The 57,671-nt window shown below is 56.0% G+C and carries 49 protein-coding genes and 3 pseudogenes (1 of these 52 running past the window's edge); 18 read left to right on the top strand and 34 right to left on the bottom strand.

Annotation, left to right across the window (positions count from 1 at the left end; genetic code table 11):
* The gene (locus GJ631_RS01930) at positions 1-780 is read right to left on the bottom strand and encodes an SDR family NAD(P)-dependent oxidoreductase (RefSeq protein WP_156707537.1); all 780 of its coding nucleotides are present in this window, start codon (positions 778-780) and stop codon (positions 1-3) included.
* Between the two features lie 68 nt (positions 781-848).
* Positions 849-2,117 (bottom strand): histidinol dehydrogenase, encoded by a 1,269-nt coding sequence (hisD, locus tag GJ631_RS01925; protein ID WP_156707536.1) that lies wholly within the window; start codon positions 2,115-2,117, stop codon positions 849-851.
* Positions 2,118-2,505: 388 nt separating this feature from the next.
* On the opposite strand from hisD, the gene GJ631_RS01920 reads away from it, so the two are divergent.
* Together GJ631_RS01920 and GJ631_RS01915 are read left to right on the top strand one after the other, a co-directional pair.
* Positions 2,506-3,408: an ABC transporter permease gene (locus GJ631_RS01920; RefSeq protein ID WP_156707535.1), complete on the top strand. Its 903-nt coding sequence runs from the start codon at positions 2,506-2,508 to the stop codon at positions 3,406-3,408.
* Entirely contained in the window at positions 3,408-4,226 is an 819-nt protein-coding gene (locus GJ631_RS01915; RefSeq protein ID WP_156707534.1) for an ABC transporter permease, read from the top strand. Before GJ631_RS01920 ends, GJ631_RS01915 begins: the two co-directional genes overlap by 1 nt.
* Positions 4,227-4,273: 47 nt before the next feature.
* Here GJ631_RS01915 and GJ631_RS18865 read toward each other — a convergent pair.
* Positions 4,274-4,441 (bottom strand): annotated as a pseudogene (locus GJ631_RS18865) (IS200/IS605 family transposon protein TnpB); the annotation flags it as partial.
* Between the two features lie 135 nt (positions 4,442-4,576).
* Here GJ631_RS18865 and GJ631_RS01905 point away from each other — a divergent pair.
* Positions 4,577-4,999, top strand: a complete 423-nt coding sequence (locus GJ631_RS01905) for a winged helix-turn-helix domain-containing protein (RefSeq protein WP_156707533.1) — start codon at positions 4,577-4,579, stop codon at positions 4,997-4,999.
* Positions 5,000-5,041: 42 nt separating this feature from the next.
* Here the strand turns inward: GJ631_RS01905 and GJ631_RS01900 are convergent, their stop codons facing one another.
* The 16 genes from GJ631_RS01900 to GJ631_RS01825 all read right to left on the bottom strand — a co-directional run bounded on the left by GJ631_RS01900 (position 5,042) and on the right by GJ631_RS01825 (position 22,594).
* A complete protein-coding gene (locus GJ631_RS01900) occupies positions 5,042-6,103 on the bottom strand; it encodes a hypothetical protein (RefSeq protein WP_156707532.1) in 1,062 nt (353 codons plus the stop codon).
* A 586-nt stretch (positions 6,104-6,689) separates the two neighbouring features.
* Positions 6,690-7,349 (bottom strand): helix-turn-helix domain-containing protein, encoded by a 660-nt coding sequence (locus GJ631_RS01895; protein ID WP_156707531.1) that lies wholly within the window; start codon positions 7,347-7,349, stop codon positions 6,690-6,692.
* An 89-nt stretch (positions 7,350-7,438) separates the two neighbouring features.
* The gene (locus tag GJ631_RS01890) at positions 7,439-8,530 is read right to left on the bottom strand and encodes a LeuA family protein (protein WP_156707530.1); all 1,092 of its coding nucleotides are present in this window, start codon (positions 8,528-8,530) and stop codon (positions 7,439-7,441) included.
* Positions 8,531-9,763 carry a CaiB/BaiF CoA-transferase family protein gene (locus GJ631_RS01885; RefSeq protein WP_156707529.1) on the bottom strand — a complete coding sequence of 411 codons (1,233 nt, stop codon included), beginning with the start codon at positions 9,761-9,763 and terminating at the stop codon, positions 8,531-8,533.
* A 53-nt stretch (positions 9,764-9,816) separates the two neighbouring features.
* Positions 9,817-10,458, bottom strand: coding sequence for an isochorismatase family protein (locus GJ631_RS01880; RefSeq protein ID WP_156707528.1), 642 nt, complete (start codon positions 10,456-10,458; stop codon positions 9,817-9,819).
* 39 nt (positions 10,459-10,497) lie between these two features.
* Complete coding sequence (locus GJ631_RS01875; protein ID WP_156707527.1) at positions 10,498-12,351, bottom strand: hydantoinase B/oxoprolinase family protein; 1,854 nt, start codon at positions 12,349-12,351, stop codon at positions 10,498-10,500.
* Positions 12,348-14,411 carry a hydantoinase/oxoprolinase family protein gene (locus GJ631_RS01870; protein WP_156707526.1) on the bottom strand — a complete coding sequence of 688 codons (2,064 nt, stop codon included), beginning with the start codon at positions 14,409-14,411 and terminating at the stop codon, positions 12,348-12,350. The genes GJ631_RS01875 and GJ631_RS01870 overlap by 4 nt, the downstream gene beginning before the upstream one ends.
* 609 nt (positions 14,412-15,020) lie before the next feature.
* Positions 15,021-15,809 (bottom strand): alpha/beta fold hydrolase, encoded by a 789-nt coding sequence (locus GJ631_RS01865; protein WP_156707525.1) that lies wholly within the window; start codon positions 15,807-15,809, stop codon positions 15,021-15,023.
* Positions 15,806-16,198, bottom strand: a complete 393-nt coding sequence (locus GJ631_RS01860) for a hypothetical protein (protein WP_156707524.1) — start codon at positions 16,196-16,198, stop codon at positions 15,806-15,808. The genes GJ631_RS01865 and GJ631_RS01860 overlap by 4 nt, the downstream gene beginning before the upstream one ends.
* 64 nt (positions 16,199-16,262) lie before the next feature.
* A complete protein-coding gene (locus GJ631_RS01855) occupies positions 16,263-17,039 on the bottom strand; it encodes an enoyl-CoA hydratase/isomerase family protein (RefSeq protein WP_156707523.1) in 777 nt (258 codons plus the stop codon).
* 40 nt (positions 17,040-17,079) lie between these two features.
* On the bottom strand, positions 17,080-17,790 hold the full coding sequence (locus GJ631_RS01850; RefSeq protein ID WP_156707522.1) for an ABC transporter ATP-binding protein: 711 nt from the start codon (positions 17,788-17,790) through the stop codon (positions 17,080-17,082).
* Positions 17,787-18,470, bottom strand: coding sequence for an ABC transporter ATP-binding protein (locus GJ631_RS01845; RefSeq protein WP_156707521.1), 684 nt, complete (start codon positions 18,468-18,470; stop codon positions 17,787-17,789). The genes GJ631_RS01850 and GJ631_RS01845 overlap by 4 nt, the downstream gene beginning before the upstream one ends.
* A complete protein-coding gene (locus GJ631_RS01840) occupies positions 18,452-19,489 on the bottom strand; it encodes a branched-chain amino acid ABC transporter permease (RefSeq protein WP_156707520.1) in 1,038 nt (345 codons plus the stop codon). The genes GJ631_RS01845 and GJ631_RS01840 overlap by 19 nt, the downstream gene beginning before the upstream one ends.
* The gene (locus GJ631_RS01835; RefSeq protein ID WP_156707519.1) at positions 19,486-20,418 is read right to left on the bottom strand and encodes a branched-chain amino acid ABC transporter permease; all 933 of its coding nucleotides are present in this window, start codon (positions 20,416-20,418) and stop codon (positions 19,486-19,488) included. The genes GJ631_RS01840 and GJ631_RS01835 overlap by 4 nt, the downstream gene beginning before the upstream one ends.
* A 7-nt stretch (positions 20,419-20,425) precedes the next feature.
* Entirely contained in the window at positions 20,426-21,673 is a 1,248-nt protein-coding gene (locus GJ631_RS01830; protein WP_156707518.1) for an ABC transporter substrate-binding protein, read from the bottom strand.
* 162 nt (positions 21,674-21,835) lie between these two features.
* On the bottom strand, positions 21,836-22,594 hold the full coding sequence (locus GJ631_RS01825) for a citryl-CoA lyase (protein WP_156707517.1): 759 nt from the start codon (positions 22,592-22,594) through the stop codon (positions 21,836-21,838).
* A 214-nt stretch (positions 22,595-22,808) separates the two neighbouring features.
* Here GJ631_RS01825 and GJ631_RS01820 point away from each other — a divergent pair, with 214 nt between their 5' ends.
* The 3 genes from GJ631_RS01820 to GJ631_RS01810 all read left to right on the top strand — a co-directional run bounded on the left by GJ631_RS01820 (position 22,809) and on the right by GJ631_RS01810 (position 26,278).
* A complete protein-coding gene (locus tag GJ631_RS01820) occupies positions 22,809-24,434 on the top strand; it encodes a class I adenylate-forming enzyme family protein (protein ID WP_156707516.1) in 1,626 nt (541 codons plus the stop codon).
* A gap of 42 nt (positions 24,435-24,476) precedes the next feature.
* Positions 24,477-25,067 (top strand): flavin reductase family protein, encoded by a 591-nt coding sequence (locus GJ631_RS01815; RefSeq protein ID WP_156707515.1) that lies wholly within the window; start codon positions 24,477-24,479, stop codon positions 25,065-25,067.
* Positions 25,068-25,138: 71 nt separating this feature from the next.
* Entirely contained in the window at positions 25,139-26,278 is a 1,140-nt protein-coding gene (locus GJ631_RS01810) for an acyl-CoA dehydrogenase family protein (RefSeq protein ID WP_156707514.1), read from the top strand.
* Between the two features lie 84 nt (positions 26,279-26,362).
* Here GJ631_RS01810 and GJ631_RS01805 read toward each other — a convergent pair whose 3' ends face one another.
* The 8 genes and pseudogenes from GJ631_RS01805 to GJ631_RS19340 form a co-directional block, all read right to left on the bottom strand.
* On the bottom strand, positions 26,363-27,997 hold the full coding sequence (locus GJ631_RS01805) for a class I adenylate-forming enzyme family protein (RefSeq protein ID WP_156707513.1): 1,635 nt from the start codon (positions 27,995-27,997) through the stop codon (positions 26,363-26,365).
* Between the two features lie 89 nt (positions 27,998-28,086).
* Positions 28,087-28,494 (bottom strand): Zn-ribbon domain-containing OB-fold protein, encoded by a 408-nt coding sequence (locus GJ631_RS01800; RefSeq protein WP_197424712.1) that lies wholly within the window; start codon positions 28,492-28,494, stop codon positions 28,087-28,089.
* The gene (locus GJ631_RS01795; RefSeq protein ID WP_156707511.1) at positions 28,494-29,663 is read right to left on the bottom strand and encodes a thiolase domain-containing protein; all 1,170 of its coding nucleotides are present in this window, start codon (positions 29,661-29,663) and stop codon (positions 28,494-28,496) included. Before GJ631_RS01795 ends, GJ631_RS01800 begins: the two co-directional genes overlap by 1 nt.
* 90 nt (positions 29,664-29,753) lie before the next feature.
* Positions 29,754-31,214, bottom strand: a complete 1,461-nt coding sequence (locus GJ631_RS01790) for an acetyl-CoA hydrolase/transferase C-terminal domain-containing protein (RefSeq protein ID WP_156707510.1) — start codon at positions 31,212-31,214, stop codon at positions 29,754-29,756.
* Positions 31,211-31,756 carry a MaoC family dehydratase gene (locus tag GJ631_RS01785; RefSeq protein WP_156707509.1) on the bottom strand — a complete coding sequence of 182 codons (546 nt, stop codon included), beginning with the start codon at positions 31,754-31,756 and terminating at the stop codon, positions 31,211-31,213. The genes GJ631_RS01790 and GJ631_RS01785 overlap by 4 nt, the downstream gene beginning before the upstream one ends.
* Positions 31,756-32,955, bottom strand: a complete 1,200-nt coding sequence (locus tag GJ631_RS01780; RefSeq protein WP_156707508.1) for an acyl-CoA dehydrogenase family protein — start codon at positions 32,953-32,955, stop codon at positions 31,756-31,758. The genes GJ631_RS01785 and GJ631_RS01780 overlap by 1 nt, the downstream gene beginning before the upstream one ends.
* A gap of 36 nt (positions 32,956-32,991) precedes the next feature.
* Complete coding sequence (locus tag GJ631_RS01775; protein ID WP_156707507.1) at positions 32,992-34,041, bottom strand: MmgE/PrpD family protein; 1,050 nt, start codon at positions 34,039-34,041, stop codon at positions 32,992-32,994.
* A 40-nt stretch (positions 34,042-34,081) separates the two neighbouring features.
* Positions 34,082-34,339, bottom strand: a pseudogene (locus GJ631_RS19340) (MmgE/PrpD family protein); the annotation flags it as partial.
* A gap of 95 nt (positions 34,340-34,434) precedes the next feature.
* Here GJ631_RS19340 and GJ631_RS01765 point away from each other — a divergent pair.
* Positions 34,435-35,208, top strand: coding sequence for an IclR family transcriptional regulator (locus GJ631_RS01765; RefSeq protein ID WP_156707505.1), 774 nt, complete (start codon positions 34,435-34,437; stop codon positions 35,206-35,208).
* A gap of 580 nt (positions 35,209-35,788) precedes the next feature.
* Here GJ631_RS01765 and GJ631_RS01760 read toward each other — a convergent pair.
* Positions 35,789-36,985, bottom strand: coding sequence for a 3-hydroxyacyl-CoA dehydrogenase (locus GJ631_RS01760; protein WP_156707504.1), 1,197 nt, complete (start codon positions 36,983-36,985; stop codon positions 35,789-35,791).
* 134 nt (positions 36,986-37,119) lie between these two features.
* On the opposite strand from GJ631_RS01760, the gene GJ631_RS01755 reads away from it, so the two are divergent.
* A complete protein-coding gene (locus GJ631_RS01755) occupies positions 37,120-37,914 on the top strand; it encodes an enoyl-CoA hydratase/isomerase family protein (protein WP_156707503.1) in 795 nt (264 codons plus the stop codon).
* Positions 37,915-38,099: 185 nt separating this feature from the next.
* Here GJ631_RS01755 and GJ631_RS01750 read toward each other — a convergent pair whose 3' ends face one another.
* On the bottom strand, positions 38,100-39,278 hold the full coding sequence (locus tag GJ631_RS01750) for an integrase (protein WP_156707502.1): 1,179 nt from the start codon (positions 39,276-39,278) through the stop codon (positions 38,100-38,102).
* 229 nt (positions 39,279-39,507) lie between these two features.
* Between GJ631_RS01750 and GJ631_RS01745 the strand changes: the two genes are divergently transcribed.
* The 4 genes from GJ631_RS01745 (at position 39,508) to GJ631_RS01730 (ending at position 42,613) form a co-directional block, all read left to right on the top strand.
* Positions 39,508-39,957 carry a TRAM domain-containing protein gene (locus tag GJ631_RS01745; protein WP_156707501.1) on the top strand — a complete coding sequence of 150 codons (450 nt, stop codon included), beginning with the start codon at positions 39,508-39,510 and terminating at the stop codon, positions 39,955-39,957.
* Positions 39,958-40,207: 250 nt separating this feature from the next.
* Positions 40,208-41,083 (top strand): ParA family protein, encoded by an 876-nt coding sequence (locus GJ631_RS01740; protein WP_156707500.1) that lies wholly within the window; start codon positions 40,208-40,210, stop codon positions 41,081-41,083.
* Positions 41,080-41,487: a hypothetical protein gene (locus GJ631_RS01735; RefSeq protein ID WP_156707499.1), complete on the top strand. Its 408-nt coding sequence runs from the start codon at positions 41,080-41,082 to the stop codon at positions 41,485-41,487. The genes GJ631_RS01740 and GJ631_RS01735 overlap by 4 nt, the downstream gene beginning before the upstream one ends.
* Before the next feature lie 82 nt (positions 41,488-41,569).
* Entirely contained in the window at positions 41,570-42,613 is a 1,044-nt protein-coding gene (locus GJ631_RS01730; protein WP_156707498.1) for an HNH endonuclease, read from the top strand.
* Between the two features lie 72 nt (positions 42,614-42,685).
* Here GJ631_RS01730 and GJ631_RS01725 read toward each other — a convergent pair whose 3' ends face one another.
* Complete coding sequence (locus GJ631_RS01725; RefSeq protein WP_156707497.1) at positions 42,686-43,594, bottom strand: ADP-ribosylglycohydrolase family protein; 909 nt, start codon at positions 43,592-43,594, stop codon at positions 42,686-42,688.
* A 127-nt stretch (positions 43,595-43,721) separates the two neighbouring features.
* Here GJ631_RS01725 and GJ631_RS01720 point away from each other — a divergent pair, with 127 nt between their 5' ends.
* The 3 genes from GJ631_RS01720 to GJ631_RS01710 all read left to right on the top strand — a co-directional run bounded on the left by GJ631_RS01720 (position 43,722) and on the right by GJ631_RS01710 (position 47,251).
* Positions 43,722-45,212: a hypothetical protein gene (locus GJ631_RS01720; protein ID WP_156707496.1), complete on the top strand. Its 1,491-nt coding sequence runs from the start codon at positions 43,722-43,724 to the stop codon at positions 45,210-45,212.
* 196 nt (positions 45,213-45,408) lie between these two features.
* Positions 45,409-46,800 (top strand): ATP-binding protein, encoded by a 1,392-nt coding sequence (locus tag GJ631_RS01715; RefSeq protein ID WP_156707495.1) that lies wholly within the window; start codon positions 45,409-45,411, stop codon positions 46,798-46,800.
* Between the two features lie 274 nt (positions 46,801-47,074).
* Complete coding sequence (locus tag GJ631_RS01710) at positions 47,075-47,251, top strand: hypothetical protein (RefSeq protein WP_156707494.1); 177 nt, start codon at positions 47,075-47,077, stop codon at positions 47,249-47,251.
* Positions 47,252-47,542: 291 nt separating this feature from the next.
* Here the strand turns inward: GJ631_RS01710 and GJ631_RS01705 are convergent, their stop codons facing one another.
* Positions 47,543-48,340 (bottom strand): HNH endonuclease, encoded by a 798-nt coding sequence (locus tag GJ631_RS01705; RefSeq protein ID WP_197424711.1) that lies wholly within the window; start codon positions 48,338-48,340, stop codon positions 47,543-47,545.
* A gap of 708 nt (positions 48,341-49,048) precedes the next feature.
* Here GJ631_RS01705 and GJ631_RS01700 point away from each other — a divergent pair.
* Complete coding sequence (locus GJ631_RS01700; protein WP_156707493.1) at positions 49,049-49,279, top strand: transcriptional regulator; 231 nt, start codon at positions 49,049-49,051, stop codon at positions 49,277-49,279.
* A 215-nt stretch (positions 49,280-49,494) separates the two neighbouring features.
* Positions 49,495-49,641, top strand: a pseudogene (locus tag GJ631_RS01695) (IS6 family transposase); the annotation flags it as partial.
* A 623-nt stretch (positions 49,642-50,264) separates the two neighbouring features.
* Here GJ631_RS01695 and GJ631_RS01690 read toward each other — a convergent pair.
* Positions 50,265-51,329 carry a hypothetical protein gene (locus tag GJ631_RS01690; protein WP_156707492.1) on the bottom strand — a complete coding sequence of 355 codons (1,065 nt, stop codon included), beginning with the start codon at positions 51,327-51,329 and terminating at the stop codon, positions 50,265-50,267.
* A 218-nt stretch (positions 51,330-51,547) separates the two neighbouring features.
* Between GJ631_RS01690 and GJ631_RS01685 the strand changes: the two genes are divergently transcribed.
* Positions 51,548-51,760 carry a hypothetical protein gene (locus GJ631_RS01685; protein ID WP_197424710.1) on the top strand — a complete coding sequence of 71 codons (213 nt, stop codon included), beginning with the start codon at positions 51,548-51,550 and terminating at the stop codon, positions 51,758-51,760.
* Here the strand turns inward: GJ631_RS01685 and GJ631_RS01680 are convergent.
* Together GJ631_RS01680 and GJ631_RS01675 are read right to left on the bottom strand one after the other, a co-directional pair.
* On the bottom strand, positions 51,735-53,687 hold the full coding sequence (locus GJ631_RS01680) for a MoaD/ThiS family protein (RefSeq protein ID WP_156707490.1): 1,953 nt from the start codon (positions 53,685-53,687) through the stop codon (positions 51,735-51,737). The genes GJ631_RS01685 and GJ631_RS01680 overlap by 26 nt on opposite strands.
* A protein-coding gene (locus GJ631_RS01675; protein ID WP_156707489.1) for a DEAD/DEAH box helicase crosses the window boundary here: on the bottom strand, positions 53,680-57,671 show its 3' portion. It continues 1,513 nt past the right edge of the window; only the last 3,992 of its 5,505 coding nucleotides appear in the window; the start codon falls outside the window, past its right edge; it ends in the stop codon at positions 53,680-53,682. The genes GJ631_RS01680 and GJ631_RS01675 overlap by 8 nt, the downstream gene beginning before the upstream one ends.

The following is a 57,671-nucleotide window of genomic DNA, read 5'->3' as shown; positions in this document are numbered from 1 at the left end:
TCACCTGACGGTGTAGCCACCATCGATAACAACTGTCTCGCCGGTCATATACGAGGAAGCTTCCGAAGCGAGATAGACGGCCGTCCCGGCTAACTCATCAGGAGATGCCATCTCGTCAAAGAGCATCTCCGAAAGCCACGCCGCTTCCATCTCGGGATTTTCTGAGAGCATTTCGTCGATCATCTCCGTGCGGATATACCCTGGTGCCATGGCATTAACTCGGATTCCGTGTTTGGCCCACTCGGAGGCGAGTTGTCGCGTAAAGGAAACGACTCCGCCCTTTGACGCGTGATAGACAACCTCTTCCTGTGGATAATTCGCCACAAACGCCGACATCGACGCCATGTTGATAATCGTTCCACCGTCGCCATCGATCATCGCTCCGCCAACGTGTTTTGTACAGAGGAACACGCCTGTCAGATTCGTCTCGATCACCTCGTTCCACGTTTCCAATGACATCTCATGAGCGGGTGCCATCCGTGCAATCCCCGCATTGTTGACCAAGATATCGATCGCTCCGAACTCATCGAGTGTCTGCTCAACCATCTGCTCAACGTCGGTTTCGTCAGTAACGTCGACCGCCACGGCAGTCGTCTCGGCGTCTGTTGATGAGCTGATTGCTTCAGCGGCCTTTCTGCCGTCGTGTTCGTTTCTGTTGGCGACGCAAACGTTGGCACCTGCCTCGGCGAGTCCCTCAGCAAGTGCGCGCCCGATACCCTTGCTTGCGCCTGTCACAATCGCCGTCTTTCCGTCGAGTCTGAACGAATCAAGTACGGACATATCTCACGTCTGCGTGTGGCTCGATAAGAAGGTACGCCCACCACAGGGCGATGGAGCGGTGGATACGCCTATTCAAGCCGTGTTCGAACGCTTTCGGCATGGGCGTCAAGCCCCTCTAATTCGGCCAACGTGACCACAGCCTCCGAAATCGACTCTAGCCCCTCGCGGTCGAGTTCTTGGACGGTCCGCGAGCGGACGAACGTGTCGATCGAGAGTCCACCTGTTGTTCTCGCTGCTCCCGAGGTCGGCAGGACGTGATTTGTCCCACTCGCGTAATCGCCCACGGCCACCGGGCTGTACTCGCCCATGAAAACGCTACCTGCACTGTCGATAGCGTCAACGACCTCTTTTTGATTCGCTGTCTGTACCACGAGATGCTCAACGGCGTAAGATTCGGCAAAGGTCGTCGCATCAGTCATCGAGTCGGCCAAGAAGACGCCGCTGCTGTCGTTAGCAAGCGCCTCGCGGATGGTGTCGCTTCGATCCAGATCGGAAATTTGCCGGTCAACTTCATCAACAACGGCCTCAGCAACCGTCTCGTCTGGGGTGACGGCCACGGCGGAAGAGTGGGGGTCATGTTCGGCCTGTGCGACGAGCTCCGCGGCAACGTATTTAGGAGTCGCCGTTTCGTCGGCCAGAATCAGCACCTCGGTGGGTCCAGCGATCATATCGATAGCGACATCGCCTCGAACGTCTGCCTTTGCGGCAGCAACCCAGCGATTCCCTGGCCCAACGATCTTTTCGACCGGAGGGATTGAGTCCGTACCGTAAGCGAGCGCTGCGATAGCCTGTGCGCCACCGACGGTGTACACCTCGTCGGCACCTGCCAGGTCGAGCGCCGCTAGTGTAACTGGGTTGATTTCGTCCGCGGGCGGGGTTACGACGGCTACCTCCTCAACGCCAGCGACCTTCGCGGGAACGACAGTCATGATCACCGTTGAGGGATAGGCTGCGCTTCCACCAGGGACGTAGGCACCGACTCGCTCGATGGGTCGGAACTGTCGGCCGAGTGTTAGCCCCTCAAAGTCGTCCGTCCAGTCATCACGCCGTTGCCGCTCGTGGAAAGCACGTACGCGATCGATTGCGACTTCCAAAGCATACCGAACATCCTCGTCGATTACATCAGCAGCACCCGAAATCGCGTCGGTCGCAACTAGGGTGTCGCTGTCGACGTCATCGAAGCGCCGATTGAATTCATAAAGTGCCTCATCGCCGTCTGTCCGGACTTGATTTATGATGTCCCGAACATCGTTTCGGATCGCATCAAGGCCAGTATCACGATTGTGAATCGCATCCAACTCAGCAGGACTGAGCGCCGAGAGTTTCTGTACGTCCATGGATCATTGTGGATTCGTCAAGCGCATTAATACGGTCCCACCGTGTGGTGACTCCTCGCGACGTGATGAGTGCGAGCGGATGATTCGAGTCATGCTCATCCACCATACGGTGGTCTCAAATGTATACCCCATTGGGAGGACATCCCACGTAACCCGATGGGACACAAAAGACACCCCTCCTCTGGGACGTGGCTAGCCTCACAACCGCGATCCATCTGTTCGGCACCGAACAGGGCCGGGGAGCAACTGTTATGAGAACGGCGTTACGAATCGTCTATTATCGTGACGGCACAGGCCAGCGAAACCGCATCCCTACTGGAAACATGATTGACGCATGAGCCGAATAGACACCTACCGACACACTTGGACCCAATTCAAGTGGTCCGTGATGGACGCCATCATCGCAATTAAAGAGCGCATTCCCTTCGAAAAAAAAGCCGACTCAAACCGGTTTGGTTACGTCCTGATTACTCCTGGCGTGCTCGTAATCAGCTTTCTTGCGGTTGGGATGGCACTCCTCACTTGGTACAGCTTTCTGACGTACGACACGATCCAAATTTTCACCTATGAATACACCCTTGCCAACTGGAATCGTCTGATTCAGACCTCCGCTTTCCACACGGTATTCTTCCGGACTATCCTCTATTCCACACTTGTCACCGTCTTATGTGTCGTCTTCGCGGTACCGTATGCGTACTTAGTTGTCCGAACGAAACAGCCCATCCTCAGGTATGTGCTACTCTTTGGGTTGTTCGTTCCTTTCTTTTCAGGAGTGATCATCCGGGCGTACGGCTGGCTTATTCTGCTCGGCCGTAATGGCGCGTTCAACTGGCTACTCGAGAGTATCGGGCTTGAACCGCTAAACATAATCGGCACCTCAACCGCAGTCATCATCGGCCTCGTCCAGTATATGCTGCCGTTTGCGGTCCTAATGATCACGCCCGCAATAGCGAGCATCGACCGTGATCTCGAACGGGCGGCAAAAAACGCTGGCGCGAATCAGATTCAAACGTTTCGCCACGTCATCCTCCCGTTGGCACGGCCTGGTATAACCGCGGCGGCAATTGTCGTATTTACGATTTCGATGGCGAACTACTCGATTCCTGACCTGCTCGGCGGCGGCACGAACGACTTCGTAGCAAACTTCATTTACCAGACAGTGTTCGGAACGCTAAACTATCCGTTTGCGTCCGTGCTGAGTATCGTCCTCGTAGCGGTCGCCTCAATCGTCGTGCTCGGCGTCTTTCGGCGCTACGGTACCGGGACCCTCGGCGTGGAGGTGGGTGAATAATGAGTCTCTTGCGTGGAGTCGGACAGCACCTCAAAACCGACCACCCGTATCTTACAGCATTTGCACTGGTGGAACTGATATTTTTGGTGTTGCCCTCGCTTATCATCCTCGTTGCCTCCCTTGGCGCAGGCGAAATCATCGCATTCCCACCGGATGAATTGAGCCTCAGGTGGTACTTCTCGCTACTTGATGAGGGTGAATATATTCAGCCGTTTATCAATAGTGTGATGGTTGCAACGATCTGTACGATTATTTCGATCCCGATCGGGCTCTCGACTGCAATCGGATTGAATCGTTACGATATCCGATTCGAACACGGGATTCAGCTGTATCTGTTGTTACCCTTCACCGTTCCCCTCGTCGTGTCGGGATTCATTCTATTGATTCTTTTCGGCCGAATCGGCTGGATCGGTAATATCTGGGCTGTCGGGTTGGCGCTGACGATCATTAACATCCCATTTATGATCTGGAGCGTCGCTTCCAGCGTCAACTCCTTCGATCCGACTCTGGAGAATGCTGCCCGGAGCCTCGGCGCTGAAGAGATTCAAACGTTCAGACACGTCACCCTACCGGCCCTGATGCCGGGCGTGATTTCCGGCTCACTGATGATGTTTATGCTCGCGCTCAACGAGTTCATCGTTAGCCTTATTATCACCATCTCGGACACGGAAACGCTCCCTGTTGCGATCTACAGTGCAATAAGAGGGAATATCAGTCCGCAGATTGCGGCGATTTCGAGTGTCTATGTTATCGCCGCCATCATTGCGATCATCATCGCCGATCAACTTGTCGGGCTGGATAAGTTCCTGCATTCTTGATATCTACCCCACGCTAAAGCGCGAGGATTTCCCCGTTGAGGGTTCGGCTACCAACCCACGGAGGCAACTTGAGGGTCTGTGCGCACTTCTTTGGGACTTTCATGAGGGTGTGGTTTCTCCGACCAGTCGTGGTCGTCCCACTCGAATAGCACGTGCCGTGCCATCGGCCTGACTTCGCTTTCGCTGTTTTCTCGAAGGAACGTCTCTGACGCCGTAAATGACAACGGGTTTGATTGCCGGTTTGATCCTCTCTGGATAGGGGTGTATGGTTGATGTATGCTCTAGATGGCTTCCTCAGTAAGATTTCTGTCTACCGAAATTTTATCTGAAATGGGTCCTATCTACTAATTATGAAAGGAACCTACACGTCCCCTGCCGTTGAGCAAACGGTCACGATGATTAGCGCGGTTGACGACGAGGCGTGTGCAAGCCTCGTCGCTGACATCGTGGGTCACCCGAGCGGCCTCGTCTCACCGAAGGAGTTCTGGCTTCTGAATCCGCCGTTTTCGAAATCGAAAATCAGCAAGCGATTGGCGAAGCTTCGTGAGGCTGGCGTGGTTGCGTATGCAGATGCTCCGGACCAGAGCCCTGGAGAGCCACGTCGATACTATTACCTTACGGACGACGCCAGAGCGGTGTTCGACCGCAACAACATGTTTGCTCCTGAACCGCTCAAAGAGCTGTTCGACCGTATCGACCACTCGGATGAATTCTTGGCGTTACTCGAGAAGCCGCGGCCAAATGTGGCTGCTGAGACGGTCTACACCGAGTAATATCTACACACCAGATTCTTAATTCCTTTTCGCACTACAATACTATGTAAATTGCAAGACAACGTAGCCGAACATCATTGTTCCAGTAAGTAGAACAATACCGAGTCCGGTGTTGAATCCTCCGACGATGATTCGCTCCGGTATAATTGGCTGATATAGACGTTCAGTCAGCTTTCTAAAAACTCCAAGAATTAGGCTGGCAAGTATTACTAGAGTTCCCCCACCGCCTCCAATGCCAGCCATCAAGATTATTATGTCTATATCTGTTTCTGAAAGTTCGCTTACGTCTCCAAGGTCGGAGTTGTCGGCGGCTGTTGCAGTCCCGGTTGGTGTTTCTGTCGCTTGGCCTGGCTGGGCTGTTGGAAGTGGAGTCGTTTCTGAGGGCAGTATTCTCTCGTCTTTGAGTTCGTACCCATACCGTTCGGGGTCTTCGGGAGGATTCGGGACTGCAGTTCCTCTGACGTATCGCTGAAGCCACTGATCTAATCGCTCCCCAGCCACTTCAGCTACGTAATCTTCGAAATCGACGTACCGAAGATCTCCTTGATGGGTGTTGAGTAGTTGAAAGACATCTAGCAGCGTTCCGTTGCCGTCGCTACGATTCCGGATCTGGATGTCGAGCGCTGCGAGTACCCGTGGACCCTTCTCATATGGCGTTTTACCGCTGGACCAGCCATCCGGATTTGAGAGGCGGTCTGACTCGTATTGGCGGCTAGTGATTGCACGGCCGAAGGTTCTTTGTGTGAGTCTATTCTGTTCTGCCGCCAAGATGACTGCATAATACTCTGCGCTCGCCTCGGTAAACCATTGCATATTCTCGGCTGTTTTGTATTGCTGTTGTGTATGAACGAATTCGTGAAACCACGTACTTGTTCCATTGAGTTCTGATTCCTCATGGGCCCAAAATTCTGCTCCAGAAGCTTGTCCCCCTCGTCTTAGTGGTGACATCCCAACAAATATCGTTATCTGACTTGGCCCCGACAGCGACAGATCGCCTTCTGCCCTCGAAAGCCCACTAAGAATCTTTGAAGAATTAGCACGCAGATTGGACTGGTCTGGAATTACTAGTTGAATAGAGGTATCGCTATCTGTCGATGTATTCATAACTGTGTTCGGTCCGGTGAACACAAATCGGTCTCCTGCTACACCCGATCCAGAAGTGGTGGTGTTTCGAATTCGGCCCGGGTTATCCCCTGAATATCTGTAAGCCGTTACGCCAGTCACTTGAACGAAGGCCCATTCGTCGGTTATCGCTGTACTCTTTCCCCCGAAGTCTCTGTTGCCTAAGGGAGACGTAAGGCGATAGGTTATTGTTGCGTCTGTTTCAGTGATGTATCTACTTCCATTGGACCGCTCAAAGCTATGGCTCTCTACCGTTACGTTTTTTGGTGGCCGAAATCTGACGAAATCGATGTCATGAGGAAGCGTAACGGTAGCCTCAACAGTGACACTTTGATTGCCAGTCTGTTCTACAATATAGGTGGTTTCAACCGGTGTATCACTGGCTGACGCAATAGCGGGTGCAGCAAGTAATCCAGCGATTAGTAATCCAAAAGTGACCAAAACGAAGATGCTCAGACGACGCACAAGTGTCAACTGATGTTACTTCTACAAATTATTTAGGCTCATTCCACCTACTGTAATATACTCATCTCCAATCGCTACCTTGGGAATAACGATATTCGCAGCTTCACTTCGGTGGCGTGGTTGGTTCGATGTGGTCCGTGCGTACCGCCTCAGTGGTCGCGGTTTCGAGTCCGTCGGAGAGGAGTTTAGACTCCGCCTTCCGGAGGTGTTCCAAAAGCGTTGCGCGGCTGATCTCCATCTTCTCGGCGAGTTCCTCGCTCGTGATTTCGCGGGGCCACTCGAAATATCCTGACTCGAGAGCACATTCGATTACCTCGTACTGTCGGTCGGTAAGTCGTACACCTGTCCTATCAAAGGCTGACAATTTCCCCAGTGTCACGGTACCGATTTCACGGAAATCCTCAATCATTGCCCGAAGGTCCTGCCGGCGGAAGAACAGCACCGTGTACACACGGCGGTCCGGGCCAATTGACGTATGTCGCCTGAGGATTCCATGGTTTCGGTCGATTGCCGAATAGGCGCCGCACGACGTTTTCGTCACGAGTATGTTCCCATCACCCAGGTTTTCAACGTGTTTCACCTGCTCGGATTCCCGAAGAGTGGCCAACACGTCCGGGCCGTTGTCGCCGGGTTCGAGCACGAAGGTCACGAGTTCGTCGTGGAGTTCCTCGATGGCGATGTCGAGATTCTCGTCGAACTCCGTTGCGAGTTTGGAGACGACACACTCCTTGTGTTGCTGGAGGTGAATCTCTGCCTGAAACATAGACCTTCGTAGAACGGGAGTATGAATAAGTCTTCGTCGGGTCGATTGAGGTGCTACCGAGACATCGAAATCGAGTCGCTGTAGACCGATTAACTGCCGAACTCTCGTTTGGCTAGTGCGAGCGCGGCGTCAAGGTCGAGCGGCCCCTCTACAGCTAAGGCATCGAGATAGCTGTCCACGGTCTGTGTATCGGGCTCTATCCCGACTCGTCGAAGGAGGCGGCGGGCGCCGCTCTCTCCGGTGGATCTACCGAATATCAGTCGGCTCTGGCCGCCGAACAGTTCTGGGTCGAATGGTTCGAGCGTAGCGGGGTCAGCGAGCATCGCTGCCGTATGGATTCCAGATTCGTGTTCGGCGATTTTTTCGCCGAGGACGGCCTTTCGGTCGTCGTAGGACTCGCCGAGGCGGTCCAGGATGCTTCGGCACGCCGGAACGAGTTCGTCCGTCGTCATCCCGAGGTCGTCGTCGTGCTCGACGGAACAAGCGACGACCACTTCTTCGAGGGGGCTGTTGCCGGCTCGTTCGCCGAGCCCAGCGACGCTCACGTCGGCTTTTCCGACGCCAGCGCGGTAAGATGCGAGGGCGTTGGCCGTCGCACAGCCCATATCGTCGTGGAAATGGACGCCCAGACGACCGAAGTCGATGTGGCCGTCGAGACCATCGAGATATTCCTGTACCGTCGCTGGCGTTCGCGCGCCGACGGTGTCGGCCAGCGAGATGAAATCCACTTCCGGAATCGTCTCGATAATCTCGATAAGCTGGTCGTGGTCCGTTCGGAAGGCGTCGGCCAAGGTGACATGCACGGGAAGGCCGTGTTCGCGGATGTAGTCGACAGCCTCACCGAGCATCGACAACATTTCCTCGCGGGTAATCCCGAGTAAGTGTTCTAGGTGGCGGTCCGACGCGGAAACGAACGTTTCGATTACCTCCGCGTCGGCCGAAAGCGCTGCATCGATATCGCTTTCGAGCGCGCGTGCTAGAGCGACTACCTCCGCATTGGTCGTCCCCGCTAGCTCCGAGATGGCTGCTTGGTCTTTCTCGCCGGTCGCGGGAAAGCCGGGCTGAATGAAGGGGACGCCCAACTCGTCGAGAGTCCGTGCGCATTCGATTTTTTCGTCGGCGGTGAACTCCCGCCCGGGCATCTGGTCCCCTTCCCTGAGTGTGACATCTGTCAGGAGCATTTATATGATTCCCTCCTCCTCCAAGTCGACGATTTCCTCCGGCGAGAGGTCGAGTTCACCGCCGTAAATTTCCTCGTTGTGCTCGCCATGTCCGGGGCCGAGAAACTCGATATCGCCGGGGGTTCGGGAGAACTCGGGGACCGGTGCGAACGTTTCGATTTGCCCAACGTCGGGGTCGTCGACCGTGACGAAATCGTCGCGGGCCTGGTACTGCTCGTCCTGCCGGATGTCTTCGACGTCGTAGACGGGTCCCACGATGGCGTCCTCTGCCTCTAAGATGTCGATAGCTTCCTCGGTCGTGTGGTCTCGGGTCCACGCTTCGATTTCCGCGTCGAGAGCCTCGACGTTCTCGACGCGTTTTTCGTTGTCCGCGAAACGGTCATCCTCGATAAGTTCGGGCTTGCCGATGGCGTGTGCGACGCGCTCGAAAATTTTCTGATTTGAGGCGGACATTGTCATGTAGCCATCCTTCGTCTCGTAGATGTTCCGTGGAGCGGTGTTTGGATGGCGATTCCCTGTCCGCTCGCGGACGTGACCATCGTAGTCGTAGGCCTCTACGTCTCCGAAAAAGAGTCGCGAGAGTGGTTCGATGAGGGAAACGTCGACGACCTGTCCCTCGTCGCTACCTCCCCGACCGAGATCTCGCTCGTAGACGGCCATCAGCGTCGCCTGAAGGGCAAACTGGGCCGCTGTCAGGTCCGCGAGGCTAATCGGCGGCAGAAGCGGTTCGCGGTCGGGGAAGCCGTTGGCGTGAGCCCACCCGGAAATTCCCTCGGCGATGGTGCCGAATCCGGGTTTCTCAGATTTTGGACCGGTCTGCCCGTATCCCGAAAGCCGGACCATAATCGCGCGTTCGTTGACCTCGTGGATGTCGTCGGGGCCGAGCCCCCACCGTTCCATCGTCCCGGGCCGGAAGTTCTCGAAGACGATGTCGGCATCCTCAATGAGTTCCAGAGCGAGTTCCCGACCGCGATCTGAACCTAAATCGAGTGTGATACAGCGCTTGTTGCGCCCGAGCGATTTCCACGCCAACGAGTGGCCGTCCTCGGTCTTCTTCGGCCACTCACGGATCGGGTCGCCCACTTTCGGATGCTCGATCATCACCACGTCAGCGCCGAAATCGCCCATCATTGTCGTCGCAAACGCGCCGCTGATCATGCCCGACATGTCGATAACGCGCAACCCGTCCAACGGCCCCTGTCGTTCTCGTGCTGTCGTGTCGTCGTTACTCATACAATCCCTCATTAAACGTTGTCAAATCTGTGTAAATCATGTTTCTGTGGTTCTCATGCGTCTTTCTCGGTTGCGAGGCGCTCGAGTACGTCGTCGGTTGCCACGACGTCCCCGTATTTCTGGTCGATGTCGAAGAGGTTCGCGCGATGTGGGCCGTCGGCGCGGTCGCCGACGGCGTCGGCGGGGACGACCGTCCGGTAGCCGTGCTGAAGACTGTCGACGGCCGTCGCACGGACGCAGCCACTCGTGGTGACGCCCGCGAGAACGAGCGTGTCGACGCCATCGGTCGTCAGTTCCGTCCCGAGGTCGGTGCCGAAGAAGGCGCTGGCGTACTTTTTGAGGATTACGCGCTCGCCGGCTTCGGGGTCGAGTCGCCCGTCGACGGCGACGGCGTCGGTCCCCGCCTCGAGTTCGCGGAGGGCGGGCACTTTCTCGATGAACCGACCGGCGTCGCCGTAGGACTCCTCGTAGGCGACGGTGGTGAAATACCGAGGGAGGTCCCGTTCGCGGAACGCCGCGAGCAACCGCTCGGTCTGCTTGACGACGGCGTCGAAATCCGCGCCAAGGTTGGTTTCGGCGTCGGTGAACGCGTTAATCAGGTCGATGACGACCAACGCGGGTCGGTTGCCCATCCCGACCTCATCGCCGAAGTCGTGGTTGGCGTAGTAGGCCTCGGTTTCGTCGATCCAGTCCATGGGTGGTGTTCGTCGTGAAATTGTAATCGTTCCTCGGTATCAATCGCGGTTCTCGAACTCGCGGCGCTCGGCGGCAATCCGGTCGGCGAGTTCCTCCTCGGGCGGGAGTGGGCCGTAATCAAACGCACCGAGTTCTTCGCGGGTCTCCCGAATCTCGGCACGTCGGGATTCGGTCGCCGTCTCGTCAACGGTGCCGTCCTCGGCGAGGACGACACCGTACTCCTCTTCGGCCGCCTCTTCGGTGATGAGCCCACGTCGGACCTCGGTGGAGACCGTTTCAGTATCTCGGTCGAGTGCGTCGCCCAACCCGCCGCCGCCGGCGGTGCTGAAGACCAGTTTGTCGCCGGCCTGCACGGGGACGTTTTCGACCTTCGAGGGGAGTTCCTCCTCTGTACCGTCGACTCGGAGTAGCTTCTTTTCGCTTCTGCCGCCGTGTTTGCCTCCCTCGACGCCCCACGGGTAGGTGTGGGCGCGGTCGTCCTGGAAGGTAATCGCCCCGTCCTCCTCGAAGGTATACACCTTCGTGATTCCGTGGCCGCCGCGGTATTCGCCCGGCCCACCGGTGTCTTCGCGCGTGCTGTACTCGTCGATAGAAAGCGGGTAGTAGGCCTCCTGATACTCGGCGGGGACCGTCCGAAACAGCGGCCACCACGAGTGGCCGTCAAGGCCGTCGCCGCCGGGGCGGGCAGGGATGCCGCCGTAGAGGATTTCCAGCATCTGGAAGTCGTTGCCTTCCGAGTCGGTTCCGGCGTAGACGAGGTTCGGCGAGGTGCCGTAACTGCCGGCGACGGAGAATCCGTCGATGAGCTTCGAAAACGTGGCCTGCAGCACGTCGAACTGCCGGGCCATCAGCGGCAGGCGGTTCCCGAGTGGTGCGGGGAACTCGGGTTGAACGACCGTCCCCTCGGGGAGCGTGACCTCGAAAAGGTCGTAGTACCCGTCGTTGAACGTCAACAGCGGGTCGAACGCCATGATGAGGAAGACGCCGGTGAACATCTTGAACATCTTCTCGTTCAGCAGGAAGTTCACCGTCCCGGGGACTTGCTCGTCGGTGCCCGTCCAGTCGAGGTAGACCGTGTCACCTTCGCGGTAGATTTCGAGGTGGAGTTTAATCGGGCCGTTGCCCATCCCGTCGTCATCGACGTAGTCCTCGAAAGTGTACGTCTCCCCTTCGGGGACGAACTCGTCGATGAGGTTTATCATCCCGTCTCGGGTGCGGTCGAGGATGGCGTCACAGCCTTCGAGATACGTCTCTTTCCCGAAGCGGTCACAGAGTTCCTGAACGCGCTCTTCGGCCGCTTTCGTGCCTGCAGCTAGTGCCTTGATGTCGGCCTCGGCATGGTCGGGGAGACGGGTGTTGTGTGCGAACGTCTCCAGAAGCTGGTCGTCAAGCTCGCCGCCCTCGTAGAGTTTGACCGGTGGGAGGCGGATGCCCTCCTCGAAGATGGACGTCGCTTGGACCGGCATGCTACCGGGGGTCTTCCCGCCGACGTCCATCAGGTTGCCCCACTGACTGGAGAACCCGACACGTTCGCCTTCGTAGAAGATGGGTCGGAGCAGAAGCATGTCCGGCGTGTGTGACATCGCGCCCGCGCACATGTAGGGGTCGTTGGTTGCGATGACGTCACCTTCTTCGAGGTCATCCCAGCCGAAGCTCGCGTTGTCGATGATAGTCTCGATGGCCGACCCGAACTGACCCATGACCATCCGTCCTTTCGAATCCGCGATGAGTGGGAACTGGTCGGACTGCTCGCGGATGACCGGGCTGATTGCGGTCGTCTCCAGCACGCGGTCCATCTCGTATCGAGTGTTCTCTAGGGTGCTCTCGATTATGTCGAGCGTCGTCGGGTCGATATCGTGTTCACCGACGAAATCGGGAGTGTCAGCGCTCATTGGTCGTCACCTCGGTTGATTTCGATGTTTGCATAGCGGTCGATGGTGGCGGTGTGGTTGGGCTGGACGACGACTGTCGAGTCGTCCTCGACGACGATTGCCGGCCCGGCAATCTCGTTACCCGGCCGTAGTTCGGTTCGGTCGTAGACGGGCGTCTCGCGGTAGGCGCCATCGAAGTACACCTCGTCGGTGCCGACCCGCGCCGCACTCGGGTCCGTCCCACCGAGGTCGTACTCCTCGATGGTGACACCTTCGATGACGCCCTTCCCGATGACTCGGAGATTGGCGATTTCCAGCGGTGCATCCAGCGAGAAGCCGAAGCGCTGGTCGTGTCTCGCCTCGAAGTCGTCTTTGATTTCGTCGAGGCCGGTTTCGGTCCGGAGCGCATCGATATCGACCGGAATCGACATCTGGATGTCTTGTCGGTAGTACCGACAGTCGGCGTAGTACTCGAAGGCGTGGTCGGATTCGTCGACGCCCTCCGAATCGAGCCACGTTTCGGCGTCCTCACGGAGCGTCAGCAGTTCCTCGTGGACGTCGTCGCCGTCGACGTCGAGGTCGGTTTCGAGGTACGTCTCGGAGAACTCGTTTTGCACGTCGGAGGTGAGGAATCCGAATGCCGACATCACGCCCGGGCCCGGCGGGATGACGAGCGGATAGGTGTCCATCACGTCGGCGAGCGCGTTGGCGTGCATCGGACCGGCGCCACCGAAAGCCACGAGGCCGAAATCACGGGGGTCGTACCCCTGTTCGACGGAGACGACGCGTAGCGCGCCGTGCATGTTTTCGTTGACGATGTCGAGGATGGCCTGAGCGGCCTCCTCGACGGAGGTGCCGCGTTCCTCGGCAATGGTGGCGATTGCATCGCGGGCGGCGTCCCGGTCGAGGTCCATCTTTCCACCGAGTTGCACCTGCGAGGGGATCCGTCCCAGAACGACGTTGGCGTCGGTGACCGTCGGTTCCTCGCCGCCCTGTCCGTAGCAGGCCGGGCCGGGGTCGGCGCCGGAACTCTCGGGACCGACTTGCAGTGAGCCGGAGAGTTGGACGCGGGCGACGGAGCCGCCGCCGGCACCGACCGTGTTCACGTCGACCGAGCGGGACTTGAATTCGCGGTAGCCAACCTTCGTCTGGCGCGTGGTCTCGGGTTTGCCGTCCTCGACGAGTGAGACGTCGGTTGAGGTACCACCCATATCGAGGGTGAGCACGTCGGGTACCCCTTTCTTTTCCGCGATGGTCGCCGCGCCGACCACGCCACCGGAGGGGCCTGAAAGCGCGAGCTCGACGGGTCGCTCTTTCGCCGCCTCGGAACTCATTAGGCCGCCGTCCGAACGGACGACGTTCATCGCCGTCGTCGACCCTGCCTCCTCCAGCGAATCGTCGAGGTCGTCGAGATAGTTGATGACGGCCGGCCGGGCGTAATCGTTGATGACCGTCGTCAAGGTTCGCTCGTACTCGCCATACTCGGGGACGATTTCCGAGGAAATCGAGACGGGCAGGTCTGGCGCTTCCTCGGCGACTATCTCGCGGACTCGCTCTTCTTGAACCGGATTGAGATACGCGTTGAGCAGGGCGACGGTTAGGGACTCGACCCCACTGTCCCGGAGCTCCCGAACCGCTTCCCTGACTTCGGCTTCGTCTAGTGGCTCGGTCACTTCGCCTTCGGGGGAACTGACCGTCCCGGAGACACCACGCGTGTCTACTAAATCGGCTAAGGGGTCCGGTTTCTCCATGTCCATCCATCCGTAGAGTGGACCCGGCGTCCAGGCCCTCGCCAGGTGGAGGATGTCCTCGTGGCCTGTCGTGGTGATGAGGCCGACTCGTGCCCCGGTCTCTTCGAGCAGCATGTTGGTTACGACCGTCGTCCCGTGGAAAAGCAACTCCAGGTCCGCGACCGACGCACCTGCCTTCTCGGTCGCCTCGTTCACGCCTTTCAGCACGCCCTCGGATGGATTTGCTGGCGTCGATAGCACCTTGTCGATGGTGAGTTCGTGGGTGTCCTCGTCGAACACGATAACGTCGGTGAAGGTACCACCGACGTCCACTCCCAAGTTGTATGTCATGTGAGTGCGTGCCAGTATTTGCTGCTGCTGATTGCCTAAACGTTCTTCCAACCCCTGTTGGGTATTTTTATACCCCTCCTCTAAATCCGGTGGCCGTGCTTCGCCGATTCGCTAATTACTGTGGCGTCGTTCTTCTCGAATACGGACTCGAACATATATGGTTTAATACTATTACATAAATTTGATATTTGCCAGCAATACGTTATCAAATGTGGGGGGATACAAATGACGATTAGATTTTATGTATTACCTTGAACAGTAAAGGCAGGCATACAGACATGTTATTTAATTATCTGAGAAGGATTTAGACTGGCTCAAATAGTTATTAAAGCGCTTTGTATGCCATATCATCTAATTCTACAACGTGAAATGGACAAATTTATAATATATAATTCATTTTGATTAGATGACAGTAAAATGTTAAATATTTAACATTTTGTAGCAGGCGTTATTATTTTTATACCGTTAAATTAGAAGACATATATGATTAGTATATAACTTTGAAAACCGGATTAGCGACCGTCAATAACGAGACAAGATTGCCGTCGTCTGTCCAGTCGCAGCCGGGAAACGATTTCATTGCAAGAATTCATCAATTAGGAAACGATTTCATTGCAAGAATTCATCAATTAGGGTAGTCACCTTGTCGGGAGCCTCCATCATCGGATAATGACCGACATCGGAGAGAACAACTGGTTCAACATCCGGCAATCGCTCAATCGTCTCCTCGAAAACGTCGTCTTGGATAAAGTAGTCATCAACCCCGCGGACGAGCATGACCGGGCAGTCGGCTTTAGCAAGTTCGTCAGCACGGTCGAAGTCTGCCCACGCCTGCAAATCGTTGGTTGCGATTTCGTGGGCGCTGCGGTGTTGCCATGCGAGTTCTTGTCGACGATTTTCCGGGCACGTTGGACCGACAGCATCGGTAACGGAGTACTCGAGAACATCCTGCCAGCTGGGTAGTGCGTGCGGGTGAGAGAGTCGACCCAGTTGAGCACCGCGTGTGCGCCCTGCTCCCTCCATTGCCACAGCGCCGGCGAGGTCGTCTGCATGGTCGATAGCCAACGAGAGTGTGGTATCGCCTCCGACGGAGCAACCTCCGACGACAGGCTGGGTGATGCCGAGCGCGTCGACTAATCCCCATATTGCATCGGCATGCTGCTCGATTGTCGTATTTGGCCCTCCTTCGTTCGGGTAGGATTTACCGTGTCCTGGAAGGTCTGGAACGATTACATGATATCCCAAATCAGCGAGTGCAGGAGCTACGTATCGCCACTGACGTCCGTCCGCACCTGCCGTATGAATCAGTACAATCGATTGATTTTCCGCATCACCTACGGTTTCATAATACGTCCGCGTACCGTCGACATCTACGTACGTGCCGGTGAGTTGAGTCATTCTGCCACCTCCATCTCTGCCGTACTGTCCGTGGTATTCTCTTGGAGATGGCGTACGAACAACTCGATTGCGTCCCGCAAGCGGTTGGCTTCGAGTTTGTTTCCGCTACTCCGAATCGCGGTCTCGTACAGTGCTTGTGAGAACGACATATCGCCAGCAGCAAGTTGCTGCCAGGCTGCTTCATTCCCGGTCAATCGGAACGTCGCCCCAAACTGGGGGACGTAGGGTTCCGTATCGATAATCTCACCACGATAAATCTTCAGCCACACCGTCTGCTCTCCAATTTCCAGTGCTATCGACCCATCAAAGTGCTCGGCGGCCTTGCTGAAGTCGTCGTCGCTGTTAGCTGATGCGACGGTATCAGCTAGCCATGTCTCGCTTCCAAACATCGACTGTATCTGGTGGCGTCTGCCACCTAAATCTACCTCCAATCGCTGCTACCGCGTTCACGTATCAGAGTAGCTTTCGAATCCGGTCAGGTGCATCACCCTCCTCGTAGGCCGACCTCATCGCATCCTGCTCGTCGGCCCGGGCCTGTTCACGCGTTGGCGAATCGAGTTTCGCCAGTTGCGTTTTGAGTGCAGCGAGTGCTGCGCCGCTGCTTTCAGTGACATCGCTGAGGAGATTGTTCAGGCCTTCCTCAAGAGCGTCCGGTGGTGCTGTCTTCGTGACGAAGCCCGCTTCCGCCGCCGTTTCGGCCTCGATATCTGCACCGGTGAACAGCCACGCTCGGGCCCGTCGCTCACCGATTATTCGGGGTAACAGCGTGGTCGTGTACCCCGCCACTGGGATACCGAGATTTGCCTCGGGGATGGCAAACGTCGCGTCGTTGCTGGCGACAACCAAGTCTGCTCCCAGACAGATTAGGAAGCCTGCACCATAGGCACGTCCCTGCACGACGGCAACGACAGGGAGCGGACAGTCCCGGAGCGAGGCGACGAGCGCCTGGACCTGTTCAGCTAGCTTTGCAGGGTCGGATACCGTTTCGGGGTCAAGGTCGGAAATATCAGCTCCCAACGAAAAATCGTCACCGAACGCCGAAACCGCAATCGCGCTCCCGTCGCTCTGCTCTATCGATTCGAACAGGTCTGCTAGCGCACGAACCGTTTCCATCGGGAGCGCGTTTCGTTTCGCAGGCCGCGCCAGTTTGACCTCGTGGATTGTCTCTTCAGGTGCCGAATCGAGTGAACGAGTCGTTACTTCGAGATGCTCCGTAGCAGGTATTTCCATACCCGCTAGTTGTGGGGGGTCCTAAAATCGATTGTGGGCTTTATTCGATAGTTTCCTGAAGGATACGTTCGTACTCCGCCTCGAACTCTCCCCGCTCACCGAGGTACTGAAGCGTGCTCTTCCGCATCAGATACAGGTCTTCGGCCACCTCTTTCGAGAGTTGGATTTTCTCGTCGACTAAGAGGACGGTGACGCCGTTGTCGCTGATTTCCAGAATCGTGTCACGAACGTCCTCGACGATTTTCGGAGCAAGTCCGAGCGTTGGCTCGTCAAGGAGGATGATGTCTGGCTCAACGACCAATCCCTGTGCGATGGCGAGCATTTGCTGTTGTCCGCCACTCATCGTGCCGGCATCCTGCTGGCGCCGTTCGTCGAGGATGGGGAACAGCTCGAATACCTGCTCGAGAACGTCCGAATTCGAACCTTCGGCCGGGATCATCGCCGTTCGAAGATTCTCGAGAACTGTCATTTCCGGAAACACTGTGTGGCGCTCCGGCACGTACGTAAGGCCGCGCTGGATGAGTTCGTGAGGATCGAGTCCGACCGTGTTTTCATCACGGAAGGTAATCTCTCCGGAATCGGGGTCTTTCACGCCTGAGATTGCTTTCATCAGCGTCGTTTTCCCGGCGCCGTTCGCTCCGACGACGGAGACGACGCCACCTTCCGGAACCGAGAGGTCGACGTTCCGAAGGACGGTCATGTCGCCGTAGGACACTTCCAAATCTGAAACGGACAGAATTTCATCGCTCATAGTGCCATCTCACCCAAATACTTCTCTTGAACCTCTTCATCCTCTTTGATTTCTTCGGGAGTTCCTTGACCGAGGACTCGGCCCTGCGAGAGAACGACAACGTTATCGGCCAAGTCGAACGCGGTCTCGATGTCGTGTTCGATGAGCATGAGCGTCTTTTCTTCCGCAAGCGCATCAAGGTACTCGAGCATCGCCGGCTTCTCGGCCGGGTCAAGACCCGAGAACACCTCATCAAGCAGGAGTAGTTGGCCGTCGGCAGCCAGTGCCAGAGCCACTCGTTTGCGCTCGAACAGTGTTAGCGACTCACCGAGTTTGTCATGAATCTCCATCAGATCTAGGAGTTCCATCAACTCACGAGGATTTGACTGGAACGCACCGAGGCTGATGTTCTCGGCGACGGTCAGCTCATCAAAAACATCGACCTCTTGGAAGGTGCGACGGATACCCATGCGAGCGACTTTGTAGTCTGGAGTTTGAGAGATATCTGTTCCCTCGAAAACGACATTCCCATCGTCCGGCATATGATAGCCGGTGATACAGTTGAACAGTGTCGTCTTGCCGGCGCCGTTGGCGCCGATTATTACTGTTGTTTCACCCTCCGTGACGGAAAGCGAGACGCTGTCTAGAGCGATGATACCACCGAAGGTGCGCCGTAACTCTGTCACTTCCAGAATGCCCATGCACTAACACCTCCGTTATCGAAGTCGCCGAAGTAGTCTTTGACCCCGCCGACGATACCACTCGGGAGGAACAGTATTACCAGGATCAGAGTGAGTCCGATTATGTACGGCTGATAATCGCCGAAGCCCAACGATCGGACAATTTCCGGTAGGCCAATCATGAGCACGGCTCCGACGATTGGACCGTAGATAGTCCTGAGTCCCCCGAGGACGGCGATGACCAACAGGAGCACGGTCTGGTCGAGCGTGAATGCACCAGGCGTGACTAGACCATTGACGTGTGCGTAGAGTGCACCGCCGATGCCCAGTACGAAGGCACCCAATACGACCGAGACCAGTTTATATCGAGACGGGTTGTACCCGATGGACCGAAGCAACTCCTCGTCTTCACCGGTTGCAACAGCGAGCGTACCCAGCAGCGAACGGTCAAACGCAGTGACGATGAAGGTTACAAGAACCAGAACCGCTAATAAGAACACGTACTGTTCGACCTGACTGGTGAAGACGAGAGGGCCCAACGACGGATTCGGCATCCCTGAGATGCCGGTCGGACCTACTCTGTCCCAGTTGGTGAAGGCATAGTAGACGATTTGCTCGAAGGCCAGCGTGGCGATCACGATTTCGAAGGTCGAGCCAATAATGATTGCCGATGCCGCGACAGCACTACCGACGATAGCGGCTGTGAGACCACCGATTAGTAGCGTCACCGCGAATGGCAGGCCCATCTGAATCGCCAGTAACGACGAGACAACGCCGCCGATGACGGCTAACGCTGCCGGGCAAAAAACGAGCAGGTTCGGCCACCCGAGCATAATGTTGTATCCTGACGCCATGATGCCGAACATGAGAACCAAGAGCGCAACATAGCCAACGTAGTTTGACGAGATGACGAATGGAACCACGACGAGCCCGCCGACGAGGACAAACGCGGCGGCGCGAATCGGTTCGGTCCACTCGAGATTACGCAGGTCGACGTCCAGTTCTTCTTCGTGCGTCGCCGTCGCTTCGGAACTGCTCATTCGGCCACCCCCTGTCGAAGAGACGTGGCCCGTTCTTTCAATCCTGCAATCAGAGAGTCTTCGCCTTCGCTCAGAACGATCGCCTTCAACAGGAAGAAGGCAATCAGCACGGCAAATTCGGAGGCGTAAATGTAGTACGACGACAGGTACAACACTGCGAAGGCTTCGTACAAACCGAGTGCGTAACCGGCGACCATCGCTCCCATGACACGGCCGATGCCACCGAGAATCACGATGATGAAGGCCTTAATGAGAAGCGAGAAGCCGAGTGTTGGTTCGAGCGTGAACATCGCCGCGTTGAGGACACCTGCTGCGGCTATCATCGCTGCACCCAATGTGAACGCGATGAGGAACACTCGGTCAACGTTGATACCACGCATAATTGCGAGCTCTCGATTCTGGACGATTGCCTGAAGACTGAGGCCGGTATCTGTGTAATTGATAAGCCAATATAGGAACGCAAAGTTCGCGACGGCAAACGCGATTACAACTAACTCAAGATGGGAAACAGACGTGCCGGAGACTTGAACACTGTTCTCTTGGAGATTACCTAATTCGATGTATTTGGGTGCGTGACCCCAAATCTGGGCATACCCTCGTTCGAGAATCCGAGCCAAGCCGATAGTCACGAGAATGACGCCGAAGACGTACTCCGACTCTTTTCGGCCATAGAGTCGGGACAGCAAGGTCTTTTCAACCACAGCTCCGAGGACGGCGATTGCGAGGACAGCCCCGATTAAGCCGACAATCCATGGGAGCCCAGTTAGGTTTACTAACTGGTAGAAGACGTACGCTCCACCTGCAAACAGGGCCGCATGGCCCATATTTGGGATATCCATCACCCCAAATATGATGGTGAAGCTTGCCGCGAATACGGCGAAGATACTCCCCTGAATGAGGCCATTGATAAGTGATTCTAGTAGGACCATCTGCGTTTCAGAGATCTGTTTCCGGCGGGATACTCGTAATCGGTGGGAGCTGGCCGTCCCATGCAACGGTATCGATTTCCGCGTCGCCGCTCGAGCCGTCGAACTTGATGAGCGCACCGGGGATAGACGGCTGGCCACGGTCGTTGATGGTCGCGTTGCCGAGGATGGTCGTAATCTCGTTTCCGACCAAAGCTTCGCGTAGGTCTTCTCCGTTCGTGGAGCCGGCCTCCGTGAGTGCGTATTCGGCGGCTTGTGCGTCGGCGTAAACGTTGTAAGCCGTCGGGTGGTCAGGCGCGTTTTCTATCGATTGGTAGTCCTCGAATTGTGAAAGCGCCTCATCGCTGATTGTTTCTGCAATCTGATCGTCGTCGGCGTAAGAGAGTCGTGTGTATACGCCGAGGGCATAAACGTTGGACATTGAACCGCCGACTTCGCCCAGTGAGTTGTAGTCTGCACCACCGAGGCCGGTCAGAATCGGCATATCGTCATTGAGGCCGGCACTATCCTGCTGCTCTATGAATCGCTGCATCGCGGATGCCCATGTCTGGACATACAGTGCATCGATATCGGAGTTGCGAGCCTTGGTGATGTACGACGAGAAGTCCTGTTGGCTGAACGAGAACCGACCGAGGTTCTCGTAGTCGCCAGCATTGTCGGCTTCGTTGAACCACCACTCCATCAGGTCCAATGTGTCATCTCCCCAGTCACCCTCCTCGGCGATGACACCGATTTTTTCGATGTCGTCGCTGTCACTGACGAATTGGAGTGCGGGATAGGCGTCCATCACGGTCGAAACCGTCAGCCGCATCATGTACGTTCCATCGGTGTTTACCTGCGGGGTAAAGCCGTGTGTGAACGTTGGAATCTGGTTATTATTGATAATCTCGTTAATGGCTATCGCACCGTTGGAACGCCACGACGAGAGAATCATCGAAACATTATCCGATGTGGTGAGGCGCTGTGCTGCCGACCGTGCTTGGTCATTCGAAGATTCGTCGTCGTACTCGACGATATTGATCTCTCGGGTCTCACCGCCGATTTCAAGACCACCGTTGCCGTTAACATTCTCGACCCAAGCACTCTGCGCCTCTGTCGCTAATTCGCCGAAGAAAGCTGCCGACCCCGACAATGGATTGATGGCTCCCAACTGAACCTGGCTCCCACCGCTATCTCCCATACAGCCCGCTAAACCGACCGCAATTCCTGTTGCCGCACAACTCTTGGCTAGAAACGACCGTCTCTTGTACTCTGGCATGTGAGTCCAACTCTCACATTACCCCGGTGGTGTTTAAATCTTTGGAGAAGAATGATGGAAATGGCAAATAATAATCATTTTATGTCGGCAAAGCTAGGATTAGATGACGGGTAGAATATTGAACCGATAGTTGATCGAAGAACTAGTCTTTCCGACTGGCTATTACTGGTCTTCGACGTACGTCATTTCATCGTCAACCGACTGCCAAACATCCATAGCGATAGGGGACTCTTTCTCCTCAATGATTTCTGCAATGAGTCCAGCAGCACGACTGACGATGGCGAATCCGCGAGCTGCTTCGGGTTCTAAACCGAGATCGGACGACAGAGCGCCGATGGCCCCAGTAACGTTGATCGGGAGGTCTCGTCCCGTGGTCTCTTCAAATTCGCTTTGTAAGTCTTTGAGGATGGCCACGTGCTCGCCGGCGACATCGGCTTCTTCGGCGAGTTCAAAGAGTCTCTGAGCACGGGGGTCAATCGGGTCAAATTCGGGATGGCCGATTCCCGAAAATCGATTTCCACTCTCTCGGTAGGCTGCTGCCAGTTCTGCAACCGACGCCTCGCGGTCATCGGCAGAATTAATCGATTGCAGGTCCGTAGCACATTGTTCCATCGCGCCTGCGAACCGAGAACCGACACCAAGCAGACCGCTCGCTACGGCTCCTTGGGTCGAATTAGGTTCTGAAAGGAGCGTCAAACGGGTTGCAATCGCGTGGGGGGTTGTTCCGTGGACCATCAGCGAGGAAAGCATTGCATTCACAAGCCGCTCTTCTTTCGCCGTCAACGACTCTCCAATGAGCAGGTGAATGAATGCACTCCCGAAGTCTAACTCACCCATTATCTCTGAGGTTAGGTCTTTCCCCCGGATGGTCACTGATTCCTCGTCGTGTGTCGAAAGTTGGGTTTCGTAGTTACCGTTCATCCATTTGGACTGTCTTGGACTGGGCAATAAATCTAGCGCTCAAATAGGTTCAGGCGAAATCGAACTCTCCCGTTGAAACTGAAGGACATCCACTAATTTGGGTGCAGAAGCATATTAAGACGTGAAATTTCGAATAGCTCTACTCGTAACCTCCAAACCAGACCATGTCTGTGAATGACAAGCTATTTGCTCTGGTCGCTATGATATCGGGAATATGACCTGGCGTGGCGACACTCTCAATGAGATGTTAGATGCTGCAAAGCGTGACTACGGAGAGACAGAGGCATTAGTCACATCGCGCGAACGTCTGACTTATGCCGAACTACACGAACGCGTCCGGGAATTTGCACGCGGACTTCTCGCACTTGGAGTCCGTCCGGGCGACCGTGTCGGCGTACTCATCAGTAACCGTGTCGAGTGGTTTATTGCCACTTACGCTGCCGAACACGTGGGTGCGACTATGGTTGGTCTGAATACGTGGTATAAGACTGATGAACTCCGGTATGCGCTCCGTCAGGCGGATGTTTCGACGCTTATCACTCTTGATAGCTTCCTGGGGAACGACTTTGTGGAGATGCTTACCGATATCGACCCTGCAATCGCGTCCGGTGAGATTCACAACATAAACTCTACCGAGCTGCCCGTCCTACAGAACCTCGTCGTGGTTGGAGAGGCCCCCGCTTGGGCACATGGGTGGACGGATGTCGTCACGAAGGCTGAGGAGGTGTCGTTGGAACGACTCGACGCAATCACCGAATCCGTTTCGCCAACCGATGAGGCGTACATCCTGTTCTCTTCCGGAACAACGGGTCGACCGAAGCCCATCGTTCTCGAACACGATGGACTAGTGACGAACCCGAGAAGCATCGGCTCACGGATCGGTATCGAAGACGGCGACCGATTTTGGCTCGGACTCCCTCTGTTCTTCAGTTTCGCGGCTTGCAACGAGTCGATAACTGCCTTTTCACATGGTGCGACTCTCGTCGTTCAGGAGCAGTTCGATGCACGCGAGGCGGTCGAGCTCATCCAAGAAGAAGCCTGTAGTGTCCTGTACGGTATGGGGAATATGTTCAAGCAGATGGAAAATTTGGATGTCAATCTCCAACAGGCGCTTGATTCGGTACGGGTCGGCCTAGTAGTCGGGCCACGCCCCGTGCGTCGACGCCTCGAAGAAGAACACGGTGTCGAGCGAGCACTGCACGGTTATGGTCTCACTGAGGTTTCTGCCATCTGCGCCATCACGCATCACAATTCCCCGAAAGCGCCACGACGAAACACCGTCGGGCGTCCACTCGCGAACGTGGATATTCGAATTAAAGACCCCGAGACGGGCGTTGAGGTGGCTCCGGGAGAGGAGGGTGAAATATGCATCCGGAGCCGAGCGATGTTTCGGAAGTACCTGAAACGTCCCGACAAAACTCGAGAGGCCATCGATGATGACGGGTATCTCAAGACCGGCGATATCGGATGGTTGGATGCAGATGGGCGGCTGGTTTTCGAGGGCCGCATCAAAGACATGATTAAGACCGGCGGTATCAACGTCTCTCCACAGGAGGTCGAACGCGTCATCAGCCAGCACCCAGATGTGGATGAGGTGTCCGTAGTGGGCTTGCCGGATGATGAAAAAGACGAGATTGTTGGCGCCGTGGTGAAGCCGGTGGCGGGTCGCTCACTCACCGAAGACGAGGTCGTCTCGTTCTGCGTAGAGCAGATGGCAGACTACAAGGTTCCGGCCAAAGTCGCTATCCGCCAGAGTGAATTCCCGCGAACGGACACCGGAAAGATTCGAAAGGTCAGCCTTCGCGAATCGCTCGTTGAGGAGGCGGAGCGCGACACCTAATCTCATCGACGCTCATATGTGACTTGGTCGCACACGCTACGTATGGAGTTGGATTTGGCGGGAGACGTCTCCGGTGTTCACCGGTTGCTCACGAGCCTTGTAGCACCACGTCCGATTGGGTGGATAAGTACGGTCGACACAGACGGCGTGTCGAACCTCGCGCCGTACAGCTATTTCAATCTCGTCCACACCAACCCACCAGTAGTGATGTTCGCGGCAGAAGACGCTGACGACGGTGTGAAGCACACCCCGTCAAACGTGATTGAAACAGGGGAGTTCGTCATAAACCTCGTTACGGAGGCAGTGGCAGGTGCCATGGATTACACAGCGCGGGCGGCTCCAGCTTCCGAAAGCGAGTTCGAGTCCGCAGACCTCGAGAAAGCACCGGCAGTCACGGTCGATGCACCACGGGTTGCTGCGTCCGCGGCGCATCTCGAATGCGAACTGCGGGATACGAAGAGAATCCACGGAAGCACGCTCGTTTTCGGGGACGTCAGACACGTTCACGCCGACGAGGAACTGCTGACCGAGGGGGCAGTTGACGCGAGGAAAATCGATGCGGTCGGCCGTCTCGGTGGGCCGTATTTTACGGGCATCAGTCGACTCTCGCTTACTCGGGAAACCGATTACTGACGGACGGAATCCTCTGTTCGTGCTGTGTGTCACCATCACATTTATCAGATACTCCCACGGACGTTCTCGGTATGGACTCTCTCTCCGACGAACAGCGGATGGTTCTTGAGACCGTGCGGGACCTCGCCGAGCAGAATTTCGCTGAGAAGGCGTGTACATGGGATGACAAAGCGCCGTGGGAAAACATCGAACTCCTCGCAGAGCACGGCTTTCTCGGCATAAATTTCGAGGAGAAGTACGGCGGTGGTGGGATGACCGAGGTCGAGGCCATGTTGATGATAGAGATAGTCTCTCGAGTCTGTCCTGATACGGGGCTGTTCCTAAACACTCAACAAATGCTCGCTCCGCGTGCCGTCGCTGAATTCGGGACGGAAGCCGCAAAAGAGAGCTACCTCCCGCCGATTATGAACGGGGAAGATGCAATGGCGCTGGCCATCTCCGAACCCGATGCCGGGTCCGACGTTGGCGCGATGAACACGATTGCCGAGGAGGACGGTGACGGCTTTCGCGTAACCGGCGAAAAGACGTGGGTGAGCGATGTGCCATATTCCAGTTCGGCCGTCGTTTGGGTTCGATACCCAGACGAGGGACTCGGGTCCCTTATCGTGGATTTCGACGCCGACGGCGTTGAAATCGCTAACCACTTCACGAACATGGCTGGTCACAAACAGACGCAGTTCTACATGGAGGACGTCTATGTCCCCGAAGAAAATGTCCTCACACACGGGCGGTCCGCATTCAAAGAGCAGCTCGTCTCGCTAAATTGGGAGCGACTCGGGAACGCAGCGATGATAACTGGGCGAATGGCGTTTGCTCTCGACATGGCTATCGACTATGCGACGGAGCGAGAGCAGTTCGGCCAACCCATCGGTGATTTTCAGGGAATCGAATGGAAACTGGCTGACCTCGTGAAACAGTACAAAGCCGCACAAGGTCTGACTCATCAAGCAGCTCGCAATGCCGTTGCGGCCGACCGAACCCCAAGTCGGCTTGATGCTTCGGTTGCGACCCTCTATGCCTCAGAAATCGCGGAACACGTCGTAAGCGAGTGCCTTCAGATTCACGGCGCGAATGCTTACCAGAAGGGCCATCCACTAGAGTTCCTCTATCGGGATGTTCGGGGATGGCGTATTGGTGCGGGGACTGACGAAATCCAAAAAAATCAGATTGCAGATACAATAAAAGAGAACGGCCTCGATCACGTTGTGTGACGGCTGTCCGTCGTAATCGGAGAGCCGACCCCTGCTCTTCGCATTGAACGACTGCCTTTCGAAAATCGAGGGCGACGGCGGATACTATTCGGTGTATCGATCTGCCACCCGATCGCGAAGTTCGGTTTTTTGTATCTTCTCTCCGTGCGGGCCAGCAGACCGCGGAAATTCGTCAACGAACTCGATGGCTTCTGGTTCTTTGTAGTCTGCGACGCGGTCATCGAGAAACGCATAAATCTCTTCTGCGGTGAGCGTCTCGTCGGCGCGCTGAATGAAGGCAACAGCGACCTGACCGTGTTTGGGATGTGGCGCACCAACGACTTGGGAAAGCGAGACACCTTCGTGTTCATCGATTACGGTCTCGATGTCGCGTGGTGCGACGAGGAACCCTCGGATTCGGAGTGCGTCGTCCATTCGGGATTGATAATAGAGATAGTCGTTCTCGGCGTCACGAACTCCGAGGTCTCCGGTGTGGAACCACCCGTCGTCGTCGATGGCCTCGTTCGTCTTATCGGGCTTTCCGAGATACTCGTTCATCACGTTGAATCCCTTCAAACAAATCTCGCCTGCTTCACCTGCTGGAAGTGGCTTCCCGGATTCGGGGTCGACGATACGCACCTCCTCCTCGTCCGGGAAAACCATCGGCCCGCCGACTCGCTTGCGAAGTTCCTGGGGGTCGCTCGGGTCACCCATGAATATCTGGCTGTTCCCTTCCGAAAGCCCGTATGGCTGGCAGACGGGGACACCAGTGCGATTCTCGATGGCTTCAAAGACGGCTTCATCGTAGCCCATGCTGATGAATCCGATAATGCCCTTCGAGAGCGAGGCGACGCGGTCTTCCGCAAACGCGTCGTCTTCGATAAGCCGCTGATACATTGTGGCGAGTCCAGACATGTAGGTGACGCCATGGTTCTCGACGTTTTCGATGGTTCGCTCGGCGTCGAAGTGCGTTTGCACGATTTGTGGGATGCCGTGTGTGAGAACGCTCATGAACATATTGTAGCCCCAGATGCCACAAAACGGGAGGATGCCGAGGCCGACGTCATCTGTACCGAGGTCAAGATGGGTACCGACTTGATGAGAATGATTGAGCAGTGAGCGATTGGACTGAAGGACGCCTTTCGGGTCGCTGGTCGTGCCACTCGTATAGAAGACGCAGGCAGGGGTCTCGGCATCTGTAGCGGGCGAGACATCGTCCCGCCCTCGACCGGTCTTCTCGACGTCCTCATACGGCCTCACAGCCGGAAAGTCGTCGTGGGAATCAAGAGCAATGACGTGCTCAAGCGATGGAACTGAGTCCGGCGCGAACTCTTCGGGGGTTGCGGTCTCGATTTCGGGGACGACATCGGCTACCATCTCGAGGTACTGGTTTCCGAGGAAGGCCTCTTCGGTGAGCAGGACCGAACACGACGAATCTGACATCATGTACTCCAGTTCGTGCGTCCGGTAACGCGTATTTACCGCGACTATCGTCGCACCGAGGTAGGATGCAGCGAGTTGAGCTTTGATCCATTCGGGACGGTTGCTCAGCCACACGGCAATGGTGTCCTCCGGCCCAATGCCTAGGTCAGCGAAGCCGTGTGCGAGCGCCTTGCTCTCGACGATTAGGTCTTCGTACGTCGTTGTCTCCCCCTCGAACCACATCGCGGTCGTCTCTTGGTTGTCGGCTGCGACGTCAGCGATTCCTTGATAGATGGTAGCATCAGGCCAGTTGAGCATACGATTGGGTGAATACCACGGGACAGCAAAAAAACTCGGGTTCGGTCCACCCCTAGATACCGCCCCAGTGAGGCAAAGAACTGGGACGGTCAGTCCGGACGGAAGACGGGTATCCCGATATTGTCTTCCTCGGTCGAGATGAACACCGCGGAGACAGAATCACCGACGGAGATGTCGTCTGGATCACACCCAATAAGGTTCGTCATCATACGTGGTCCTTCAGCTAACTCGACGTAGGCAACGACGAGCGGAAGATCCGCTTCGGGCCACCCTTCCATTCGTTCAGCGACAGAGTACGAGTATATCCTGCCGTCACCACTGGCCTCTGTCCACTCCGTCTCGGTGAAACAATCGGGGCAGCGTGCTCGAGGATAGTGGATAACGAGGTCACAGTCGGGACACTTCGAGAGTAGGAGCCGGTCGTTGCTCGCAGCTTCCCAGTAGCGCTCGCTCTCGGGCGTGACGTTGGGTAACGGCCGAGGCTCCCACACGTCCATCATGATATCCCCTCCGTACCGAGGATAACGGTCGCAGCACCATGGCGCGTTGCAATACTTCCGCCGGTTCCGTGTGCGAGTGCGATGTCAGCGTCGACCTGTACTTCGGGACTGGTCTCACCACGGAGCTGCCGAACAGCCTCGATAACTTTCGTCATCCCGCCGCGGTTCCCCGGGTGGTTCGAACAGAGGCCGCCACCGTCGGTGTTGAACGGGAGTTCGCCATCTGCACGTAGGGCACCATCCGCAACGAATGTGCCGCCGTACCCTTTTTTACAGAAGCCGAGATCTTCGATAGCCTCCAAGACCGTGATAGTGAACGAATCGTAGATGGAGGCATAGTCGACGTGTTCGGGGCCGAGGCCAGCCTCTGTGAAAGCTCGTTCGCCGGATTCGACAGCGCCTGTCGTGGTAATGTCTATGCGACCGGCGTCGTGGTGTTTCGGTGCCTCGCCGTGTCCGAGCACTTCGACACACTCGCGGTCAAGTTCGGAACGAGCGTCCTCGCTGATGACGAGGAGGGCTCCACCACCGTCGGATATGACACAACAATCGAGCAGATGCAGCGGGTCCGCAACGACAGGGGACTCGACGACGTCCTCGACAGAAACTGGGTCGCGATACATCGCGTGTTCGTTGTATTGGGCGTGGTGAGATGCTGCGGCGCGTATCTCTGCGAGTTGCTCACTAGTGGTTCCGTACTCCTCCATGTGACGACGTGCCGCCATGCCGTACATCGTCACGTTCGTCGTGCCGTAGATACGTTCGTAGCTGTCCTGAACAGTCCTGAGCTTCCGGACACCGGAGCCAGTAGCCTGCCCACGCGAACGCGGACGCCCGGCGAGCGTTATCAACGCGACGTCGCACTTCCCGTCCCGGATGGCACTCGCGGCGTGGCCAACATGTGAGATATATGATGATCCGCCGTAGTCCGTCGAATCAGCATACGCGACATCCAAGCCGAGGTAGTCGGCAGCCATCAGCGGTGTCAGGCTGTGCTCCATCTCGGGCACGCCAGCGGTAAAGTAACCGTCGACGGCCTCCTTTGGAACGCCGGCATCTTCGAGTGCACCCGCGGCGACATCCGCGTGAAGCTGCATCGTCGACTTGTTCGGCGCCTCTCTTGTCGGATGCTCGAAGGCCCCCGCAATGTACACAGATTCAGACATTGGAACCCTCCAGTGCAGTTTTCGTGCGTCGTCGGACAGCTGTGTTGGCGACACAGGTGGCGGTGCGGCTCGTGGTGGTATCTGGTTCAATCATGTTCGATTAACGTGCCAGTCGAGTGCTGTTTCGATGTCGTGCGGAACGTGCCCAGCGGAGTCGAGGCCTCGGTTGAGGTACTCCTGCAAATTCTCCCGGTAGTCGGGGTGGGCACAGTTTTTAATTAACGCTGTCGCGGTTTCTTCAGGGGATTTACCTCGAAGGTCAGCAACCCCTTGTTCGGTAACGACCACTTCAATGTCGTGTTCAGTATGGTCAACGTGAGGAACCATCGGAACAATTCGTGAAATTTCGCCATCGGCGGCCGTCGATGGGAGTGCGAGCACGGCGACTGGGGAGTGGCGATTAAAATCAGCGCTTCCACCGATACCGTTCATCATGCGGGTACCGTTGAGATGGGTGGAGTTTACGTGACCAAACAGGTCCATTTCAAGCGCGCTGTTTACCGCAACGACGCCGAAGCGGTTGATGAGTGTCGGGCTGTTGGAGAGGTCGCCTGGGCGGAGGACGACATTCTCTGCGTACCGGTCGACATTGTTGAACAATTGCTCTTGTCCCTCGCTGGATAACGCTAGCGAGGTAGCGCTTGCAGCTGACAACTTCTCCTCGTCGAGGAGATCGAGCAAGCCGTCTTGAATGACTTCACCGAAGTATATCAAATCACGGCCGCCGAGATCTGCATCGCCTAGCGCACTCATCAATGCGTTTCCGAGACTTCCAACACCGAACTGGATGCGGAGGGACTCTTCAAAGAGGGGTGATCGCCGGACCTCATTTTCAAGGAATGTGCCGAGATTCGATGCAATCGTTCGATCATCGTCGGTTGGGTCGCGGAACTCGTAGGGCTGATCACGGCGGTCGGTTTCGACGACACCGGCAAGCTTCGAAGCATCGAACTCTATCTGTTCGTCCCCGATTCGTTCTCCGGGGTCTGCGAGCGGAATCGGATTCCTGTTGGGCGGCTTACCGAGTCGATAAATATCATGAAATCTCCGGACAGCCGTCGGAACCGAGCGATTGAGTTCGACAATGATGCGGTCTGCACTCTCGACGAAGGCGGGCGTCTGGCCGATGCTCGTCGTGGGAATAAGCCAATCCGTGCCCACCGCAAGGGCTTCGACGACAGCAGTACCGCCATCCGTGATTTCGCTGTATTGAATTTCGTCGCCGAGCGTGCTGATATTCCGATCCTTGAAAGCCATCTCTCGCGTATTGACGGCCTCCCGGGCGGGAGGGCGAGCTTGGTAGGGATAGCGCCGATCAATTGCGTCGGCCTTCACGAGCTCGCTGTCGATTTCGTTCCCGACGCTTCCGCCACTTATGACAGTAAGAGATAGGTCGCGGTTTGAGTCCGCAAGCGCGAGCGGAACCTCCTTGGGATATCCCACACTCCCGAACCCGCTGACGAGTAGCGTTTCGTCAGCAGCGATTTCGCCAGCTATCTCCGACGCATCACGCTGGGGTAAATCGCCGACGAGTCGTTCGCCACCACTCATTCATCTCCCTCCGGTTGCGTACCGACATCCTCCGGCCACCCTGGGGGCTGTGCTGCGGATGGCTCGGCGTGTTCGCGTTTAATCACCATCGGTGTCCGTTCGAGCGATAGGACGAGGTCATCGTCCTCGTTGTACGCACGAAGCTCCGTCGTAACCATGCCGACGTGGTCGCGGCTCTCGGACTCTCGTTTCGAAATAACCTCGGATTCTGCAAAGATAGTATCGCCGTGGAAGACGGGGCCGTGGTGGCGGACCTTATCGTATCCCAGGTTTGCTGTGGCGTTCATCGACACGTCGATGACGCTCATTCCGACGGCCAGAGCGATCACAAACGTCCCGTTGACGAGGCGCTCGCCGAATTCGGTTTCCGATGCGTACGCCTCATTGAAATGCATCGGATTGGTGTTCATCGTGATGTTTGTAAACCAGACGTCGTCAGTTTCGGTGACCGTCCGACCGTAGGGATGTTTGTAGACGTCACCGACCTCGAAGTCCTCGTAGAATCTTCCCTGCCATCCAGATTTGAGTGTTTTCTCAGTCATTAGTAGGAACGTGGAAGTCCGAGAACATTTTCGCCGATGTAATTCAACGCAAGCTCCTGTGTAATCGGAACCAGCCTCGTGAGACGGGCCTCTCGGAAGAACCGTTCGACGTCGTATTCGCGAGCAATACCGAATCCACCGTGCGTCTGAACAGCAGCGTCTGCGGCCTGGAACGCGGCGTCGGCAGCGAGGAATTTTGACATGTTCGCGAGTGCGCCCACGTCCTTCTGGGTCGCATCGCCAACTTGGTCTGCCGCGTTATACACCATTCCTTTGGCGGCCTGCACACGTGCGTGTCCTTCGGCAAGCGGGTGTTGAATCGCTTGGTTGGAGCCAATCGCAGTTTCGAAAACCTCCCGCTCGTTGGCGTAATCAACGCCCGCTTCGATGGCTGCCTCTCCGAGGCCGATGCACTCCGCTGCGATGGCGAGCCGTTCCTCGTTGAGGCCATCCAGCATTTGATAAAACCCTTTGCCCTCTTCGCCGATGACGTTCTCCTCGGGAATTCGAAGGTCTTCGAAAAAGAGCTCGTAAGAATGGACGGGCCCACTTGCAGTCTTGTCTATTTGCTCGATTTCGAGGCCGTTCTGTTCGTATGCTTCCTCAAGCGGGACAAGGAACATCGTCAGACCTCTAGTTCGTTTCTCTACTTCGGATTTCGGCGTCGTACGCGCCATGAGGACGAGATAATCGCTCGCATCGACGCGCGAAATCCAGATTTTCTGGCCGTTAATCACGAACTCGTCGCCGTCTCGTTCGGCCCGTGTCTCGATAGAGGTCGAATCTGACCCCGCGTTCGGTTCGGTCAGTCCGAAGGCCTGAATCGACTCCTCGCCGTTTGCGACTTTTGGGAGAAGATCTTCTTTCATTTCTTCACTCCCATACTCCACCAGTGGAACCGAATTATAGATGGCTCCATGGACTGCCTGTGCGGCGCTAAATCCGCCGCCTGATGCGGCGATTTCTTCCATCATCACCACGACTTCTTGTGTTCCCATCCCTGCGCCGCCGTACTTTTCGGGGAGGAGCGCTCCGAACCATCCACCGTCAGCGAGGGCCGCCGCGAACTCGTGAGGATACTCTCCTTGATTATCCTTCTCTCGCCAGTAGGATCGGTCAAAGTCGGAGCAAATATCCTGAATCGAATCTCTGACCAGACGCTGCTGGTCCGTCAGCTGGACCGTGTCTCTATCTACCATTGAACGTTCGCTGAACGTACTGCAACCGGCTTAAAACTATGGTTCGGTCGCGTTTCGGATGGCAGCAGCCACGTCATTTTGGTCCTCAAGTGTCATAAGAACATCTGCGAGCTCGTCTGAAGCGGGTTCTGAAATGGCGCGGCGCGCGCATTCATCGAACTTCTCCCGAAGCTGCGAATCGGTAAGGGGATTGTCGTGGGTACCAGGTGGGTTCTCTTGGGTCCGTTCGTAGGTTCCGTCCGCCGTCTCGATAGTGATGACGGACTCGTGAGAGTCGTAGTGGAGCGTGTCGTCCACGTCGTAGTCGACCCGTTTTCGAACGCGTTGAACGTCATCCTCCTGTATCGACGATTTGGTGAAGGCGTCAAGACCGACGCGGTCACGAACGGCAGCGCTTGCGACCGTGTACTCCAGTGAAAACTTCGCTTCCAAGCCGGTGTCGGGGTCCGAGTGATGAAGCGCATCTGCTGCGCCTTGAGCAACCTGAAGATGGATGCTCTCGATCTCTGACGGAGAGATATCGTGTTCGTCAACCAGCGCCTGTGTGCCCGCAATACTCGTGTGGGTGAAGTAACAGCAGGGATAGTACTTGATGTGGATACCCCGACTGACGAGGACCCACTCGGCGGCATCGAACGCGAATTCGGTTCGATCCTCAGGGCCGTACAGATCCCAGAAGCCCCGGTCACCGCTCAACGCGTTGGGGTCGGCGCTGAAGCCCCTGTCAGCGAGACGTGCAGCGGTAACTCCGGAGCGTGCAGCCAGTCCTGCGTGGAGCGGTTTGGTCATCGATCCGAAGTTCCGCTTGAGGCCGGCTGGCGTTGACGCTGCGATGTTCAATGCATTGCGGGTCTTCGCCGCCGAAAGGTTGAGTAGTGAGGCAGAAGCGGCGGCTGCACCGAGTGCTCCGAACGTTGCGGTTGCGTGCCACCCATCTTCATAGTGGTCAGGACTAATCGGCTCGGCAAGTGCGCATTCGGTCTCGAACCCGGCAGCGAACGCTGTCACGAGGTCTTCGCCGCTGGCGTCTGATTCCTCTGCGAGTACGAGTAGTGGGGGGGACAAGCGTAACGCTGGGATGGCCATCCATCGCCCACGCCAGGTCGTCGTAGTCCAGTGCGTGGCTTGCGGTTCCAGTATGAAGTGCTCGGTCGGATGGCGATCGGGCCGACCCGATTCCAAGTATCGTTGAGGCACTAGCCGTGCTGCTGTCGATGTCATCCATATCAAATACGGTAGTACCGGCGTCGTCCAGCGCACCTGCCAATGTGACGCCGACTGTGTCAAGAAAAGCACGTCTAACGGTCTCACGGGCGCGCTCGGGAACCTCCTCGTACGTTACCGTCGCGATAAAATCGCTCAGTGTCGCTTCTGGTGATGCCATAGTAGGTCTCCCGGAGCGACGCTCATAAATATTTTTTACGGCAAGAGAGTTCGACGATGCGGTATATTAAATATGGATGAGTCAGAGTAGCAAACATGAGCGAATCAGAGCGTGGAAACGGGGTCGATTCGGTCGGTTCGGTAGAAACGCTGTTCGACATCCTCGAATACGTCCACCAGAAGGACGGAGTTACTCTCTCGGAGGCTACGTCGGACCTCGACTATGCCAAAAGCACCATTCATCGCCATCTCTCGACGCTCGACCAACGAGGCTACGTCGTCAACGAGGAAGGATACCATGTCGGTCTCCGATTTCTCGAACTTGGAGAAGATGCCCGGAACCGAAAGCAGGCGTACCAATTGGCGAAAGAGAAGGTCGAGGAGTTAGCCGAGGAGACGGACGAACGAGCCCAGTTCCTCGTCGAAGAGCATGGCGAAGCTGTCTATCTCCATCGGGCAGTGGGGGACCACGCTGTCAGGACGGATCCCGGGATCGGCAAACGAATACCCCTCCATGCGACTGCATCTGGTAAGAGTATACTCGCAGCGATGCCACCAGAAAAAGTGTCCCGCATTATCGAACAAACGCCGTTCGAAAAAATCACCGACGAGACGATAACCGATCAAGATACCCTGTACGACGAATTAGAACAAATCCGGGAGCGAGGGTACGCATTCAATCGTGAAGAAAATCTTGACGGTCTTCGTGCGATTGGAGTTCCAGTAAAAGGCCCCAAAGGCAGTGTTATCGGAGGTCTCAGCGTCTCTGGACCGAGCCACCGTTTCACTGGTGAGCGTTTCAAAGAGGAGCTACCATCGCTTCTACTCGGAACCGCAAACGAGCTGGAGCTCAACATCGCACACGCCTGATAACGGCTGTCTTATCGGACGTCTGAACAAGATACGTGATCCCCAATCCCCCTTTTATTCTCTAGCGGAGATATTGGTCTGATAGTTATATACTAGTAAGCGCCGCTCGCGTCCCGATCAGAATAGTCGTCGACAACTGCTCACGTTCAGTAGGCTTTACCACTATACCCAAACGACTGGCTGATTCTGTTCGTAGAGGCTTATTGAAAAATAACAAAGCTAATTCTGTTATTTGAACCCACCTCATTCAGCCATCCGACGCTTTTGGTTCACAAGCCTGTTTAGACTCCTTGAGTTCTAGGCGTTCTGATCCGACGTCGGTCTTGCTGAATTCGTATCTCGTTTGAGTGATCGCATTTCGTCGGTTTGTCGCCATTTCCGACTGTCCCGTATCGCGGGACAAGAGTTTGGATTACCGGGCTGCCAGCGGGGTGGGTTAACTCTGCGAGGAGATCGTCCAGGAATGGCAACGAGTACTCCGCCGTCCTGCAGGCCGAGCCAGAGCCGACTAGACAAGGACGGTCAACTGTTACAACTGGTCCGAACGCGTAAAACAGACGTCCCTGACGCCTACTGTCTCTCAGTAAAACGTTTCACCGCTTTTTGCCTTCTCCACGAGCAAATCGCAAGGTAGCGTCTCAGCAATTTTGTTCGTATCAGTGTGTCGGTTGGCGACTTCGGTTACACACTCTAGAACGACATCTGCACCGACTTCGTCGCACTTCTCGAGAGGGCCAGTTGGCCAGTTGCCGCCAAGTTTGGCACCCGTATCTATGTCCTCAACTGTTGCTACTCCGTTTTCGACCATCTTTGCGGCTTCGTTGATAATCGGCGCCCACACAAGCAGTGTATCGAAACCTTGGCCAGAATCAACAGGAATATCGGGTTCATCGCTCTCGCTGTAGTCGTAATAGCCAGCATCGGTCTTACGACCGTAGCGTCCTTTTTCGTAGAGTTGGTGGAGTATCGGACAGACTTCCGTGTCATAGGACATTGGGCGGTCGTCTTCGAGATGGTCCTGTTCGCCCTCGACACGAACCTGGAGACCACCAGTATAGTCCGCCAATTCGAACGGCCCCATCGGGAACCTCGCCTTGAATTTCATCGCGGAGTCGATTTCTCTGATGGAGTGTTCCCCTCGGTACACCATCCAGGCAGGTTCCTCACCGTACGGTCGCATGAGCCGATTTACGATGAACGAAGGAATGTCAATTTTGCATCTGATGGGTGTTTTATCGAAGGATTCGATTATCGATTCGGCAGTTCCAGCCACGTCATCGGGCGTGTGTTCGGTCATGATCACTTCGACCAATTCCATCAGCATCGGCGGATTGAACCAGTGAGTACCGATGACCTGCTCAGGCCGATCAGTCGTTTCGGCGAGTTGGGTAATGTTGAGTCCGGACGTGTTCGTCGCGAGGAGGGCATCCTCGGGGGCCACCTCGTCAAGGTCGGCAAAGATGTCTTCCTTCACCGACTGTTGTTCGACCGCCGCCTCCGTAACGAAATCCGCGTCGCCTACTGCCTCCTCGAGGTCGGTGGTGAAAGTGAGCCGCTCCATTGCGGCGTCTGTCTCGGTCTCGGTCGTAGCTCCGTTTTCGACAGATTTCTCGTAGGACCACTCGATGTTGTCTTGTGCTTCCGCCAACTGTGACTCGTCGATGTCGTTGACGTACGTTTCGTAGCCAGCCAACGCGGCCACGGCGGCGATTCCTCGTCCCATTTCTCCGCTACCGATTATTGCGACTGTCTCGATGTCGCTGATTTCTACGACCATATCTACCGTGTCTCAAACGAACATAAAAAGTGTACTGCTACAACCAAAGACGCATGAAGGAGGCTCGTAAGCGTGGTCCAATTCGCCCAATAGACGAATAGATATATACCAATTGTCGACAGTAATGTTACTGCATGGCAACTACATTCGAAACCACAGAAGTGGAATTCGATACTGAAACTGGCGTCGGTTATCTTACCTTAGACCGTCCAGACGCATTGAATGCCCTCAATAGTCAGCTTCGGTCAGACATCCTCGCTGGGTTGAAAGAGCTTGAGGGGAAGAACAGCGAGGCAGACGGAATTGCGCTCCGTGCAGTCATAATGGAAGGCGCTGGCGGGAACTTCTGTGCTGGTGCAGACATCAACGAATTCAGTGACGCTTCTGCTGGGGACCAATCCGACCGAAGCCACTACGAAACCATTCGGAATTTTCCGGCACCAGTTATTGCCAAGATTAGCGGGTATTGTCTCGGTGGTGGTCTCGAAACGGCACTCTCCTGTGATTTTCGCATCGCTCATGAGGAAGCACAACTAGGCCTCCCAGAGGTCAATCTTGGAATTATCCCAGGGGCCGGCGGCGTGCAAATGATTAGCGAACTAACCTCGCCCGCTGTCGCAAAAGAAATCGCGATGACAGGCGAACACATCAGCGGTGAGCGTGCTGGCGAATTAGGTATTGTTCGCGAAGTCTATGGAAACGGCTTTGACGAAGCTGTTGAGGAATTCGCTAAGACCATCGCCTCGAAGCCCCCACTCGCGATTCAGGCAATCAAACGATCAGCTGCTATCGCCTCCCAAACCGGTATTGAAGAGGGAATCGAATACGACCGCCAGCAATTCAAGCCGTTACTATCGACCGAGGATCACAAAAAAGGCGCACGGGGGTTCGCGGAAGATGATTACGAACCTGAATTCAAGGGGCGTTAGGGGGCTTCCGTGTCGTCTTGATCGAAACCGCTCTCTCAGTAATTTCCCGGTAGCGAGTGAAAGCTCACGGCTTAGGCTGTGAAGCACGTCTTGAGACACGAATCATCGAAAAGTCTCAAACAACTCATGCGGACGCTCGCTATTTGCAGACCAGTAGTCGGGTTTGACGTCACGGCTGAGGACCATCATTTGTCTCCGCCTGCCCCCTCAACGATATCCTCAATGCTCTTAGCCGTCTCACGGGCTTGCTCGTCGCGGTAGGACTCGTGTGTCGTCCCGATGTTCTGGTGGCGTAGCGTCTCCTGTGATTTTGCAGGATTTACCTGATATATCTCGTGGCCGAGTCGACGTCGGCCACCGTGCGGTTTCAGGTATTCATCGTCGACATCTACGCCCGCAGACTCACAGAGCCGTTGCATAAGCGATCGGCCGCCATTGACCGACAGCGCTGGCGGAGCGATGTCGTGTTCGTAGCTGACCTCCCAGAGCGTGCACCCCTCGAGGATTTCTTCACGCTCTTGCTCACTGTACCCCTGCTTCTTGAGTGTCTCACGTACGATGCGAGAGTGTTTTGGAGAGTGGTTAGACGGAAACACCGGCCATCCCTCATTCGTCGGTTGCAAGACGCGCTTGAGTCGCTCAAGATATTCGTAGACGCGTTTAGAGAGTCCTATCGGTTCCCAATTGCGGGATTTGCCGAGGACAGTAATGATGCCATCGTCCAGATCAACGTTCTTCCACCTGAGGCCGTTTCTGAGTCGGTCATCGGGGGTTGAGAGGATCTCCCCGCCCCGGGCCCCAGTAAAGGCAAGCGCTGCGACGAGGGCACGATTCCGATATAGCATAACCCCCTCTGGTTTCCGACGAATACTTCCAGGCTCGCCGATTCCAGCTTGGACTTGCTGATCGACGTGTTCAAGCAGTTCGTTTCGTGCTTCGGCCGTCCAGAACTGCCGGTCTGGCTGTGTAGTGTCTTCCGGAAGAACACGACGTACGCGCGTCGGGCGTGCAGGATTGCTCGTGGTCCATTCCTCGTCGATACAGAAGCTGAAGAACGCGCGGACTGTCGTATAGTAAGGCCCTTTCTCGGAAGCTGAAGCGGCGCTGAGATCTTCAGTTTGGTCGTGAACTGTTTCGCGGAGGTATTCAGCGTAGGCCCGACAGTGGTCGACCGTCACTTCATCAACGTAAGTCGGTGGCTCTTCTATATCAGGACTTGTCTGGAGGAAATCGAAAAACTGCTCTCGCAATATGAATTCGGTATTTCGACGATAACTTCCGGAGTCGATGAGCCGGATGCGTTCATCGATGGCAGCCTCGAGTCGCTTTCTATCCCGTGAACCCCTGGATTCAGGTGGCGTCATCTTTCGTGCATCATGGACGGCGGCACCCCACTATAATCTACTGGTGTTTAGGATGTTAAGACACAGTACATTGGAATACTGCTGTTTCGCCCAGAAAGAGGAGATTTAGATGCTGACAATTGGATATACGAGTATGTAAACTGTATATCGCTATATCAATTTTATCTTGATCGGGGTAGCTAGTTCGTATTCCCCGACCTCTTTGTAAAAGCGGGTTATAGAGGTGGTAATGACGCAGATCTCAGATTCCCTTCGCCTGTTAATCGAGTCGCAGGTCGAAGCTGATGGCGATCGGTACGTTGTAAGCTTCCCAAAAGAGGTCGTCGAGAACAGTTCGCTTTCAGCTCACGAAATCTATCGAATTGCGCTTCTTCCCTCCGCCGTAGATACCTCCCAGCCAGAACCCGGCCATGGTGTCTCTCGCAACGACCCGACCGACGAACAATCAACGTCTCCGTCAGACACGCAGTCACCTAAGCCTCCGGTCGAGGAAGGCGAGGTTCGCTCAGTCACGATCGATACGCTTGGAGACCAAGGCGACGGCCTCGCGAAGGTCGAACGTGGCTTCATCGTTATCGTCCCGGGGACCCAACCCGGCGAACAGGTCGAGGTCGAAATTACGGCCGTGAATCAGACGGTCGCTTTTGCCGAGCCAATTTCTGGAAGCCGTACTAACTGATTTTCACACAGCCCTATGTAGCTGAATACCGCTCCCGTATGCGCATTCACTAGTCGTGTTCATTGTGAATCTTCATTGGGCATGTTCATTATCTACATTCATTAAGTACATTCATAGATTGTATTCATTACTCTTGTTCTTGAAGACCATTGTTACACACTACTAAATACATTCATGAATGTCATACTTGGTTTGTTGTGCTACATGCGTCTGACGAACATTCAAGATGAATACCAGCAATGAACATCATATGTTAGCGTACTCGACTTACAGTGAGGCAGGTGGCGTTGGAAAAACCACCACTGCTGCAAATCTCGCCGTCGCCCACGCACGAGCCGGTCTCAAACCGCTTGTCGTCCCCCTTGACCCGCAGGATGGCGACCTCTCTCGACTTTTCGGTGTCGATACGGATCGTACGGAGCCGGTCGACAACCTCGTCCGGCACATGATTCGTCGCCCGAAGGGCGATTTCGACGATCTCATCCGAACGGTCGAAGGCGTCGATATTATTCCGGAGCACAACATGCTCTCGGACCTTGCGGAGTATCTCCAACGAGAGAAAGAGCAGGCAGAAGCAATGGGCGAGGCCTTCGGTATGCACGCCCAGCTGCTCCGGGTCCTCCGTGAAGCCGGCGTGCCCGACGAATACGACGTCCTCATCTGTGATCCGCCCGCGACCGAAGGCCCCCATCTCTACAACGCCATCCACGCGACTCGGTCGTTGGTCATCCCTGTCGAGCCGAGTGCAAAAGGTCGCGCTGCCGTCGAAGGGTTAGAATCACTCGTCGCCGGACTCGAAGACCAATTGGACGTAGAGGTCGGCGTTCTTGCCGCTGTGCCGATTGGGTTCAAGAACACCCGTGACCAGCGAACGATTCTCGACGAGATCGACTACCCCATCCCAGAGATTATCGGCGAGCGAGCTTCAATGATGGAAGGCGCATGGATGCAACAGTGTTCGGCGTTCAAATACGTGCGGGACCACCGTGACCGTCGCCGGGACTACGAACTCGAGACACTCGCACAGTTCGACCGCATTGCGCGACACCTCGAAGCGGAAGTCGGTATCGAAGCGCCAAATCCACCGGAACCCGGTGACCTCGACCACGAGGTGCTATCGGCATGACGGGCATGAAGGAAGGCGCCGGCGAGGACCCGTTTGCCGAAGAGACGACGACGGATGATCCAGAGCCAGTGGAGGCAGACGACGACGCGCAGGCGACCGCTGACGCGCCAAGTGAGCAGTCGAGTACCGAGACGGCGGAGAGTCAACAGCAGTCGATGACCATTCCGTACAAGTTCCGTCGAGATGGGGTCCAGGACGGCCGGGACCGCGTGCCGCTGTTTTTGCTGCCGGAGACGAAGCGGGCGGAGCGGGATGCATTGCGGGAGCTAGAGGAACGCTTCGATGCAGATGTCTCGCTCACCGATCTTCGAGAAGCGTTGGTTCGGGCCGGGCTTGAGCATCTCGACGACGTCGAAGGTGAACTCGAGGAGTGGGGCTACGGGATGACATTCGACGAGCCCTGAGACAGGTTTTGATAAATTTACGTTGGTACTCACAGAGATCAGCGCCTCCATTTATTTTACACGGATGCGATGCTATGCTAACATGCATCACCAATTCCGAATTGGAAAACAATACCGGGATACCGGAAGCTTCCGCAACTCGGACGACCAGTTCCTTCGGTGGATTCGCGGCCCTCTTGATAGCGGCATCAAAAACACAGGCGGGATTCGGGCGCTTGGTGCAGATCGGTCCGATACACCCGCCGCACTTGTCCTCGTTTCGAACGATGTCGGCGTCTCTCAGCACGACGATCCGTGGGAGGATACACTTGCAGTAAACGCAGGGTACGTCAGCTACTGGGGTGATGCGAAAGCCACCAATCCGTACGATGAATCAGTGAAAAATCAAAAAATCAAAGCTGCCTTCGACCGGGCCGCAGCGGGACAGCGCGAGGACGTGCCGCCAGTACTTGTTTTTCGGAAACCTGAATCGGGGGTCGTCGAATTTTGCGGTTTGTGTGTCCCAGATCATTTTGAGTCCCGTTCGTACCAAGACGGTTCTGGGACCCGAGTCCCGAACTACCTCTTCCATTTCTCGATTCTCAACACGCAATCGATTCCCGTCTCGTGGCTCCACGACCGCACGACAATGAACGACGATGGCCGTGCTCCGGACGTTTGGACACGCTGGGTCGAAACGGGGGAGATTGCCCAGTGGCCGACTGGCGAACCACTCGATCATTCTGGACGAGTTCGGCGCTACGAAACAACTGAAACAGTCGTGAGCGACGGCTTCCGGAAAGAAACGTTTGAGCGATACGGCCACGCCTGCAGCATGACTGGAATTGGTGAGGATAAGCTCCTTGATCTCGTCCACATCCTCCCACGAAGCCAACATCCAGAACTCGCAGAGCATCCTGAGAACGTTCTCGTGCTGAATTCGTTACATCACCGAGCGTTCGACGCTGCGTTGTTCACCATCGATAGCGACTACCGAATCCGAACAAGCCCCTCATTCAATCCCGGCCATCCATTCCTTCGCGACTCCATCCTTGCTCGTCAGGGAGAACAGCTCGACTTTCCCGCAGAGGTGCAGGTCCGTCCATCGTTTCTTGAGGACCTAAATGCTGGTCTCTCGTGGTTGTGACATCCCTGTTGTACGATAAGTATTCTGACGTCGCAACCGTCCGATTCTAACAATTGAATACAACGGCGAACTTCACGACATCTCCACAAGTCGGTCAGCCAAGTCGTCAAGTTCGCTCGTCTCATCAATAGCAGCAAGCCACCGATCAGGCAGCTCTGACGCACCGAACCGGGCGCCAGCGACGGCCCCTGCAATCGCACCAATTGTATCGGTGTCCCCGCCCCGGTTGACGGCAGTCACAATCGCCTCCTCCGCGCTCTCCGCGTTGAATCCGTCGTGCAGCGCTGTCTGCAGCGAGTGAATGACATACCCCGACGTAGACAACTCATCAAGTTCCTCGCCATCAGCAAGCGGCTCTAGAGCCGTTAGCAGTTCGTCCGGAGCGTCCAAACGAACAGTCTTCAACGCTGTTCCAAGTGGTCCGTCGTCGTCCCGAAGAAGGCCAGCAATCGTGAGATTCAGCACGGCACAGCCGTAGGTACACCGTTCGTCGGCGTGGGTGATGAATGACGACGCACGGCTCGTCTGGACAAGGTGGTCTCTATCGTCGCGATAGGCGAGTGCAAGTGGCGGACAGCGCATCACGCTTCCGTTGCCTGCGTTGGCACCCTCCGGGCTTTCCTTCCAGACGTCTTGACCCGCTTCGTCCCACAGTTTGTCTTGTTTGAGCGCTCGAATTGAGCGGCGAGTCATGTTTCCGATATCGAATGGGTTCGAGTCGTACCACGCGACGAATCGGTCAGCAATGTCTTCGGGGTCGAATTCACCGCACTCGACGAGGCTTCGCGCGATACACAGTACCTGTTCGGTGTCGTCGGTAATCGTTCCCGCCGGTTGATTCCACGTCCCGTGCCCGGCCATTTCATCGAGGCGGCCGTACTCTGCCGTGATTTCCGAGGCAGTATTAAACTCAACTGGCCGTCCGAGTGCATCCCCACAGGCAAGCCCCAACAGGACTCCACGAGCTTGATTCAGCTCCATGCTTGCCTGAACGACTACGTCTGAGAAAAATGTGGGTGGGCGTTTCTCCTTTGATCTCGTTTCCTCCAGAAATCAAGCTGATTGACCAAAGGATCTTATCGTTTGGTTAGAACAATGCACATACTGGATGCCCACCCTCAATAAGCGCGAAAATCCGTCAGCAAAAATCCACCCACGGCAGACGGACTATTTTATCAAAGCGAAGCCCCCTGAGGTCGGGTTTATCACATACCAAATCGACAAGCGAGCGGTTGAGTTTCTCACTGAAAGCTGTGGCTACAGTGATGGTGACCAGCTCCCTTGGGCAGTTGTTCATCCGCTACGCCAAATTCGCGATCTCTACACCCTCGATGAGGGACACCCACGCAAAGCGGATCCGGATGAGGATATTCAGAGGGAGATCGATGTCCCATCAGTTGCCGACCTCGAGATAGACCACCTCGTCGGGTATCTCGCTAGCCATCCGGACGTCATCGGAAATATTGAGAATTTCAGAACGCGACTTGAAAAGCAAGACACGTCGTTCGTAGCAGAGTTACGACGTGATGGATACACGCCCGTCGAGACACCCGGGTTCGACTCTACCGCAAACGAGAACTTAGACCGGATTGCACAGCAGTATTTCGGTGACGATACAGGAGGCTACATCACGTGGGATGGAGAGTACGTCTCGGAGTATATCGAAGTGACTGATAGAGCAGGCGACACACACCAATTTCCGAAGATTAACGAGCGGCTTCCGGAAGGAGAGCTCTATCGGTTGAGTCACGATCTCTACACGCGGTGGGGCCAACAAATCGGCGAATCAGATGTCATCTCTCGACGATACGAGCCAGATGAGTCGGGGTTCCCCAACCACTGGATAGGACAGCGAGAAGGGTCACCAGAACCCTCGTTAGAACAGGCTGATTCCCCACGAGCCTTCTACTATCGGACTATCGCAGGCCGAGGCGGGTATGCACCTGGAACTGAAGCCAAGGAAGCATTCGAAGCCACCTGCGAGTACTCGCTTGAAGTGTACAAGGCAAACTTTCCCACGGCCGTTGACCCGAATGACCTCACAACGGAGTACGTTACTGTTGAAGAGGCGAGCCAACCATGGCACGATTTTCAGGTCCCACCAGGGTGGATTGGGAAGTACGCGGACAATGATGGAGTGCCACCGTTGAAACGGACGGAATCATCGTCCCTTTCGGCCCAGCAGAGAGCGGTCTTAGATCGGCACTCTCCCAGCGGAGAAGGCTTCCAATGGTTTGCCTCCCGAGAGGAAGGCGTCGAATTCCTGAAAGACGAGTTCTACGCAGGTGTCTTGATTGCGGCCGATCAAATCGATCTGGATGTTGTCGGGTTTGCTCGTGGTGGAGCAGCACAGCCAACTTTTGAGCTGGACTTTGGAGAGTTGAGGGCAACCGCCGTAATCGAAGAAACACACTGCCGTTTTCAGTTTGAATCACCGAAGGGTGCTGAAATCACATTCAGCAATGATGGTCAGCTCCCCTCTGATGTTACCGTTCAAGCGCGCTCGGTGTCCGCCGCTGCTGACATCTCAACGTCGGTCAAACAGAACTTAACGGCAATAACCGAGTTTGCTAAGACGGTCCTTGATGCGGCGGCGTAATGGCCGATTCTGCATCGGTAGTTGGTTCTGTTACTCTCTAGGTTTTGCACCTGTACGGAAATTCTCTCGATACTCAGCCACCGCTTGGTACACCTCCATCCGTTCTTCCTTTGTCAGGCGTCCATGAATTCAGCAAGTGAGTGGGGGTGGCCACCCGAATTCTTAAGTCAATATCGCAATAATCATTATCCTAAGTATGACCTTCTACGACCGGGAGGAAGAACTCGATACACTCACCGCTGCGGTGGAGTCCCCCGGTTCGGACTTTGTTGTCGTCTATGGCCGGCGTCGGGTCGGGAAAACGGAACTCCTCAAAGAATTCTGTGCTGACCGTCCCCACATTTACTTTCTTGCCGCCCAGGAAGCCGAGCATCGACAGCGCGAGAAGTTCCTCGACCAAGTTGCGGACTACTTCGACGAGCGCGTCCCTCGAATCGACAGTTGGGACGAAGCGTTCGAATACCTCGGGGAGAACCTCCAGCGGGAGGACCTTGTCGTCGTCATCGACGAGTTCCCGTATCTCGTCGAAGAGAACGACTCGCTTCCATCGTACATACAAGCGTTCGTTGACCAGGCGCTCGATGGAACGGACTCGATGCTGGTGCTCTGTGGTTCGAGCGTGAGCACGATGGAATCAGAGATCTTGGGCCACGAGAGCCCACTGTACGGGCGACGAACGGCCCAACTCGACGTAACGCCATTTTCTTTTCAACAGGCACGAGAGGTTATCATATACAACATTACGGACGCGATTCGCTCGTATGCCGTCACAGGTGGTACCCCGATGTACCTCACGCTGTTCGACTACGACCAGTCGCTCGCAGCGAATATTCGATCACACGTCCTATCACCGTCTGCGGTGCTGTATAACGAACCCGAGTTCCTCCTGCGCACCGAGCTCCGAAACCCAGCCCGGTACATGAGCATCCTCGAAGCGGTCGCACTGGGCCATACGACACCGAACGAGATCTCCGGCGCAACGGGGATCGATTCGGGACCGCTCTCGAAGTACCTACAGACACTTCGCCGACTCCGCCTCATCGAACGCGATGTCCCAGTCACGGCCTCGGGGAAGAAATCGAAGCGGTCACGCTACCGGGTTGCGGACGAGTTCCTTCGGTTCTGGTTTCGGTATGTCGAGCCGCATCGATCCAGTATCGAGGAAGCACCGGGAATCGTGTACGACGGGACGATCCAGCCGGACCTCCCAACGCACGTTGCAGCCACGTTCGAAGATGTGTGCCAAGAAGCCGTCTGGGAAGGGATTCGACGCGGCACATTCGACCCGTACTCAGAAGTCGGTCGCTGGTGGTACGGAGAAGAAGAGATCGATATCGTCGGGCTGGCACCGACCGATGACCGAATCCTCCTCGCCGAATGTAAGTGGACGACGGATCCAGTTGGGGAAGACCTCGTCGAGAGTCTGCGAGCAAAGGCGGAGAACGTCCGATGGGGATCGTCGGATCGAGACGAGCGGTTTGCCCTATTCTCGAAAAACGGGTTCGTCGACGGGCTCGAAGCACAACTCGACGACTCCTGGTCGCTGTTCAGCGTAGCGGACATCGACGACATACTCACGCCGTCCTGAGTGCTTCGACACCAATCATTCATCAGGATAGTTCCCCTCCCCGGTTGCGACTTAAATGTGATGCGCATATACAGTACGTATGCGGAGGAGAAAGCCGCCACCGGAGCAAATCCGCCAACTCATTTGTTTGGCGTGACAGCCGCACTGATGCAAAACCACCCGAAGACGGTTCAACAAGAATGACAGCACGAACCATGGCGACGACCGCGAGAACAGCTATCGACGCCGACACGCAGGAGACAACTAGCAACCGCCAGACACACGAGGTCGATTCATGACGGAGGTTATCGTTCAGTGGGACGAAGAGTCTCGGCTCCGGTTCAGTTCCTGCGAGGAAGGCGGCTTTCGCCGCGTTGAGGAAGAGCGAGAACCCTGTCGGTGGCGTCCGAGAGGGACCGAACTGGTCGACGACCTCACGATTCAGATCAATAACCCACCGGAGGCGAACTGATTCAGAAGGGGCGGTGATGGCCTGAATTCGATGGGTGAGTAGAGCCGACTCACTAACGTTTTCGAACAAATTATTAACCAACAATATCGGAAGTTGGCGCAGTAGTGTTGGTTAATCAGTTCTCACCAGGTGTGCAACCGGCTCTGCTGGGGTACTGATTGTGCGCACGGACCAGACTTGACTGAGGTGTGGACGCTCCTCACCAAGCCTCAATCCGTACCGAACAGCTCCCGGGTAAAACGCTAAGTAGGATTCGAGGACAGGGAATGCCTCCTCGAGCAGTCGTTTCAGTCAGTCGCCGAGAGACTGCGAGTCCACGCTTTCGGTTTGTGCGTGATTGATGAGGTCCAGAAGTGCAGAAACACGCATTGCTACCGCGCCAAGGTCCGCACTTGGCTCTTCGGCTTGGTCGATACGGAGAGCCCGAGCACGGTCGACGGCGACATCGACTGTCGCCCGACTTAATCCCGTAATCTCAGCGATTTTCGTATGGGCCATCCCGTGGGCCGACATCCGCCGGATGACCTCGTCTCGTCCGGCACGCTTGGCTTGTTTCGGCTTCTCCGGCAGCCCGATAGTAATCTCCTGATTACTCGCTGATTCAAGCAGCTCCCATTGCTCGTTCTTCGTCGGCGCGATTAACTGCTCTCCGCTCAGTTTCCAACACTGGCGGCGGACGTGCTGTTTCGAACAGCCGACTTGCTCAGCAATGACGCCTGTCGGAACAGGTCCCTCATCTTCGATGATTGAGAGGATTTCACTATCGGTCTCGTTTGGCGAGCTCCGAGGCTCCAGCGGCGTCCGCGTCTCACTGGCGGCCTCATCAGACGAGTCCTCGTCTGCAGGACTTTCGGCTTCGACAGCACGGTCGGACGGCGTGTTACCGTGATGTCGCTGGTGGCACTGTCGACACACGAGCATGAGGTTGCTCGGCTGGTCTGTTCCGCCCTCTGATTTCGGGACACGATGATGAATTTCGAGATCAACGTCCCCATCAGCGTTGTTCGTTCCACAGAGTTCACATTCGTTGCCCCGGTCTTGCCGCAGGAACTCCCGGACGCTTGGCGTCAACGACGGTGTTCGATCCACATCGTCGTTTTCTGGGGTGTCTGTGTCATCGGGTTCGGACTCCGGTTCGGGAGGCGTTGTTCCGCCATCTGTGAGCAAGTGGTCATGGTCAAGTGCAGTACTGGCGGTATCGGGAGAGCTTCTGTCGATAGATCGGTTGTCGGGAATGAGGTGTGCGACCTTGGTTGTACTAGCTGGGCTGACGGCGGTGAATTCTGGTTCCAGTAGGACGGACCACGAGGTCTGCATTGCTTGATCCTGACACTGGCCGATCCGCCCCGAGACGAGAAGCTCTCTTGTTTCCTCCTGAGTACCGATAGCTGGGTGTGTGTGCGAAAGACACGACACTCGTGCTACACAGAAGGATGTGTCCCCTGGTCGTCGTAGGAGAGAAACAGTAAGTTCTGAGCCCGCCTGAAGCGACTGGTCGCAGACCCCGCAGGTACGAGAGCTATCCCCGAGACGAGGGATACGAAGCTGTACTAAATCACTATGCAACCGCTCGTCGTCAAGTTCTTGATGGCTGAGTGTTGATTCGGTCATGGGTTCTTCCACGTTGGTTAGTGAGAACCTGGCCTGGGTGTTCCAGCACCCGGGATTCTGTGATTATCCCCCAAGGGACCATGTTCTCAACCATTAGTCGGCTGTCTAATGGTATAAACCTTTGGCCCTTTGTCCAATGGATGGTTCCCCAGCAGTCATTTGTGAGATGCCTCTAATAGGGTCTATATGGGTAGCAGGGACCGTGACGAGGAAAGTGGGAAATTTACCGAAACTTATCCTCCGAGAGATTTTCTTAACGCCCTCGAAGAACTCAATTCTGCAGGGACGAGTGAAATCGCTGAAAGTGTAGGTTGTGATCGCCGGACTGCATACCTAAAGTTGCAATCTCTTGAAGAAGAGGGGAAAGTCCAAAGCCGAAAGGTTGGAAATGCACTTCTGTGGAAATTGCCCGAGTGAACAAGTAATTTCGGCGGTAGCATAGTTACAGAGTTCTGTGACCCCACTCAACAGCCTTTGTGCGACGAACAAGCGTCTGACTAAGGATTATACGTTTTACCCTCGTATGTTGCTACGTCAGTCAGCTAGGCCGGTCAATGACTCCAGACAACCCCTCTCTTGGACGGTGTCCAGACTGCGACGAGGCCATCCCCTCGGCATACCTTCTAATCGAATACGAAAAACATGGAAATCGGAACAGTGTCGAACGTGTCTTTCGAGATATAAAGCGGCGAACTACCAATTTGTTTTAGCAATGCCGAAGCAGACACCGCCAACGATTAGCTTCAATCTTTGCCTTCTCATGGAATCAGCTTATCTGAACACTACGCTTGGAAGTAGTTCACAACCAGAATATTCCGGGTGCGCTAGCGGGATATCGAGAAGAATTAATCGACGAAGATTCTCGTTGGGATGGGTATCGTAGTGAAATCTGATTAGACTCGAGTAGAGTTACAAGCAGTCACTCATCACAACCACAGGAAATCCCTTTGCTAAGGGGATGCCCAATTACAGTGCTGAACGCCACTCGGCGAAACCAAGCTTTTACTACTCGGTGAGCTCAACCATCTCATCCTGAGCCATTCGAGGTGGGATGTCAAGATCGAACGCTTCGAATAGGTTTGCTGGAATGATTACTCGACCTGATTGGTACTGTCCATACCACCTCAGTAATGACAAGAGGTCAGGCGGGTATGACAACAAAGTCGGCATCGTCACTGACTCAACGTATGTGGCTTGTTCAACGGTTTCGAATGGGGGATTCTGCGCTAGTAGACAATCTCGAATAGCACGGAGAAATAAGCGAGGCGTTTGGGTTTGGACTCCATCCTGTTTCAGCTTTGAATAGAGACGACGAACAAAGGCGGGGCTAAACGGATACAATCCATCGAAACAGGCGGTAGGAATCTCTCTGTCGAATTCGATATCAGAAGCAAATCGAATGCTACGCATGTACTTCTTGCTGAAGGGCACTACCGTTTCTTCGGTGAAAAAATACGGCTGCCCTTCCGTTGATAGACGAAGATACCCTTCTGCTTTGTTTTTTTATATATGCATAGTAGCCATCAGTATGTGGCCCTACATGGTGATTATACCAACTGGGAGACCAGCCAACCACAATATCATAATGGCCTTTCTGGGGCTGAATAGCGTAATTTAGGAATTGCTCTTGTAGCACTCCTAGAGTTGGCAGGTCATCACAGAGTATCACTGGTCGGTATCCTTTCTCAACGTATGCTTCGGAGATACTAGCTAGCTTTTCGGAGACAGACTCAACTCCCAATATACCCGTGAGATGTTCCTTGATTGCAGATCGAAGATGGTCTAAACGGCTCCAGTCTGGGTCATTATTGAACGCCTCGGTCGTGAGCAGCTGGTACTCATCACGACTAACTAACTCTAGGTGAGTATCTACATCGTTCTCGTACTTGGCCTGATATTCGCGGAGATTATTTGCTAAGATATCTTGAAGATCAACTCGCTCCTGCCGAGACTCCGTAAGTGATTGAACTTCTGCCTCAGAAAATTCTCTAAGATTATCCCCAAATACTCGTATATTTGCTACTAACGCCTTGGCGGCCTTCTCAGAATCCAACTCAACAATATTGATTACCTGATTATCAATCTCGACGTATTCAGTCAGTATATCAAAGAAGTCCTCAGAATGGTCTCTCTGCGAATGATGGAGCGCAATATAGCTGTCTACCTGACCACTCTCTAGTTCGCGACCAAGTTGGTGTGAAAGCCATGTGCAGAGTTGGGTTTTCCCACATCCGCTTGCTCCTTCAATGATGAAGAGTCGATTGTCGTTGGTTAGTTTAGATGAGGTGATTGACTCCAGAATATTTTCTTGGGTGAGGAACTCATCATACCGGACAGGAGATCTAATATAGTTAGCGTAGACTCTATCGATTGGATAATGAGTATCGTGAAAGATGTTTTTTGACTGTTGAGAGGGGAGAAAATTGATGTGCCGGTCAACAGTGTTCTGATCCCAATCTCGTGACATCGGCGACATAGTTAGATATTACTGGACCTCGGGAACCGTATAGCTAGGGACACAGAACAGTTACCGCTCGCGGTTGCACGCGGAGATACACTGTTCTCCGTAGCTTCTTCGAGTACTTGGGAGGTACTCGCACAGGCCATCCTCGAGAACACGTTGATGTGACTCTTGAACGATCAGAGGTATTCGATTTGCTCAAACCCGAACGGGGGCGAGCACTCATGGACGTACTTGCAATCAGCGAGTCAAAACCCGTCCCCGTCTCAAGCCTCGCTGAGGAAGTAGCTGCAATCGAATACGAGTCAACGCCAGCAGAACTCAATAGTGCACAGCGTAAACGGGTCTACATTATTGAGCTGGCAAAACTCTTTGAGCCTGCATTCCAGCCTCGGATAGTCCAGCTTGGGATTAGGATGTGTAGTAGCTCGGGATGAACTCTCGGTCCGGAATTTCCTGCAGTCGATTTAGGGAGAGTTGATCAGCCTCGGCGAGGTCCCAGACGACGTCGAAGAACTCGGTGGCGGCCCTGACGAATGCGGTCCGCTCGGTGTAGACACCACACTCTGGGTTCCAGTGGTAGCTATTCTCCATGAAGTTGGCCGATCCGAGGAGGGCCGCGCCCTCGTGTGGTCCGCCGATGATATGCAACTTCCCGTGGATTCCGACCTCGCTGACTTGGCTCCGGTCTGTTTCGGGGGTAATCCTCTGGTGCTGTTTGAACCGCGAGTAGGTCCTGATAGACACCTGCTCACGGTTAGCGTCGAGGGGTTTCAACAGGTTATCCCGGAGTCGTTTCCACTCCCAGGGTTCCTTGGTGTGCCGTGTCAGGAATCGCAGTTCGTGCCCAGCCTCCAGTAGGCGGCGGAGTTGCGCCGCGTACTCGGCGAACGTATCGTCGTCGTACGGCGTCATGACACGCAGCACCTGCTGATCTAGGTTGGATTCGAGACCCCGACTGAACAGGCGATCCGTCATCGCAGTATACGAACGCAAGTCGCTCGGGCGCGACCCGTGCCACCGTCGAAGACGAGCTCGCTCCCGCCCGAGGCCACGGGAGTCACCGACGTACTCTTCCATGACTTCCTGACCGAGGGCGTCCGGGTCAATCAGCGTGAACGCGAAGTACGTCGGCGCGACCTGTCGGCTCTCGATTTCGCTGATCCGCGTCACGAGGTGTGCGTCCACATCCACTCCTTCAAGGGTGATGCTCGACTCCGCGAGCGTCTCGCGACGGGATGCGAATGTCTCACGCTCGTCGAGGAGGAACTCAACGTATCGGTCGTAGTGGCTGGTGCCGCCGACGACTGTTGGCACTTGGTCGAGAACCAGCACCTCGTCCTGCAGTTCACACTCGACACCGGGCACCGAATTAATCGCATTGAATGCTGGATAGAGCGACATGTCGAGTTGTGACGCGACGTACCGGGCGTGGACCCGGTCCAGTCGCTGAGCTACTACCATCGCGAAAAGGTCGATGATGGCCGGGGCCGTGTCCGACTCGGCGTGCTCTCGAACATCCTCAACCGTGATTTCCTCGCCGGAGGTTACGGTCACGTCCCCACCACCTGCCGTGAGCAAGTCGACGCTCCGGGCCGCGAGTCGGTCGTACTCCGCACGCGCCTCGTCTATGGCAGTACGTACGGCTTCGTAATCAAATCTCTCCGCGTCTGCATCCCCGAGCGTCGCGACAATCGCCTGTTCAGTCATTCCCCTGCCTCGTCGGCCGAGATGCTGCGCCGTAATCTCCTCGGCGACTTCGGCATCGAACCCAGAAAACGAGCGCAGGAGGCTCCGGTGGAGGCTAGCCCGAGCTGCCTCCTCGGAACCAATATCGTGGGCTTTGAGGCTCCGCTCGACTGCCTCGACTGACAGTTCGACGCCGTCGGGGAACATGCGGAGTAAATTGAACGATCCAAACACCGGTGTCAGAACCTCTATTTCGTGATTATCCCGAAGAAGCGTCTCATACTCCCGGCGAGGAACAATATCCTCGATCGCTAGACAGTCACGCAGGACGCGTCTGGTGGCCTCGGAATGGGTGGCGACGAGCGTTTGCAGCAGGGCCCGTGAATCGTTGCTCCGAAGGACAAGCGCACCGATCTCCGTCACCTCACCGTCCGCAACGAGGTTCACAGCTCTGAGGAATTCCCGGTGGAAATCGACGAGTATGTCACGCTCACGCTCTTGGTTTGTGGCCGCCAGCGCGAGCGTGTGGTACCCCTCAAGGGCATCTAACAGCGACTTGTCGGTTGCTACTGCGTCGAGCGCGGCGTACGTACTCTCAGGTGAGACGCCCCACAGCCTCTCCGGATTATCGATCGCCAGCGTTACGGCGAGGTCCTGTAGCAAGTCGTTACGCATCCTCACCCTCCGCGAGCGGTTCGAGACGCAGGCCGGCGTCGAGTAGTGACACTACCTCGCCCTTTGCGAAACTATCCGGGTCGTTGCGGTTGGTACATCCGTACTGATAGAGACAGAATGGGCACCCAGCCTCGCAGTCGCACTCGTATGTCTCCGCAATAATATCGGTCGCACGCTGGAAGTTGCTAGGGTTCTCACCATCCACGCCATCGGTCAGGAGAACGCTGATGCCGCTCCCCCCTTCGTCGCCGTCGTAGATGAATGTCCCGTCCTCCTCAATAGTCTCTGGAACCTTCCGGACACTAACACCACCGATGTACTGAAGTGCTGCACGAAGGCCATGCGCCAGGGTGTGCTCTAACTCCTCGGAGGCCATCGCGAGGCGGACGCCGGACGTCTCGAATTCAGTCGCCAAGCGGACTGCAGTCGAGTCGCTGGTGTCGTGCTCGGGATTTTGCAGGCAGTAGGCGGTTTCGTCGGTCCGAGCAATGACACCCGAGCAGTTGTTCCGGCCACAGACCTCAAAAACGGTCGGCAGGTAGTCCGACCCTCCGCCCGTGTAGGTGGCGAAGAACTGGGTTGCCGAGGATCGCATTCGGAGAGACCCGTGTTCGATCACCCCGACCCGCTCGCCGGCTTCGGTCACGATAGCGAATCGGCGACCCTCGGTGGAATCGAACGTGACGGCCTCTGTTTCAACAGGTGCGTAGGTGCTCTGTACCTCGGGGCCTTGAGATCGGTAGATTACCGACGGGGTGAGTGCACTACCGTCAGCACGGCGGTCGATTGGGAGGGAGGCCTGGTAAGCACGAACGCGCCGCGGGACGATTGTCTCGAGTTGCTCGAGCCGCCGGTCACAGTTCTCACACCGTGCGGTGTCAATATCGTACTCCTGACCGCACTGCCGACAGATTGCCGCGTCGGCAACCGACTCCTTGATCGCCTGGGTTTCGTGGGCGTCTTCGACGACCTCGGTCACAACGTAGGTCTCGTCGTCGTTGTGGAGGTAGGCGGCACCTGGATGGAGTTCTGAGAGGGCGATTCCGCGGTCTCGCTCGAGGGTGCTCTCGGTAGCGGGTTCGAACCCTTCACCGATGAGTTCGTAGCTGACGGTTGCCCCAACAGACCGGAGACTGAACGCCGCTTCGCTGTGCCGCGTGAGGAACTCGCCAAAATCCATTTGACCGAGTCGCGTGAGGAACTCGTCTAGTCGGGTCCGCCGGGAGCGGAGCCGATCCAGTTCCTCTCGCTCACTCGTCCCGTCGCCCTCATTCTGACGTCCGCGGCGACGACTCCGAGAGCTACGTCGGAGGTCGCTGATGCGGTCTTCGACGTGGTCGAGTTCCTCGAACAGTTCATCCTCGAAATCGACAAACCGGTCAACCAACTCCGCCTCGAACGCATCGATGGCCACGTCGACGAGATCCCGGTGCCTGTCGAGCATCGAGACGGTGGTACCGCTACACTCAGGGTCCGCACAGGGGCCCTCGTAGCCGGCGTCATGTTTGCGGCCACACGTCTCACAGGCGCTGTATCGGAGGAGGTCCTCGAGCCACCTCTCAATCGCTGCGCGCTCCGTATCGTCCGTTACGAGGTCCCGAAGCGCTTCCAGTGGCGATATCTCAGCGCCGGGTTGGAGTTGTTGGCAGGCGTTGGCGAGGAGTGTACTGAACGACACGATGTCGTTGGGACGTTCCTGTATATCTGTCCGTGAATGGATGTCTACGTCGTCATCGTAGACGAACAGGTCGTCCATAGCGCTCTCCTCGCGACGCCATGGAATCCACCTAGTCGACGCCGCCGCGTCAAGGACTGCCCAGATTAGTGACCGGTGGAGCACCTCGCGGTTGGCCTCGTTGAGAGGGACCGGCTGCGCAGCGGACTGGATTAACTCGCCGGGTTGACGGAAGTAGTAGTAGTCGATGGGGTTACGCTGACTCACAGAGTGCACGATCGAGGCCCCCGAGTCACGCCCTGCTCGGCCGACTCGTTGCAGGTAGGAGTTCGTGTTCGGAGGTGTCCCATAGAGGAGTAATGAGTCCAGGTCCCCGATATCGACGCCCACCTCCATGGCTGGACCCGATGAGAGGAAGTTCGGGTGTCGCCCCTCGCGAAACTGGTATTCGAGTCGACGCCGGTCCGACCGCTCGGTCTGCCCGAAGTAGGAGTCGCTCAGCAGCATCAGCGGGTCAGAGGCGTCGATTCGGTAGGCCACCCTGTCAAAGTGCGGGTGGGTGAACGTTGCCCGGTCCTGGTAGTCGGCCTCGAACGGGACGAGTTCGACATCGACGTTGCGGCAGGTCCGGTCGAATGTCGTGTAGAACCGCTCGGCTTCCGGGTCGTACTGAACGGGCGTCGTTGCATCCGTGAGGGTGAGTTCGACTACGTCGGGGCTGAGCGAGACAACCACGCTGCCGTCGGACTGTTCCTTCGCCAGAACACCCATGTCGACGAGTTCCTCAACGTGGTGGCCGGCGCCCTCGATTTCCTCAGCGAGCGTCGAAACGTAGCGAGTCCCCTGTGCGTGGAACGCGGCGAGCAGTTCGCGCTTTGTCTCGTCTAGTGTGTCGACATCGACGGCTAGTCTGACATCAACTAGCCCCCGGTTTGCGAGGTGAGGGGTCCGTCGTCGGTTGTTGTACTGCCCCGCGAGGACGCGGGCGACGACTTCAGCTCTGACGAACTGCTCGAACGACTCATCGTAGCGGGTTAGTCGGCGTTCAAGCGGCGACTGTTGCGTGTCAGCATCCGTCTCTAGAAGGGTTTCATATTCCTGGACAGCCGTCCAGACGCGATCGGCGGCCACGTCTAATGTGGTCCATCCCTCAGCTGCGTCGGCGATTGCGTGGATGACCTGCTGTGTGAAGAACAGATCCTCCTCCGGTTCCTCGAAGTCCCGGGCCAGTTCCTTCATATCGGACTGACTATCGGCGAAGGAGAGGAGTTTCGCCTCCTGGAACGTCTCGGGATTGTCCGGGTTCGTGATCGCTCGCAACTGGTACTGTGAGGAGGTGACTGCGGCGTTCCCGGGCCCTCGAAGCATCGACTCATATCGGTGGGTCTTGGAGTACGAGCGTCCCTTGTCATAGCAGGGGACCGCACCAGGGAAATCACTCGCATTACGGACCTGTCCGCGCTCGTCGACCATCTGGAAATTCTTGAACCCGGTGACTCGGGTGTTCGTATCGGGGTCATCACAGAAGCACTCCTTCCCAGGGAACAGCTCACGGCCGCAGGAGTTGCATTCTTCAACCCGATTGAGGTCGAACAGCGCCGTCCGGGCGAACCGACGCTTACCACAGTCACACGTGTTCGGCGGTTCACCGAGGTAGACCTCGTCGCAGTCGGTCCCGCTACACTGCCAACCGAGAAACCGCTTTGGCAGGAGTGCGCCGCCGCAGGTGCATCGCTCGCCGTCCGTTTCTGGGTAGGTTTCGTCGCACTCGACACAGTAGAGAGTGTCCTCGGCGAGTGGGTCGAGCGCCTCATGCGAGCAGGATTGGCACTCGTGTGCCCGCGTCGCCTGCTCTCGGCCGTCACAAGTTGGGTTCGTACACTCGTAGGCTTCCCGATCGACTGTTAGTGTCATCGGCGCACCAGTATTGCAGGTTGAACACTCTCGGACGCGGTCGAGTTGCTGGCGGTCGCCACACTCGCTGCAAGTGTAGAATGGTCGCCACAGCGTCCGAATCATCTCTGTCTCGCTCTCCGCGCCCGCGTCACACCGGCAAACCTGTGTATTGAAGTACTCAAACTGGCCCTGCTCGGAGGTAACAGTTAGCGGTTCGAGCCGCTCACAGGCCGGGCAGAACCAGGATTCGAGCGCCTCCTCGCCACAGTGGCTACAGTAGGCGAATTTGGTGACGAAGTGGTGATCGCACGACTGACACTGGCTCTGTGGCGTTCCGTACACCGTCGCGCAGTTCAGGCAGGTATAGTAGCCGTCTATCGGCCACGAGAACAGATGAACTCGGCTTTCGAGGA

Source organism: Natronomonas sp. CBA1123 (genome assembly GCF_009741925.1).
Taxonomy (GTDB): Archaea; Halobacteriota; Halobacteria; order Halobacteriales; family Haloarculaceae; genus Natronomonas.
This window is presented reverse-complemented; position numbering and strand designations above follow the sequence as displayed.

Excerpts from the sequence above, each read along its gene's own strand:
- GJ631_RS01930 (WP_156707537.1), bottom strand. The coding sequence starts at position 780 with ATGTCCGTACTTGATTCGTTCAGACTCGACGGAAAGACGGCGATTGTG.
- hisD (WP_156707536.1), bottom strand. The coding sequence starts at position 2,117 with ATGGACGTACAGAAACTCTCGGCGCTCAGTCCTGCTGAGTTGGATGCG.
- GJ631_RS01920 (WP_156707535.1), top strand. The coding sequence starts at position 2,506 with ATGGACGCCATCATCGCAATTAAAGAGCGCATTCCCTTCGAAAAAAAA.
- GJ631_RS01915 (WP_156707534.1), top strand. The coding sequence starts at position 3,408 with ATGAGTCTCTTGCGTGGAGTCGGACAGCACCTCAAAACCGACCACCCG.
- GJ631_RS01905 (WP_156707533.1), top strand. The coding sequence starts at position 4,577 with ATGAAAGGAACCTACACGTCCCCTGCCGTTGAGCAAACGGTCACGATG.
- GJ631_RS01900 (WP_156707532.1), bottom strand. The coding sequence starts at position 6,103 with ATGAATACATCGACAGATAGCGATACCTCTATTCAACTAGTAATTCCA.
- GJ631_RS01895 (WP_156707531.1), bottom strand. The coding sequence starts at position 7,349 with ATGTTTCAGGCAGAGATTCACCTCCAGCAACACAAGGAGTGTGTCGTC.
- GJ631_RS01890 (WP_156707530.1), bottom strand. The coding sequence starts at position 8,530 with ATGCTCCTGACAGATGTCACACTCAGGGAAGGGGACCAGATGCCCGGG.
- GJ631_RS01885 (WP_156707529.1), bottom strand. The coding sequence starts at position 9,763 with ATGAGTAACGACGACACGACAGCACGAGAACGACAGGGGCCGTTGGAC.
- GJ631_RS01880 (WP_156707528.1), bottom strand. The coding sequence starts at position 10,458 with ATGGACTGGATCGACGAAACCGAGGCCTACTACGCCAACCACGACTTC.
- GJ631_RS01875 (WP_156707527.1), bottom strand. The coding sequence starts at position 12,351 with ATGAGCGCTGACACTCCCGATTTCGTCGGTGAACACGATATCGACCCG.
- GJ631_RS01870 (WP_156707526.1), bottom strand. The coding sequence starts at position 14,411 with ATGACATACAACTTGGGAGTGGACGTCGGTGGTACCTTCACCGACGTT.
- GJ631_RS01865 (WP_156707525.1), bottom strand. The coding sequence starts at position 15,809 with ATGACTCAACTCACCGGCACGTACGTAGATGTCGACGGTACGCGGACG.
- GJ631_RS01860 (WP_156707524.1), bottom strand. The coding sequence starts at position 16,198 with ATGTTTGGAAGCGAGACATGGCTAGCTGATACCGTCGCATCAGCTAAC.
- GJ631_RS01855 (WP_156707523.1), bottom strand. The coding sequence starts at position 17,039 with ATGGAAATACCTGCTACGGAGCATCTCGAAGTAACGACTCGTTCACTC.
- GJ631_RS01850 (WP_156707522.1), bottom strand. The coding sequence starts at position 17,790 with ATGAGCGATGAAATTCTGTCCGTTTCAGATTTGGAAGTGTCCTACGGC.
- GJ631_RS01845 (WP_156707521.1), bottom strand. The coding sequence starts at position 18,470 with ATGGGCATTCTGGAAGTGACAGAGTTACGGCGCACCTTCGGTGGTATC.
- GJ631_RS01840 (WP_156707520.1), bottom strand. The coding sequence starts at position 19,489 with ATGAGCAGTTCCGAAGCGACGGCGACGCACGAAGAAGAACTGGACGTC.
- GJ631_RS01835 (WP_156707519.1), bottom strand. The coding sequence starts at position 20,418 with ATGGTCCTACTAGAATCACTTATCAATGGCCTCATTCAGGGGAGTATC.
- GJ631_RS01830 (WP_156707518.1), bottom strand. The coding sequence starts at position 21,673 with ATGCCAGAGTACAAGAGACGGTCGTTTCTAGCCAAGAGTTGTGCGGCA.
- GJ631_RS01825 (WP_156707517.1), bottom strand. The coding sequence starts at position 22,594 with ATGAACGGTAACTACGAAACCCAACTTTCGACACACGACGAGGAATCA.
- GJ631_RS01820 (WP_156707516.1), top strand. The coding sequence starts at position 22,809 with ATGACCTGGCGTGGCGACACTCTCAATGAGATGTTAGATGCTGCAAAG.
- GJ631_RS01815 (WP_156707515.1), top strand. The coding sequence starts at position 24,477 with ATGGAGTTGGATTTGGCGGGAGACGTCTCCGGTGTTCACCGGTTGCTC.
- GJ631_RS01810 (WP_156707514.1), top strand. The coding sequence starts at position 25,139 with ATGGACTCTCTCTCCGACGAACAGCGGATGGTTCTTGAGACCGTGCGG.
- GJ631_RS01805 (WP_156707513.1), bottom strand. The coding sequence starts at position 27,997 with ATGCTCAACTGGCCTGATGCTACCATCTATCAAGGAATCGCTGACGTC.
- GJ631_RS01800 (WP_197424712.1), bottom strand. The coding sequence starts at position 28,494 with ATGGACGTGTGGGAGCCTCGGCCGTTACCCAACGTCACGCCCGAGAGC.
- GJ631_RS01795 (WP_156707511.1), bottom strand. The coding sequence starts at position 29,663 with ATGTCTGAATCTGTGTACATTGCGGGGGCCTTCGAGCATCCGACAAGA.
- GJ631_RS01790 (WP_156707510.1), bottom strand. The coding sequence starts at position 31,214 with ATGAGTGGTGGCGAACGACTCGTCGGCGATTTACCCCAGCGTGATGCG.
- GJ631_RS01785 (WP_156707509.1), bottom strand. The coding sequence starts at position 31,756 with ATGACTGAGAAAACACTCAAATCTGGATGGCAGGGAAGATTCTACGAG.
- GJ631_RS01780 (WP_156707508.1), bottom strand. The coding sequence starts at position 32,955 with ATGGTAGATAGAGACACGGTCCAGCTGACGGACCAGCAGCGTCTGGTC.
- GJ631_RS01775 (WP_156707507.1), bottom strand. The coding sequence starts at position 34,041 with ATGGCCATCCCAGCGTTACGCTTGTCCCCCCCACTACTCGTACTCGCA.
- GJ631_RS01765 (WP_156707505.1), top strand. The coding sequence starts at position 34,435 with ATGAGCGAATCAGAGCGTGGAAACGGGGTCGATTCGGTCGGTTCGGTA.
- GJ631_RS01760 (WP_156707504.1), bottom strand. The coding sequence starts at position 36,985 with ATGGTCGTAGAAATCAGCGACATCGAGACAGTCGCAATAATCGGTAGC.
- GJ631_RS01755 (WP_156707503.1), top strand. The coding sequence starts at position 37,120 with ATGGCAACTACATTCGAAACCACAGAAGTGGAATTCGATACTGAAACT.
- GJ631_RS01750 (WP_156707502.1), bottom strand. The coding sequence starts at position 39,278 with ATGACGCCACCTGAATCCAGGGGTTCACGGGATAGAAAGCGACTCGAG.
- GJ631_RS01745 (WP_156707501.1), top strand. The coding sequence starts at position 39,508 with ATGACGCAGATCTCAGATTCCCTTCGCCTGTTAATCGAGTCGCAGGTC.
- GJ631_RS01740 (WP_156707500.1), top strand. The coding sequence starts at position 40,208 with ATGTTAGCGTACTCGACTTACAGTGAGGCAGGTGGCGTTGGAAAAACC.
- GJ631_RS01735 (WP_156707499.1), top strand. The coding sequence starts at position 41,080 with ATGACGGGCATGAAGGAAGGCGCCGGCGAGGACCCGTTTGCCGAAGAG.
- GJ631_RS01730 (WP_156707498.1), top strand. The coding sequence starts at position 41,570 with ATGCATCACCAATTCCGAATTGGAAAACAATACCGGGATACCGGAAGC.
- GJ631_RS01725 (WP_156707497.1), bottom strand. The coding sequence starts at position 43,594 with ATGGAGCTGAATCAAGCTCGTGGAGTCCTGTTGGGGCTTGCCTGTGGG.
- GJ631_RS01720 (WP_156707496.1), top strand. The coding sequence starts at position 43,722 with ATGCCCACCCTCAATAAGCGCGAAAATCCGTCAGCAAAAATCCACCCA.
- GJ631_RS01715 (WP_156707495.1), top strand. The coding sequence starts at position 45,409 with ATGACCTTCTACGACCGGGAGGAAGAACTCGATACACTCACCGCTGCG.
- GJ631_RS01710 (WP_156707494.1), top strand. The coding sequence starts at position 47,075 with ATGACGGAGGTTATCGTTCAGTGGGACGAAGAGTCTCGGCTCCGGTTC.
- GJ631_RS01700 (WP_156707493.1), top strand. The coding sequence starts at position 49,049 with ATGGGTAGCAGGGACCGTGACGAGGAAAGTGGGAAATTTACCGAAACT.
- GJ631_RS01690 (WP_156707492.1), bottom strand. The coding sequence starts at position 51,329 with ATGTCACGAGATTGGGATCAGAACACTGTTGACCGGCACATCAATTTT.
- GJ631_RS01685 (WP_197424710.1), top strand. The coding sequence starts at position 51,548 with ATGGACGTACTTGCAATCAGCGAGTCAAAACCCGTCCCCGTCTCAAGC.
- GJ631_RS01680 (WP_156707490.1), bottom strand. The coding sequence starts at position 53,687 with ATGCGTAACGACTTGCTACAGGACCTCGCCGTAACGCTGGCGATCGAT.